Here is a 57,671-nt window from a genome sequence, read left to right as displayed (position 1 = left end):
AAACTTGATGTTTCTACTGTCTATGAGGCACAGGGAAAACAAGGTTTGATGAATAAAGAATTAAGCCCCATATTAAATAATACCCAGATTGTGGGACCAGCTGTTACGGCAACCTGTTATGCCGGGGACAATCTCATGATCCATGCAGCAATTGAAGTTTGCAAACCTGGTGACATTCTTGTTATTACCACTATTGGTGAAAATATCGCTGGAATGATTGGGGAATTGATTGTCCGGGCATTAATCGAGCGTGGTGTTCAAGGTGTAATTATCGACTCCGCTATCCGTGATGTTGCTCGAATAAAAGAACTGGGGTTTCCTGTTTGGACAAAAGCGGTTCATTCTGCTGGCACTGGTAAAACACGAGGTGGATGGGTCAATGCTTCAACAGTTTGTGCCGATACCAGTGTGAATCCGGGTGATCTGGTTATGGCAGATGATGATGGCGTCGTAGTTGTTAAACAAAAAGATTTGGATTTTGCACTTGAATCTTCCATTAGACGTCTGCAGAAAGAGGAGCGGACCAAAGAAAAAATTACCAGAGGTGAGCTTAGTCTGGATTTCTATAATCTGAGACCAACATTAGAAAAAGAAAATGTTGTTTACTATGAAACGGAAGACGATCTCATGAAAGCTCGAAATAATCAATTGGCATAAATTTCTACCATTGATTCCTCTATAAGAAAGAGGAATCCTAGTTTTAGGGTAAGTACTTTTCATTATAAAAGGGGGTGAATAGATATGGCAAAACGTGAGGTACTTCACGTGAAAGGATCGAACCACCAAAATCCTATTCCAACCGCAGTGAAGATAGGCAATATGGTATACACTTCTGCCATCATTGGTTCTGATCCAGAAACAGGTGAAATGCCAGAAAGTATTAATGAAGAAGTGGCGAATCTTTTTCATTACATTCGAGAAATTATGGAACTGGCTGGGGGGACAACCGACGACATTGCTCATTTAGGTATTTCAATAACAGACCGTGGATATAAAAAGATCGTAAATGTAGAATGGCTCAAAATGTTTCCGAATGAAGATAATCGACCGGCAAGACATAGCACAGTTCAAAACCTGAGGGAAGGACTTAGAGTACAAATTGAATTAACAGCAGTTTTGCAATAGTGCATCGAATATACGTCTTCAAGGCACAAATGTAAGCGTTTGGTAAAAAGGATGGTCGATGGTATGGAAAGGTCCGTTGTTACAGAGTTTCGTCAGGTCTATTATTGATATATGCTTTTAGACTTCTAGGATCTTCGAGAAGATTACACAGTGGAAATGTCGTCAATTACTAGAATGAAGATTCAATAAGAGATAAGGAGACAAACTATGAAAACAAAAAAATTAGGATTTATAGGTTTCGGGGAAGCAGCTTACCAAATATCTAGTGGTTTAATTCATGAAGAATCTCAAGAAATAATTGCCTTTGATGTTAGTCAAGATCACCCAAAACTAGGCCAATTAATAAGAAATAGGGCAGAAGAACTAGGCGTTACTTTAATGTCGAGTCTTAAGGAACTGGTATTAAATAGTCATATTGTTGTAAGCGCCGCCAGTGCTAAATATGCACTTACGGTCGCAAAGGAAGCGTTACCTTATTTAAATAGTAAACACCTGTTTGTTGATATTAATGCTGCATCTCCCATGGTTAAAGAGGAAATTTCCACCTTAATTTCAGGTGTATCAAATTTTGTAGATGTCGCTGTTGTTGAGTCTATTCCAAAATTTAAACATAAAGTACCTCTATTAATAAGTGGTAAAGGATCCAGTTATTTTTCTGAGTTCGGAAATAAAGTGGGGATGGACATAACAATAATTGATGATAAACCTGGTAGTGCTTCTGCTATAAAGATGATTAGAAGTATATTTATGAAAGGATTCACAATGTTATTAATCGAAACTCTTTCAGCTGGTGAAAAATTCGGGGTAAATGATTTGATTGTTGAATCTATCGACCATTCAATTCGTGATAAACCATTAAAAGATACCGCAGACCTTTTGATAACAAGGACAGCAACACATGCGGAACGTAGAGTATCGGAAATGGAGGAAGTAATTAAAACTTTAGATAAGCTTAATGTAAATTCATTATTATCCAAAGCAACAGAGGAAAAATTACGTTTGTTAGTGGAAACAGATTTAAAGAAACATTTTATAAATAATACCCCAGAGAATTTTAAGGAAGTACTACAACAAATTGATGTCGCAGAAAAGTCTCTGACTAAATAACAAATAGAGGGGGATAAAATTAATGAATATTAAAAGGAATTTGAGGTTAACTATTTTAGGAATATTATGCCTGCTGTTAGTAGTTGGGTGTAGTGAAAGTACTTCAAAAGGCTCCCAAGGTAAAAACAATGCCGCAGATGATGCAGCTCAATGGCCAACCAAGGATATCCATATTAACATCCACAGTGGTTCGGGAAATTTAGATACAGCCATTCGTCAATTAGCGCCTATGCTTGAAGAAGAACTAGGTGTTAATGTGATAGCGGAAAACCTCCCAGGAGGGGCGCAGTCTATTTCCCAAACAGCAACCCAAACAGCTTCAGCTGATGGTTATACATTTCAAACAATGACAAGTAGCACTAGTTTTGGAATGGCACAAGAACAAATTCCTTTTGGGCCGGAAGACTGGTCACTCGTTTATTCTTTACAGCAAGAGCCAGCTTCAATTGCAGTTCCAGCGGATAGCCCTTTGAAGACAATGGATGATTTTGTAGAGGCAATGAAAAACAATCCAGATGAATTTATTGTCGGGGGTTATGGAAGCGCTGGTTTTATGACGTATGTATACTATAAATTACAAAAAATAGCCGATTTTGAAAGCAAGTGGATCCCAATAGATACAACTGATAAAGTTGCTGCTTCACTTTTAGGGGGCCACATAGATGTAGCAATTATGACCCCTAGTACTGCATTGTCTTCTCTGGAAAGTGGTGAAATCAGACTTCTAGCAGTTAGCTCTGAGGAAAGAACTGAAAATTATCCTGAGGTACCAACATTTAAAGAAGAAGGGTACGATATAACAGAAACTTTATGGAGAGGGTTAGCTGCAAAAAAAGGAACACCCGAAGAAATCATAGACAAAATGCATCAAGCCATTAAAAAAGTTACCGAAACGGAAAAGTGGTTAGCTTTTCAAAAGAAAAGAAACCAAGAGAATGATACTACTAGTCCTGATAAGCTAGATGAACGGCTTAAATCAGAAGTTAATGGACGTATTGAATTTTCAAAAGATATGGGGTTGTTAGAATGATTTTATTTGAAAATCCATAGGGAGGGGGGTTATCTCTCCTTATTTATTCAAATAAAATTAAAGATAGTAGGTGATAGAATGAGAATTGCTAATGGAATCTTTTCTGCTTTGTTACTAGCTTTAATGTTAGGAATCTTGTATATGACACTACAAATACCTAGCTCACCCAATCCAAATGTGATTGGAGCATCTTATGTACCAATGGTCTATGTTATTGTTGGAATATTACTTTCTGTGTTAATTCTAATAAATAGTATAAAAGAAAAGGCAGGAGAAGCATTCAAATTAGATAAAAAATATTTCCTGTATGTATTAATTGCAATTGCTTATATGTTTTCAATTAATATCATTGGATACTATTTTTCATCAATTTTATTGATTGTTCTTTTATACCTCTTATTAGGGATAAGGAAATGGTCACAGCTCTTATTGATTCCAATTCTATATGCTCTATTTATTTATATTGTATTTGAAAGGATAATATCCTTACCAGTACCATGAATTAAATTCTGTATAAAAAATGTGCGAGGAGGTACAGTATGGTTGAGAACCTTGCTAATGCTTTATCTATAGTTGGTTCATTAGAGATGTTATTAGTTATTTTATTGGGTTCTATCGCAGGAATTATTATAGGAGCACTTCCTGGTTTAGGACCAACAATAGGGACAACTTTATTTATTCCTGCAACATTTGGAATGGATCCAACTACTGCATTGATTTTACTAATAGCCATTTATATGACGGCAGAATATGGAGGATCTATCACTGCTATTTTAATTTCTGCACCAGGGACGACAGCGGCTACAGCAACAGTTGAAGATGGATATCCTCTTACTTTAAAAGGATATCCGGGAAAGGCATTAGGGGCTTCAATTACAGCATCCACAATCGGGGGATTATTCACAACGCTTGTACTGTTGTTTTTAACTATTCCATTAATGAAATTCGCACTTAATTTTGGGCCAGCAGAATACTTCGCTTTAGGTGTCTTTGGTCTATCTTTGGTAGCCTCATTAAGCGGAAAGTCTTTACTTAAGGGCCTATTGATGGGTATCTTAGGACTTTTAATTGCTTCAATAGGTTTAGATCCCTTAACTGGTCAGTCCAGATACACATTCGGGAGTTTTTATCTGCTTGAGGGAATTTCTATAATCCCTGCCTTAATGGGACTATATGCTGTCTCAGAAGTATTTAATATGTTTTTAAATAACGAATCTATAAAAAAGGTAAAGAAAAAAATTTCGAGGCAATTTATCACAAAAAAAGAGTTCAAAGGTTTACTGCCAGTAATTTTCCAAAGTAGTTTTATCGGTTCTATTGTAGGTGTAATTCCGGGAGCAGGTGGCAGTATTGCTTCTTGGATAGCCTATCAACAATCTAAGCGCATTGCTAAAGATAAAGAAGATTATGGTAAAGGTGCTCTATCAGGTGTTGCAGCTCCCGAAGCAGCGAACAATGCAACAGTAGGAGGAGCGTTAGTTCCATTATTATCTCTAGGGATACCGGGATCTCCTACTACTGCATTTTTGTTAGGCGCTTTTATGCTTCATGGCTTAACTGTAGGACCAAAATTGATGGAAACTGATGGTGATTTATTTTATTCTTTAATTGTTGGATTATTCATAACCTGCATATTTATGTTTTTAATAGGGAGTTTATTAACAAATTTTTGGGTAAAATTGATCAGCTTGCCACAGTCTATTATAGCTCCACTTATACTATGTATTGCAGTTATAGGAGCGTTTTCTGTACGGAATTTAATGTTCGATGTCTACATTACATTAGCTTTTGGTATTTTGGGGTATTTTTTAAAGAAATTTAATTACCCTTTAGCTCCAATTGTTCTTGCTATCGTTCTAGGAGGTATGATGGAGTCAAATTTAAGGAGGGCTCTATTAATTTCCGATGGTAGTTGGATGATATTTTTGACTAACCCTATCAGCTTAGTTCTACTTATTATTTCTGTATTGAGTTTCTTTACACCAATTATTAAAAGAACTTCTTTTGGCAAAAAATAGAAAAACAAAAAAACAAGTTTTTGTCTTAATTATTGTTGAAAACTTTCACTTTATTCTAGATAGTAATTATTAATTTATTTCAGATGTGCAAATTGTATAAAATGCGTGTTGTGTGGCTTGATATAAAAAGTGGGCATGCTAGCCTGTTTGGCAAGTCAATACTTTAAACTGCTGACTTCTTGGAGGAATGCATGTCCACAGAAGTTCATATTAAGTCACCTAGGTATTAATATACATTCTATGCGGTATATTCTATGTGAAAAAGCTGACCTAATTTGAGCGAAATCCGTAGATATTTCCTAGTGCATCTATACATTATTGTGTCTACTTCTGATAGGGGGGATAGAGTGAACAAAAGAAAAACAAGAACTCTAATAGTTTTATTAACTTCAACTTTTATGTTTAGTATAGCAGGAAGTCGCCCACTCATTCCTTTATATGCGGATAATTTGGGAGCTTCTAATATTCTAATCGGTTTAATTGTTGCTCTATTTTCATTCTTGCCATTATTCGTATCAGTGAAAATAGGAAAGATTGTAGATGAGATTGGGAGTAAAAGATTCCTTAAATTAGGCTTACTAATGGGGGGCATTTCCTTAATAATCCCTTTTTTTATTAATAATTTATATGGGGTATTTATTTCGCAAATCTCTGCTGGACTAGCCCAAATAGTATTTGTAGTCGCTATGCAATCTTTCACAGGGGGATTTAGTGAAAAGGATTTAAGAGAATATTTTATAAACATTTTTAGTATTAGTGTTGCGCTAGGAAGTTTTTTAGGTCCATTATTTGGCGGTTTTATATCAGACTTTTATGGTTACCCAATAGCTTTAATGAGTGGCGGAGTTCTATTAATAATGATAATACCGTTAGTAAAACGTATCGACGATCACTATGTGTATAGTGGAAAAGAATCAATTAAAGAAAATAACTATAGCATATTTCATTTGTTTAAATTTAAGTCACTGCAATATGCTTTTTTAATGAGTGCTCTAATTTTAGTTGCTAAGGATACGTACACTGCCTTTTTTCCTTTATTAGCCAGAGAATACGGGATTAGTAACTTTATTATTGGATTCATCATATCTTTAAATGCTGCGGCAGGTATCTTGATTAGATTACTGTTACCTTTCATGCTAAGTTACTTACAACGAAGAATGATTATTAATATATCAATTCTTTTATCTGGAATTGTTCTTTTATTACATCCGTTATTTAGTTCACAATTAATATTGATTGGTTTATCTTTTGTCTTAGGTATTGGACTAGGTATTGGGCAACCACTCTCAATTGCTTCAACTGTAGAATATTTACCTAGTAATCAAATAGGTGAGGGATTAGGATTAAGGTTAACAATTAATAGATTAACACAGGTATTAACACCTGTTTCAGTAGGAGGAGTATCTGCTTTATTTGGAATAGGAAGTGTATTCTATTTTACAGGATTTATTGTATTGGGAGGAATAATAGGTTTTTTAAAACCGAATAATTTATGATTTTTATAAGATGGAGAGAAGACAAAAGGAATATGGTTTGAGAGCCTCGACCGGAAAACCCTGACTACAAAGTCGCGTTATGGTTCTGCAAATGGAAAGAGAGTGTATGATCGTTCATTTACGGCGGCTTCTACGGAAGTGGTTACATATTAATGGTATGTCTGGAATAGTTGGCACGGTTTTGGCTTATGAGCAAGTTCCGCAGATGTTTGTTGAAACGGCAACATCATAGACTTCCAGCCCTTTGCTACCCTTCTGTTAATTAATGTATTTTAGCCGTATCGATTATTGTCTTACTTCTATTCCTATATCCTAGATATTTTCCCCTTTGGTTACCATAAAAAAATTGATGGGTGATTGAGCTGAATTTAACGGAATATAGTATATGATGTTGATTTAACTAAAATAGAAAATAATGTATAATTAAATTGTTAAACAAAATAAATAAATGAGGTAAGAAAATGACAAGGCCAGTGGATATTGCATATCAATTTATAAAACAAAAAATATTAGATGGTACCTTTCAACCCGCTCAAAAACTTAATGAAATCGATCTTTCTAGTAGCATTGGGGTTAGTCGGAACACGGTAAAAAAAGCATTATTTAAACTGCAGCAAGAACAATTGGTGGAGATTAAAGACAATATAGGTGCAAACGTAAAATCTTATACGCTTGATGAAGTAATAAATTATTTTGAGATTAGAGAGGTTTTGGAAGGGTTGGTAGCAAGCAGGGCAACCGCAAATATGACGGAGCTGCAATTGGAAGAAATGTCGGAAACATTGAAAAAGATGGAAGATCACTTACAAAACAACCGGTATGATGAGTATTCGAAATTAAATAAAGTGTTTCATGGTATTATTTACGAAGCTTCTCAGAATAAACAAGCGGTAGATATGATAAAGGTAATTAAGACACAATTATCAAGGTACCAAATTAGAACATTACTTGTCCCTGGAAGGAATCAAAACTCTTTTCATGAACATAAAAATATACTAGCAGCTTTAAAGTCTCGAGATGAAGAATCAGTAAAAAAAGAGATAATGAAACATATATCAAATATTCGTAATACAATCCGCGAAAATAGTTCATTTCTATTATAAAAAGATAAGTTCAAAGGTAGCTAAGGCGATAGCAAATGATGTAAAAAGGTATATAAAGCCAGAATATCTTTATATTGATATAAACGCTACATTATTTATGACACAGGAATCGATCGCTGTTCATTCATGTTAAGGAAAGAGGTGCAAAATCCCGGAGAAATTTTCCGGGGTTTTCTATTCTTGGGTGATCTTAAACTACGATCTGCCCCCAGCTTAAAGTTTTATAACCTAAACCAGAATGTAATATTTCCATTAACTTAATGTAAATAAAACCAGGATTGAACTTAATATGAATGGTTTGGAAGTGTTAGTGTTTTTAAAATAAATTTGATAAGATAAAAAATCTGCCAGTATTTACAATGCTGGTAGATTTTGTAGGTTTTAATTAGAATTTATAAGCTGAAATTCCCCACAATAAGTTAGGAGGGTGGGTATTCCTGTGGGATTTCTGTCATAGGATGATTCGTCTTTGCAATTGACTTATTAGAATTATTAGCAAAAAGTGTTTATTTTAATTTGACAATTACATATTTCCTTAATTCACAGTTCTTAAACGTCAAAAATCTGCCAGCTAATTAAAAATGGCAGATTTTATTTTAGCGATGTTCACTTTTCCTACTTCCTGAACTTAGCCTTATGTACAACCCATTCAAAATGATTATCAATTTCCCAAATATCCTCTTTATCCAATACAGACCAATTTTCCACTTGTAAAAAGTGTGGTTTGTGAATTCCTTTTTCTGTAATGATATTCAGCAGTTCTTGCATTTTTTTATATTCTGGTTGGTGAATTTTATGCGGTTCATATTCTCTACCGCGGATCAGGTAATCTAATGAAACACCGTAAAGGTCAGCAAGTTTTATAATGGTCTCCAATGTAGGTCTTCTATCTTCTCTTTCATAAGAGCCGTAAACATTAGCTGTAAATCCAAGTTTTAAGCTCACATCAACTTTTGAGTAACCATGTTTTTCACGTAAATTTTCTAGGCGCAATCCAAAGTCTTTCATCGTCAACACCTCTCATTTCGTAAAAATTAACACAAAAAGAGGTGATTAATATAAAAACACACAAAATGTGTTGACATTTCTGGGCATTGTGATTAATATATATTCAAACACACAAATTGTGTGTTTGAATATGGAAAAAGGAAGCGGAAAGAATTAACTAATTAGAAGAAGTGAAGAATTAGCGACCACAGAGGAGGTGGAGTATGGGGATAGTGCGCAGTTAATGGTCAGACCATTAGACGTAATACCAATATAGGGAGAAGGTTATGGAGCCATTGTTTGAAAAGATACCTCAAAGAGATTCAATATGTGAAATGATTATTAATCAATTTACGAAAATGATAAAAAAAGGTGAACTTGAAATCGGAGATAAGATACCCCCTGAAAGGAACTTAGCGGAACAATTTGGTGTCGGAAGATCTACTATTCGCGAGGCAATTAAAAGTATGACCTCCATGGGATTATTAGAGGCCAGATTAGGAGAAGGTACATTTGTACGTAAAGTGGATTCGGATGATATTAAACAACAATTACAGTGGGGATTGTATTTAGATCCGGTACCTTTTAATGAATTGGTTGAGTTGAGAAAGATTTTAGAATTAGAAACTGTCAAGAAGGCAGCTTTAAACAGAACAGAAAAAGAAATATCGGAAATGGAATCCTGGATAAATGCTATGAAGAAAGATCTTAAAGCAAACAGGAATAAGAAAAATGATTTAATGTTTCATATGACTATTGCCAAAGCCAGCGATAATAAGATGATATACAATTTATTAGATCTTATTAGAATGTCTCTGGAAGAGTGGTTTGAAAATGTACTAGAAGATCCGACCAATGTGGAAAATTCAATAAACGAACATGAATTGATATTAGGATCAATTATCAAACAAGATGTAGATCAAGCAGTAAAATATATGGAATCCCATTTAGCATTGGGAGAACAAAGACTATTTCACAGAATTGAATTAAATAAGAAAGATTAGATGAATCGAGTCAGCTAAATATGAATGCGCTTTCCATGTAGATGTCTAAAAGCGCTTCAATCGTTACTAATTAAGGAGGTGATATATAACTAGAATCAACAAGGTAATGAAATTATTGAAAGGAGGGAATAAAATTTTGAAAAAAATAGCGTTGTGTTTGGTTGTCTTTACTGTTCTTATTGTATCTGGTTGTGGTAACTCAAGTGAGGAAGCGGGGGCTGGAGGAAAAGTTGAAATTAGCATCGGACATGTCGGTGCACCGGTCAGTCCGCAACAGGGAGCTGCAGATATATTCACTAAATTAGTCAAAGAAAAAACAGGTGGTTCTGTAGACATTAAAATTTATAACTCATCGCAACTAGGAGACGAAAGGGAATTGGTTGAGGGTATTCAGATGGGGACAATCGATGGCGGGATTATTTCAGCGGGCTTGTTTGCCTCCAGCTATAATGTGATGGAAGCGTTTGAGGTACCATTTCTATTTGAGGATAAGGAGCATGCGTTGAAAGTGAATAACGGTGAAATTGGTCGAGGGGTACTGGATAAACTTGAATCAAAAGCAGGATTGAAAGCCCTTTCTATATGGGAGCATGGATTTAGACAAATTACGAACTCCAAGAAACCAATTAAAAAGCCCGAAGATATGAAAGGACTAAAAATAAGAAGTCCTGAGGTTCCAACATATAGTGTGGCATTAAAGACAATAGGGGCCAACCCAATCCCCCTCTCATTTTCAGAACTATATGTGGCATTGGATAGAGGAGTAGTAAATGGTCAGCATAATCCTTTGATGCATATTGAAGGTCAGCGGTTTTATGAGGTGCAAGATTATATGACAGTTATGGATTTTGCTTATACCCCTAATATTTTGGCCTTAAGTGATAATGTATGGAAGAAATTATCAGAGGAGCAGCAGACCGCATTGAATGAGGCCGCACAGGAAACCGCAGAACTATGGTCAGAGGAAGCAGCCGAACAAAATGAGGAGATATTAAAAGAATTAGAAGGAAAAATGGATATTGTTCAAAGAGATGAGATTGATAGAGAAGCTTTTAAGAAAATTGTAGTTGATAAAGCGTATCCAGAATATGAAAAGGATTATGGCAAAGAATTTGTTCAATTTTTGGAAGATGTTCAAGCAGCAGCTGAATAACTATAATTTTATATGTAAACAGTTTATTGAAAGGATGTTTTAAATGAAGAGTGAAACTAGAATTCAATATGCAACAGGAGAAATTGGTAAAACGGTTGCAGGAAGATTGTTGCCTGGGACGGATTTGATTACTGGTATTGAAGAGATTTGTAAAGAAAATGATATCACATATGCATCTATTGCAAATTGCTTCGGGAGCTTTCAGGAAGCAGCCTATATGTATTTAGTCCCGCAAGAGAAATCAGTAGTAGGTGCAGGATATGGAGAGCTTTTTGTAGCTGATGGCCCCGTAGAATTTTTAAATGGTACTGGCGTCGTTTGTCAGCGAGAGGGAGACTATGATACACATTTTCATGCAACAATGTGCGATAAAGAAGGGAAGGTTTTCGGTGGACATATGGTCAAAGGAAAAACGCCTGTCTTAACAACAGTGGATCTTGTCATTAATGAAGTCAAAAATGCCAATATGTATCGCAATTATGATGAAGAGACAGATTTAATTCAATTTGACCCAGCAGCCGAATAATGGAGTTAAGAAAGTAATTTGATAAAATACCTAGCCATCTGAACAAAAGACTATATCCGACAATAGTGTTCAGATGGCTAGGTAAATGACACTATAAGGAGATTATACGTTATGAGAAATGAAAATACAATTGGTTTTATCGGTTTAGGAGTAATGGGCTTTCCTATGGCTAGCAATTTGCTTAAAGCAGGTAAAAGGTTAGTAGTGTTTGATATTAATATAGAGCAGGCGGCAAAGCTTCCGTTTCAAGAAAATGTTATCGTAGCTTCCTCAAAGGAAGATCTGGCCAAACAAGTTGATATTGTACTTTTAATGTTACCGAATAGCCCCCATGTAAAGGAAACAATTCTTGGAAAGGGCGGATTAGGAGGAGCTTTAGACCAAGGCTCTTTAATTATTGATATGAGCAGTATTTCTTCCACGGTTACGAAAGAAATTGGAAATGAACTAGATAAAAGGGAAATTGATTTTATGGATGCTCCTGTAAGTGGTGGGCAAATTGGTGCAGTTAATGGTTCGTTAACATTTATGGTAGGGGCGAAAAAAGAAATTTTTGATGAGGCATTGGGGTTACTCAAAATTATGGGTGAAAAAATTATTCACTGTGGGGAAACGGGATCGGGTCAGACGGTTAAAATTGTTAATCAACTGATGTCAGCAGTAAATCTTGTCAGTATGTCAGAAGGATTTACCTTAGGGGTTAAAGGTGGGGTAGATCCGGAAATCATGCGTGATGTCATCTTGAATGGATCAGGTAGATGTTGGGCCTTGGAAGATAGGATGCCAGTTATTTTAGATAGAAATTTTGAGCCAGGGTTTACCATAGATCTTCATACAAAAGACATTACATTAGCTTTGGAAGTGGGCAAGGAGCTCCATGTGCCTTTATATGCAACTTCACTTATACATGAATTGTTCAAAACATTGCAGACCAAAGGTAATGGCCAAAAAGATAATTCAGCAATTATCACGCTGTATGAAGAGCTAGCGGGAATTGAAGTTTCCAAAAGAAAAAAGGTGATCCCAAAATGACTTCTGCTTTAGTTTTATTCCTATCGTTCCTTATATTTTTACTGGTTGGTGTACCCGTCGCATTTGGACTGGCGGGTGCTTCTATATTATCTTTACTCGTTATTGATCCGGGGACACTTACTCCTATATTCTCTAAGATGTTTTCAGGAGCTAACTCTTGGCTTCTCTTAGCTATACCTTTCTTCATTTTAGCTGGAAATATAATGGAAAAAGGGGGAGTGACAAGACGGTTAGTCGATTTTGCAGATGCAATGGTTGGATTTTTACCTGGTGGGCTTTCCGCAACAAACGTTGTCGCCAGTATGTTTTTTGGAGGTGTTTCCGGCTCTGCTGTTGCGGACACTTCTGCGACGGGGACTATTTTGGTGCCCGCCATGGTTAGGCAGGGATACAGTTCCAAATATTCAGCAGCCATAACAGCAGCATCTTCTCCTATTGGTATTATTATACCCCCGAGTATACCAATGATTTTATGGGGATTTACTGCAGGACTTTCTGTGGCAGATTTATTTTTAGCGGGAGTAGGGGCTGGGATTTTAGTTGGTGTTGCTCTATTGGTGACATCTACAGTTATTTCAGTAAAAAGGGGGTACAAATCCTCTATTCCATTTTCATTTAAAAATGTTTTCGTAAAAGGCAAGGATGGCATCTTGGCTTTGGTAACACCTGTAATAATTATTGTAGGTATTATTACAGGCTTTGCAACACCTACTGAAGCAGCTGTATTAGCAATGCTTTATTCTATGTTTCTCGGGTTTTTCATTTATAAGGAATTGAAGATAAAGCATTTGAAAGAAATTATTCTTAATTCCGGTAAAATGACTGCGACTGTAATGCTTATTATCATTAGTGCTGCAGCATTTTCTTATCTGTTAACCATAAATGATGTTCCAAGTAATTTAGCCAGCTTTGTAATTGATATGAATCTGTCACCTTTTCTATTAATGTTAATGTTTATTATATTATTTCTCTTCTTAGGTATGTTTTTAGATGCTAATGCAGCGATTATAATGACTGTTCCTGTTATAGCACCGGTTATCGTTACAACGGGACTAGATCCTATTCATGCTAGTGTAATTCTTATTGCCACATTAGGAATAGGGTTGTTGACTCCTCCTGTTGGATTATGTACTTACGTTGCAGCGGGTATTGCAAACCTAAGATTTGATGATTTAATGCGAGATTTGGTTCCCTTTGTTTTAGTTTTGTTGTTATGTATCATTTTAATGGTGATATTCCCGCAGATTATTACATTAATTCCAAACTTAGTGAATTCATAAAGGATTGAGGTGAAAATAATTATGGTCATTTCAAGAATTAGTAAAAGCCTAGATAAACTTTCCGTACTACTATTGATTCTTATTACAGTGATTATGACGGTCAGCCTTGTCATTATGATCTTTGGAAGAAACTTTTTTAATTCCTCATTTGAGTCATTAGAGGAAATATCAAGATTTACACTGGTATGGCTCACTTTCTTTGGCTCAGCTATTGCCTATAAAAGAAAAGAGCATATGGGAATGGATTTTATCGTAAACAAATTAAAAGGTCAAGCGGCCATTTATTTTAGTGTGTTACAAGATGTTATAGCACTAATTTTGTTCGCATTGTTTATATATTATGGAACAGAATTAGCTGTATTTAATCTGGATACGATTAGTCTACAGTCAGGGATTTCAATGGGGTATGTTTATTCTGTTATTCCGGTTTCGGGATTAATCATGTTGGTGCATGCTATTGATCATATTTTGCATACTTCAAAAAGGCTACATGATAAAGAAGATATTAATGTAACTAAAAATAAAGTGTCTTCAATATAAAGAATATATATCACACTCCAAAAGGAGAGAGAAGTTTATGAAGCCAAAAGGAAGACTATTAAGTTTTTATGGGGATGACTTTACTGGATCAACTGATGCGATGGAAGCATTAACAAATAGTGGTTTTAAAACTGTTTTATTTTTAGAGCCACCCACTAAAAAGATGCTTGATGAAAGATTTCCTGAAGTGCAATGCATAGGGGTGGCAGGGGTTAGTCGAACAATGAATCCTGAGCAAATGGAAATGGAGTTAAAGCCAATATTGGAAAAAATAAAAGAGCTTGGAACTCCTGTAAATCACTATAAGATATGCTCTACCTTTGATTCCGCACCAGAGGTAGGAAGTATCGGGAAAGTGCTGGAGATGATTCTGGAAATAAACAATGCTCAACCTTATGTTCCAATCATTGCGGGAGCCCCTCCTTTAAACCGTTATACAGTATTTGGTAACCATTTTGCAAAGGTAGAGAATAAAATTTTCCGTCTAGATGAACATCCTGTTATGTCCAGGCATCCGATTACGCCAATGCAAGAAGCTGATTTATTAAAACACTTGAACAAACAAACAACCAAACACTTATCTTTAATAAACGTTAACTCATTGAATGAAAGCGCTGCAGAAATCAGATCGTCAATAAATGAAATAATTGAAGAGGAAAAGCCATCGGGGATTATGTTCGATGTATTAACCGATCATCATTTAACAAAAATCGGGAGTTTAATATGTGAGGAATCAAGAAAGGATAATTTATTTGTCATAGGTTCTTCCGGAGTGGAATATGCACTCTCAAATTATTGGAATGTTCATGAAAAGGTGAAGGAAAGGCATCCCAATGAGGAATCAATCAAAAAAGAACAGGTATTAGTGGTTTCGGGTAGCTGTTCACCAATTACATCTGAGCAAATTAAACACGGTTTAAAAAATGGATTTGCTGGTTTGAAAATTTCACCGGTTAAATTAATCAATACTGAGGTGTCCATAGATTATTTAAATAAACTTGTGAAAAATGTTGTCAATACAATAAACGAGGGTAAGAATTTAATCATTTATTCCGCACTTGGCCCCGAAGATTCTTCCATTGCTGAAACTAGGGAATACTTAACTTCAATCGGAGAGGAAACTTCAAAAAGTGGCCAATTACTTGGGGAAAAACTCGGAAGACTAATTAAGGAAACTGTAGAAAGAACTTCATTAAAACGTATAACTATTGCTGGAGGTGACACTTCTAGCTATTCAACATTAGAAATGGGTATTTATGCATTAGAAATGATCGCTCGTATGGCACCAGGTGCGCCACTTTGTAGAAGTTACTCCAATAATAAAAGGTTTAATGGATTGGAGATAGCATTAAAAGGGGGACAGTTAGGTCAAGTTGATTATTTTTCAAAAGTTCATCAGGGAAGCGAAGAAAAAATTATAAATTAAGATGGAAGGGAATAAAGAAATGAATTTAATATCAAAGTTAATTGATACGGGGAATTATTTGCAGCAAAGGAGGTTAGCATGGGGCAATTCTGGAAATATGAGTGCCCGCTATTCTGAAGACAGCATGATTATGACTGGTTCAGGAACGAATATGGGTGATTTAACTGAAGATGATTTTGTTCGTGTAAATATAGATTCGCAAAAATGGGAAGGAACAAAATGGCCTTCAAAAGAAATTCCGATGCATCGATCCATATACTTGAGCAGATCCGATGCAAATGTAATTATACATGCATCGCCCTTTTGGTCAACTCTTATCGCATGTTCAGAACAAAAAATTGATTCGAAGTTATTTATAGAGTCCATGTATTACCTGCAAGCTATTAGTTATGTCGACTATTTTCACCCGGGTAGTACGGAATTAGGAAAAGGTGTGGCTAGAGCAGGTGAAGAAGCTAATGTGATTTTTTTGAAAAACCATGGAGTTATTGTTTTTGATGATAGTTTTGAGGAGGCAAAGATGAGAATTGAAACATTGGAATTGGCATGTAAGATGGTGGTTTTATCAAAAGCATCGAGTATACCGTTAAGTGTATTATCGGAGGAAACGGCACAAGATTTTGTAGAGAACTCGGTGTATAAGAGGGGTGGCAAGAAATAAATTAGTGTTTGGCAATAATGATTTCCGAAGGCTATAATATTAGTGTATTAGGGGAGAAAAACGATTAGTTAGAGAAGAAAAAATTCGAGAGTTATGATTAAGATGCAAATGGATTATTTTGCGCTGTGGCGAGAAAGTAGTCCGAACTTGACAAATTAAATAATATAGTGTTTAGTATCAGAAAATAGTGTGATTCAACGAAAAAATAAGGACATCGCAAAAGTTCAATCCCAAAAGGTGTTGACGCTTTCAAAACTGTGTTATATAATTAAATCAAATCAAATAATAAAAATAGACATGTGACTGGTAATGCAGGCAGGATCTAGACGACAAATGTTTAATGTTTGTCGTTTTAGATCCTTTTTTTATTGACCTAATTACCTTTGTCAATTGTGTGAGATGAAAAGGAGAATGGACATGGAATACAAACACGTCGCTATAGAAGTTCTCAAATATGTCGGTGGCAAAGAAAATGTTTCGTATTTTGAGCATTGTTCTACAAGATTAAGATTTTCCTTAATCGATAATAGCAAAGCCGATGTTGAGAAGCTACAAAAGGTTCCCGGAGTTTTAGCAGTCAAAATGCAGGCTCAGTGCCAAGTAGTAATAGGAAATGAAGTTGTAGAAGTTTATGATGAAGTAAAGAAATTAATGGGCGATCCCCCAGCAGGAAGTGAAGGACCTTCTAATAAACCGAAGCAAAAGCAAAAAATTGGTAGCATATTACTAGATTTTTTAGTCGGGGTATTTCAACCATTAGTTCCAGCTATTGCTGGAGGTGGGGTATTAAAGTCACTCTTATTACTTCTTTCTGTAATAGGGTTGATTGATAAAGAAGGTCAAACTTATCAAATTTTAAACTTAATCGGGGATGCACCGCTATTCTTTCTTCCATTATTAGTTGCGGTTACTACTGCTAATAAACTAAAAGTAAATTCATTGGTCGCGCTTTCTGCAGTAAGTGCTCTACTACTTCCAAAGATGGTAGACATGCTTAGTGAAGGAGCTAAATTGTTTGGGTTTGGTCTTCAAAATATAGAATATGCGTATCAGGTGTTCCCAGCTATACTCACCGTTCTTTTATATTCACAACTAGAAAAATTCTTTACGAAGATTTCACCAAAAGCGATTCGGATTTTCTTTGTCCCAATGATGGCATTAGTTATAACAGTTCCTATCTCTTTACTATTGTTGGGACCATTTGGTTATACACTTGGGGAAGGTTTCGCTAAAGTCATTTTAGCTGTGTTCGATAGTGTGGGCTGGATAGCAGTAGCCATATTAGCAGCGGTACTTCCGTTTATGGTCGCAACTGGAATGCATAAAGCCATGATTCCATATGCTTTATCATCCTATTCAGCAACTGGGAAGGAAATTCTTTATTTACCAGCTTCACTTGCGCACAATATAGCTGAAAGTGGCGCGTGTTTTGCGGTAGCGATTCGTACGAAGGATAAATTTTTGAAATCTACCGCAATTTCAGCAGGTATATCCGCTCTGTTTGGGATTACGGAACCTGCATTATATGGTGTCACACTACAAAATAAAAAAGTTTTGACAAGTGTTGTAATTGGAGCGTTTGTCGGAGGTACTTTTGTAGGTATTATTGGGCTAGAAGCGTTTGTTATAGTCGGTCCTGGGTTGGCAAGTATGTCTATGTTCATTTCTGAAGAGCTACCAAGAAATATTATCTATGCCATCATCGGGTTAGTAATTTCCTTTATCGTTTCATTTATTGCTGCATTTATTTTAGTTAAAGAAAAAAAGGAAGATAAGGAACAAGAAGCATTTATGAATTCGATAGATACTGACAAGGAATTCAAAAGTCCTGTTGTTGGGCAAGTGATTCCATTATCTGAAGTGAAAGATGATGTATTTTCTACCAAAGTAATGGGAGATGGAATTGCTGTTATTCCATCCAAAGGAGAACTATATGCACCTGTTGATGGAACCATTAAAATGGTTTTTGATACGAATCATGCTCTAGGAATGGAAACGAAAAATGGAGCCGAGGTATTGTTCCATGTGGGCCTTGATACTGTTCAACTAGGTGGAAAATATTTTGAACCACAAGTAAAGGTTGGGGATGAGGTAAAGGCTGGCGATCTATTGTTAAAGTTTGATGTCAAGAAGATTGTGGAAGAAGGCTTTGACCCTGTAACTGTTGGAGTTGTAACAAATAAAGACAAATATCACATAAAGGTTACGAATCAAAAAGAGCATGTAGACAACGAGGATACACTGATGGTCGTAACTGAGTTAGGAGAATAAAGGATGACAAAAAAAGGATTTCCGAAGAATTTTTTATGGGGCGGTGCGCTTGCCGCTAATCAAGTAGAAGGCGCATGGAATATTGACGGGAAAGGTTTGTCTGTTGCAGATATGGCTACGTATCGATCTAATTTAAGTTTGGATGATTATGAAGGCCATATGGCGATCTCATCTGATTTTATTGAAAAAGCACGTAAGGATAAGGATGATAAGGTCTATCCAAAACGTAGGGGGATTGACTTTTACCACCGTTATAAAGAAGATTTAGCACTTTTTGCAGAGATGGGATTCAAGGTATTACGTATATCGATTGCCTGGAGCAGGATTTTTCCAACAGGTGAAGAGCTTGAACCAAACGAGAAGGGGTTACAGTTCTATGAAAATCTATTTACAGAAATGAAACGACTAGGAATTGAACCAATCGTAACGCTTTCTCATTATGAAATGCCACTTGAATTAAGTCTGAAGTATAATGGATGGGTTGAACGAAAGGTGATCGATGATTTCGTACTATTCTGTAATGTTTGTTTTCATCGATACAAGGATTTAGTTAAATACTGGCTAACCTTTAACGAAATCGATAGCATCAACCGCCATTCGTTTACTACAGCTGGTATTATCCCGGATCGTTGCCCGGAAGGTAAGGAAGATGAAACTATCTATCAGGCCCTGCATCATCAATTTGTGGCATCTGCCCTAGTTACAGCTAATTGTCATAGAATCATTGAAGGTAGTCAGGTTGGTTGTATGCTAACCAAGCTTACAACGTATCCATATACGTGTAATCCAAATGATGTGGAAATTACTTTGAAGAAAAACCTTCACAACTATTTCTATGCGGATGTTCAGGTTTTTGGGGAGTACCCTGTTATGATTGAAAGAATGTTTGAGAGAAATAATATTCAAATCAAAATGGAGCCGAATGATCGAGAAATCTTACGTAATCATACTGTTGATTTTGTTTCATTTAGTTATTATATGTCGTTAACAGAATCAGCAGAGGATGGGTTAGAAAAAACCGCTGGAAACACGATTATGGGTGTTAAAAATCCACACTTGCCTTCCACTGAATGGGGTTGGCAAATTGATCCAGTTGGACTTAAAATATCTTTAATCGAGTTATATGACCGCTATAAAAAACCTCTAATCATTGTAGAAAATGGTATGGGTGCAGTGGATAAAGTAGAAGAAGATGGATCGATCCATGACGACTATAGAATCAACTATTTTAGGGAACACTTCAAACAAATGAAGGAAGCCGTAGAAGACGGTGTTGATCTTTTTGGTTATACTAGTTGGGGACCAATTGATTTAATTAGTGCTGGAACCTCGCAAATGTCTAAGCGATATGGATTCATCTATGTTGACCAAGATGATGAAGGCAATGGGACGTTAAATCGGCGTCGAAAGGATTCCTTTTATTGGTATAAGAAGGTAATAGAAAGTAATGGAGAGGATTTAGATTAATATAACTCTTCCCTTCGATAGAAAGGTGATCAGTATGATTAAAATAAAAAAAGTCCTTAATACAAGCGTAGTATTAGTAGAGGATGACAATAAACATGAATTCATTCTTTTTGGTAAAGGGATTGGTTTTGGTCAAAAACCTGGAAATACAATACAAGAACATCAAGCAGACCAAATGTTTATGCCCGTAGATAATATTAAAGCGAAGGAATTTCTTAGTTTGTTGGATTCTATTCCTTCGGTATATATAGAAATAACACAACAAATTGTCAGCCATGCTGAAAAGAAACTTCATGCTAAGCTGAATTCGGGTATCTTTTTTACCTTAATGGATCATTTAAGCTTTGCCGTCGAAAGATTTAAAAAGAATATTAATATTACAAACAGGGTGTATTGGGAAATTAAAAGTTATTATCCGGATGAATTCGAGGTTGGGACATACGCTGTTGACTTAATGAACAAAAAGTTTGATATTGAGCTTCCAAAGGAGGAAGCGGCTAACATTGCATTCCATCTTATTAATGCGCAAAGTGTAGAAAAGGAATCTAAAGATGGAATAAAGCATGCCAAAATGATAGGTAGTATTGTGAACTTAGTTCGTTACACGTTAAATATTAATATGGATAAGAAAAATATTCATTATTCCCGCTTTATTACTCATGTTAAATTCTTTGTAGAGAGATACTTTGCAGATAACATGCTCGAAGAAAAAGATAATATTCTATTTGAGCAAATTGCAAGCTTATATCCAGAGGCTATGAATGGAGCTTTTAAAATTAAAGAGTATATTAATCAGGTGCATGGCAAAAGTATTCCCAATGAAGAACTGACTTATCTTGCTGTTCACATTCACCGATTGATTTCCCATAATCAATTAAATTAATTTAGAAATCCAGTTACTACTTTGAACTTACCCTAAAAGTGGACAGTTATAAAAAGTTAAGTAGCTAAAAGATGACCTCGATCATTGATTCGGGGTTATCTTTTTTTTGTGTCAAGTGATCATTTGTATGGAATGACCTTTGCATCGTTTTAACAATTTTGTCAGCATATAACATCCATTATCTTATTTTCATAATGGGATGTTTTTATTGCAAACAAGGATGTACCTAAATTATTCATAACAACACTCTATAACCTTCAATGAACCCGTTATAACAAGACTATTGGGCATTACCTCCGAGCCTACCATCTCCCGGTTCAATCAGCATTTGGACAAGGAAAGCGTCTTTGCATGCCACAACACCAGAAGAAGAATCAAATCCAAACGATTCGCACACGTTTCATAAAAATTGCCGGAAAAATGGTTCAATCCGGTCGATACATAACATTCAAATTAACCAGTAGTTCGTTATATAAACATGCCTTTTTCAGTACACTGAATCGAATCCAACAGTTTAATGTGCTGTGTTAGTCCAATTTGTGCGGTCTTAAGGAAGATAATTTGCTCCATCTATCATTTTCTCGTATTCTTCCATAACCTTCTTTTCCACTTTTTTACCTGTTTCATAGATTTCCTCTACAAGCCTTACGCAAGGATTCTTTCCCTTCCAGGTCATGCTTCCGCAAATCCCAAGACAACTTCTTCTTGTAAATCAAGAATATCACTGTTCCAGTATTGCTCCATCCGTCCCCAGACCCGTGTAGGTGGGATTTCATATATAAGGATACTTTTCGTATTCTTATATATGTATGATGAACATGGCGTGAAAGCAAGGAAGGGCAGTCTTCCAATTAAATTTATCACTTTAGCGTGGTGAGGGACTTTCCCTAGCTTGAATTATTTTTGGAAAAGAGGTATGATAGGGTAAATATAATATATTGTAATTTTTCCGATAAATCGAAAAGGTGATAAAATGGAAACGGTTTACAAAAAAATTAAGAATTTACGAGCGAAAAATAATATCACGTTGGCCCAACTATCTGAGAAAACAGGCCTTTCAATAAGCTTTCTTTCACAAATTGAAAAAGGGACCACAAATCTGGCAATTACATCTTTAAAGAAAATCGCTGATGCTTACCACATCAGCATGAAATACTTTTTTGATGAAGAAGACAACCCAAGTTACATAACATCAAGAGTGAATCAGAAAAGAATAAAAATAGAAGGCATGGACGAAGAACTAATCAGGCTGAACGGTCAATTCAAAGGGAGAGAAATGGATCCGTTTCATGTAACGGTTTTGCCAAATACAACTTCTACCAATCGATATACCCATCAGGGGGAGGAATTTTATTATGTTCTGCAAGGTGAGATAACGTTTATCGTTGAGGAAAAAACGTATGTCGTCGGTCAAGGGGAGGCCATTCATTTTCCTTCCTATTTACCACACGACTTTGAGAACAGGACAAATGAAAAAGTTGAATTACTCAATGTTGTCACACCTAGTTTACTATAAAGCGAGAAAAGGATGATAGAAATGCGAATTGCAACAGATATAGGTGGTACATTTACAGATTTGGTCAGTATTTCTGATGAAGGTAATATCATAACTGGTAAAGCACATACGACAGCGCCAAACTATGAAAAAGGTGTACTGGATGTGATTCAGCAGTCGGGATTGGGTCCAGAAACAATCGATACATTCATTCATGGATCAACTGTAGTCATCAATGCCCTGACGGAAAGAAGTGGCGCAAAGACCGGCCTAATTACTACCAAAGGCTTTCGGGATGTGTTGGAAATTGCAAGAGGGAACCGTCCTGATTTATTCAACCTCAGATATAAAAAACCAACACCATTTGTAGACAGATATTTAAGACAAGAGGTACAAGAGCGGTTGAACTTCAAGGGAGAGGTCATTACCCCATTGGATAAAGATGCCATTCGCCAAATTGCGGCTTATTTCAAAAAGGAAAAAGTAGAAGCAGTGGCGATAGCTTATCTCTATTCTTACATAAACCCGGAGCATGAGGTAGAAACAAAGAAAATGATTAAGGAGCTACTTCCAGATGTCGCGGTAACCGCATCGCATGAAGTTACAAAAGAGTGGCGCGAGTATGAAAGAACGAATACGGCGGTGTTGAATGCTTATGTCAAACCAACGGCTTCAACGTATTTGACCAAATTGAAAAGTGATCTCCATCACATTAACCTAAATGGATATAAATATGTCATGCAGTCCAATGGCGGTACAACGACATTTCCACATGCTGAAGAGACACCGATAAACGTTGTAGAATCCGGGCCCGTGGCTGGCGTTTATGGCGCGGCAGTATTAGGAGAGCTTATCGGCGAGAAAAACATTATCGCATTTGATATCGGGGGAACCACGGCAAAGTGCTCGTTAATAGATAATGGCGAGATGAAAGTGGATACCAATTACTTTATTGAAAAAGACGATAAGCATGCTGGATATCCAATCAAGGTTCCGGTGGTCGATATTATTGAAATTGGCAACGGTGGCGGTTCGATTGCTTGGATCGACAAAGCTGGCTCTTTGAAAGTTGGACCGAAATCTGCTGGTTCATCTCCTGGACCGGTGGCTTATGGAAAAGGCGGTGAACAGCCGACAACGACTGACGCGAATTTGCTGACAGGCAGGCTTTCCCTTAGCAATTTTGACAGCAATGTGGAGATGGATACCGTGAAACAGGCCATCCAGGAAAAGGTTGCCAATACCTTTGAAATGACTGCTGACGAAGCAGCACTTGGAATCATTCGAATTGCTAATTCCAATATGCTTCAAGCACTGAAAATGATTTCTGTCAGAAAAGGCTATGATCCAAGGGACTTTACATTGATAGCCTATGGTGGTGGTGGGGCACTGCATGCGCCTGCTTTGGCCAAAGAACTCGGCATCGGCAAAGTGATCATCCCAAACGCTTCAGCTGTATTTTCTGCATGGGGCATGTTAATGACAGATTTGCGGCATGATTATATCCAAACGTTTATTAATGAAATGGGACAAATAGATCCAAATACCATTGACAGAAAATGGGACAAGTTGGAAGCCAGTGCCACCGAACAATTTGCAGAAGAAGGGATTACAGAAGAGCACGTACTTTTTTCAAAATTTGTCGATATGCGCTATAAAGGTCAAGAGCATACGGTGAAAGTGCCGTATCCAGATGGCACATGGAATGACACAACAAAGCAACAATTAGCACGGGCATTCCATGAATTGCATGAAAAGAAATACACGTACAAACTGGAAAACACAGAAATGGAATTCGTCAACCTTCATTTGACAGCACTGGGGACGATTGAAAAACCAAAAGTGAACAAATTTACCGTCGATGAAGCATTTGCGAAAAATGAAATCAAGGAAAAACGTCAAGTTCTTTACGAAGAAATTGGCTGGACAGAGGTGAATGTCTATCATAGGGGAAAATTACCGACCGGCTATACGCTAAATGGGCCAGCCATTGTGGAAGAACCAACTTCCTCCACCATACTATATCCGGACCAACAACTACAGGTGGATGACTATGGCAATTTGATTATTCGTATCAAGGAGGCTGAAGCATAATGAAAAAAGAGAGTGCAAATATTTTCACTTTAGAAATTGTAAAGGATTCGTTGCTTGCCATTGGCGATGAAATGTTTCAGACATTGGCACGGACATCGATGAGCCCTATTATCTATGAGGTGCTCGATTATGCCAGTGGAGTTATGGATAAAAATGGTAACCTATTGACGCAAGGGAACGGGGTAGCCGGTTTTATCGGGATGCTCTCCCATATGGTAGCGTACACCATTGAAAAATTTCCTGGAAAGGATGATTTGAAACCGGGTGATGTGATCATTATCAACAACCCATATGTTGGCGGTGGATCGCATTTATCCGATGTCGGACTGGTGATGCCGATTTTTTACGAGGGAGAACTGATTGCTTTTTCAGCCAATAAAGCACACTGGACAGAAGTTGGTGGCAAGGATCCAGGCTCTTTCAGTAACGATGCTACCGAGGTTTACCAGGAAGGGCTGCAGTTCCCGTGTGTAAAATTGTTCGATCAAGGAAGAATCAATGAACCCCTGCTGGAAATGATTAAAGCAAACGTTAGGATGCCGGATCTATCTATTGGGGATTTATGGGCACAAATCGCTGCGTTGCGTACTGGTAATAAACGAATTAACGAACTATGTGAAAAATACTCAAAATCTGTTTTGCTGCAATCCATGGAAAGATTGCTGGACCAAGGAGAAATCCTGGCAAGGGAAGAAATGAAAAAATTGCCAAAAGGAACATTTACGGCAATGGATTATATTGATGATGACGGATTTGGCAATGGTCCTTTCAAGGTGCAAGTCAAGATCACCATTACGGATGAAAAATTCATTTGCGATTTTCGTGGAAGTCATCCGCAAGTCCCAGGTCCTATCAATTGTTCTTATTCTGCGCTCGTAACCGCAGTCAGGGTCGTATTCTTGAGCATTACCAATGCAGGCGATGTGGTGAATGACGGTATTTTCCGTCCGTTGGAAGTAATTGCGGAAAAGGGGTCGGTTTTATCAGCGGAACGACCGGCGCCAACTTCAATTTATTGGGAAAGTGACGGATTCGGAGGCGATCTCGTATGGAAGGCTTTGGCTCCACATATTAGCGAGAGGCTCGGTGCGGGGCATTTCCTATCGGTTTGTTCCGTCACATTATCTGGTATCAATCCAGAAACAAAGGAACCTTTCCTCATTGTAGAACCATCTGTTGGCGGTTGGGGTGCAGCCGATGAACAAGACGGTGCCAGAGGACAATTTTGTATCGGCGACGGGGAAACATACAACGTTCCTGTCGAAGTGGCTGAAACGAGATACGGTGTGATGGTGGAAGAATATGCGCTTTGCAATAATGGGGCAGGTGCGGGGAAATACATCGGTGGTTCTGGTGTTGTCCGTTCCTACAGAGCGTTATCGAACAACCAACAGGTTTCCGTCACATTTGGTAGAAACAAATTCTTGCCTTGGGGAATTAATGGTGGCAAAGACGGTTCACCGAATGAATTTTTCGTCAAAAAAGCAGATGGGGCTACCGAAGGACCATTCAGTATTTATGCGAGATACCCATTAAATGCTGGAGATGTGGTACAGCTTGTCACCGGAACAGGCGGCGGATATGGCGACCCATTGGAAAGGGACATCCAGCAAATCCAAGCAGACGTCAAAAATGGCTACATTTCATTAAAAGACGCAAAGGAAATTTATGGTGTTGAATTAGATGCGGATGACTTTTCAGTACGAGACGTAACACCAGAAAGAGGAGCATAAGTCTAGGCCGAGGGAGAGATTGAATTGGAGGAGCAGCAAAAATCACAGGGATTCGCGGATTCTAATACAGTAGCGAGAGATGAGGCGATCGATCCGGTACCAGCAAAGCAACGTGGACACTGGATTGGTCCGTTCTCTGTCAACGCAGGGCTTGAGTTTACGATCCCTGTATTGACGACCGGTGCGATATTGACCGCAAATTTCAGCATGTGGAAAACGTTTTGGATTCTGATTACTGCGTTAGTCATTACATGGGTAGGAAATGCATTAAATGGTTATATGGGCGCAAAGACAGGAAGATCATCGACAGTTATTGCGCGCTCTTCTTTCGGAAGTATGCAGGCACGAATTGTTATCGGTATCAATATCATGATTGTCTGCTTGTTTTGGTGGGCGCTGCAAACACACGTCGCAGGTGATGCGATTGCGGCCATTTTTGGTATTACCAAAGAAAGTGACCCGATGTTATGGGTATTGATTGTGATTTTGGCGGGAATCACATTCGCTGTACCATCCATTCTAGGTTATGAATCGATGAAATGGACTGATTACATCGCAGTTCCAGCGGGGCTTCTTTTAGTAATTGCAGGTATATATCTAGCATTGGAGAATAATGGCTGGAGCGAAATTGTTTCATGGAACCCTACCCCAACCATGACGGTAGTTGGCGCTATCTCTCTTGTGATTAGCGTTAATATTTCGCAATGGGTCAGCTCTGCAGATTACACGCGCTATGCAAAACCAATAGTAAAGGATAATATGATCATCCCTTTAGGAGTTGTTGGAATCGGTTTTCCGTTATTTCTTGTCGGCGGAGTGATGGCTATCGGTGGCGGGGAAGCAGATATTGTCGCTGTTATGTTGAATTTGAATTTCCCTCTCTGGGGATTTCTTATCCTATATTTGGCTACGTGGACTAGCCAGCTGGTGAACAATTACAGCATGGGCCTTGCGCTAGCAAATATGTTTAACATCAATTCCGGTAAGGGGCGTGCAATTTTAACACTGCTTGGCACAATCGTTGGTCTATTACTCGCAATGACCAATATCATGACCCAATTTGAAAACTTCTTGTATGTGATTGGTTTGACCACTCCACCAGTCGCCGCCATTATGATGGCTGATTACTTCATCATCCGTAAGCAAACCTTTGAAGATGTGAAGGGATGGAATTGGGTGGCTACCGTCGCGATGGTTGTTGGTTTTGCACTCGGATATTTGACGCAATATGTTTATCCGTTTGGCATGCCGCTGCTGCAATCATTCGTTGTTTCGGGTATCATTTATTTCATAGGTATGAAGATAAAGAGAAAAGTCGTAAAGAAAAAGGACTTGGTTGTGTAAGCATAGGTAGGACAAGATTGAATATCCAACATTGTGGTAACTGCAAATTTCCCTAGACAGAGATTTTATTACGTCTACTGACGGATGGATAAAACAGGAATCCTATCATCTTGAAATATCTAAATAATAGGTGTATTATATCTGGAATATAGATGTGTAAAATTTGTGAGTATTGAGAGGAAGTGAAAACTTAACATGCGTTATTTAATCTTTAAGTTTGTATAAACTTAATTGTCGAAAAAGTAAGAAATTAATATGAGGTGGGTAGCCATCATGAAAATTAAGAACATTAGAGTAGAAAAATTGAAAATGGAATTATTTAAACCATTCACGGTTGCACTGGGAACCATTGAAACGGTTTAAAGGATTTAAAATACTCGGACCTGCTTTAATTGTTATTCTGATCAGTGTTATTTTGGCCAATTTGAAAGTGGTCCCTTTTGTTGCTGATGTTTATGGTGTTGTTGCGGAATATGCAATCCCGTTATCCATTGCGATGATGCTCCTGAGTGTTGACTTGAAAGAAATGGTAAAGTTATCAGAAAAACCGCTCTTTGCGATTGGGATCGCTGCACAGAGTGTTGGAATTGTTACATTAATCGCCGGCATTATTTTTGCACCAATGATTGACTGGGAATAGTTGTAGGTGAGCCGAAATCCCTTTGATGACAAGGGTTTCGGCTCTTTTCCCTATTGTCATTGCATTGTTATTGCATTATTTGTTTCTAAATCCTTACGCAGATACTGGGCAGTAAATTGATTTTTAGGCGAAGTATCTTTATTTTCAGTTGCAGTTTGAAAAGATAGGATACCTTTTAGTTTATGAGCAACCTCAAAATTACTATTAGGATACAAATGCCCGTAAGTGCCGAGTGTTGTCTCAATATCTTCATGTCCTAAACGATCTTTGATAATTAATGGGTTTTCTCCCATACTGATAAGCAGAGAAGCATGTGAATGTCGTAAAGCATGTAATCGAATTCGGTGAACCCCAGCTTTTTTAGCAAAACGTGTAATCACATGTGCGAGTGTATGCTTTTGTGTGGGTACCCCATTATAGCTCATCACAAAGTTTGTTTGAATGACAGCTTGCTGAACGTCCTTCCATTGATGAAGTAAAGTTAATGTATCCTCATCTAAAACAATATGACGTACACTGGCCTTTGTTTTTGGTTCAACAAAAGTATAATCATCTAAATTTTTATAGTAAAGCGTCTTATCAATTGATAACATACCCGTTTCAAAGTCAATATCTTCCCATTGGATCGCAGTAGCTTCTCCGATTCTCATTCCTGTCATAAATAAAAGCCACAATGACATAAATAAAAAATGTTGATAGTAATCTTCCTTATAGAAAAAAGAGAGAACTTTTTCAAATTCTTCTTTTGTCCAAAAATCTATCTTTGTCTTTGTTTTCTTCACATTTCCAACAATTTTGGAAGGATTACTTTCAACTAATCCTAAAACAACAGCGCGATCCATTGAGAGGGAAAACAACCCTTGTACAATTCTAATATAAGAAGGGGCATATCCTTTTTTGGATAAAAATAATTGCCACTTTTGCACATGAAGCGGGGTAATTTCTGTTATCAAGAAATCATAAAAATAAGAAAGGTGTCTTTTGACCGTTGGTAACCGATTATCGTATGTTCTTTCCTTTACCCGAGTTTTATACCACGGTAAGAAAATATCCTCAATAAACTGCTTAAAAGGAAGTTTCCCCGCACTTTCTACTGAATCCTCCGACTTTGTGAGTAGTAATCTGGAATATTCTTCACGAGCTTCTTTTTTAGTTTTAAATCCACTACAATATTTTTGAATTTGCTTACCAGTGACAGAATGATAACCTAAATTTGCTCGGAAATAATAAGTTCCATTCTTTGCTTTTTTGATGACATCTTTAGCCATGATTTCACTCCTTACGCAATTAGTGCAAGAAGTACAAATCACTCTTCTAAAGTTATACCTAATACTTCCTCGACAGCTTCTTTTGGAACACGATCTAATTTCTTAGATTGATAATATGTGTGTCCTTTTGATATCATAAGTTTTTTACATTCTTTAATGATATCAGCTGAAAAAGAAGGTCCATAACCTAGTGCTACCAAGTCTTTTTTAGTAACAGTTACCATATAAGCTCCTTTCTATAGACTAGGATATGCTATTTGATATCTTGTCTATAATTATAACGCGTCTTTATTAGCAATCCAATGCAATTGCATAAATTTACTTCTTGCACTAAAATGAAGAGCCTTTTATAATGTGGAAAAATACATATCAAGAAACAACCATTCACAAGTCTACCTAACTATTTAAAATCGTAAAAATCAGATGGCTGCTGGTTACAGCTCCACGGGAATTTCACCCCTGCAAGTATTTCTTCCAGCCCTACTCATAGCTTGCGACGCTTTAAACGCTCGAACTGTGACTGTAGGGGAGTATCATTATCCTAACTGATGAGTTATCGCCAGTAATCTACCACAATTACGTTAGATTCATTGGTTATCGCTCGTTTCTATGGAAAGTCATGGCGCAAGAATCAGGTAGCTCGTCATCAGCAGAACGTGTCTGATTTTTTGTTATACTGCACGGCATTATCTTCCGAGCTTTCTTTATCAAAGAGCAATTCCATTTTAAAATTCAATCATCAACTTTCTGCATGAGAATGATGTTAATGAAACTTAAACTTGATAACTGCTTTGATTAATTTCAGTTCTATCCTTCGCTTCCATTCATCATCCACAATCAGAGCAGTGTTTCCATTCTCATCTACTATTTTTCTTTTTGCTAGAGAAATAATGTAGCCTTTGTAATGGTTCACAACTTTATCCATAGCTTGTGAATCTCCCTGCACCGCCATTAAGATTACTGAATAAGGAAGTAAAGGATAGTCATTCATTTTCATGCTCCTTTAAATAGTTTTTAATCTTCTCTAATGCCTTCTTCTTGTGGTAATAAACGGTTCCTCTAGCTATTTCTAATTCTTTAGCAATATCGGTATCACTCATATCTAAGAAATAAAAAGATAGGATAATGAGTTGATCTCGTTCGGATAAAGATTGAATAGCATTCGCAATCAAAAAATCTTCTACTGGTACAACATAATCATTCAAGTGAAAATAATAGACCTCAACAGTATAGATGTCACACATACTTAGTTCATTCAGTTTTTCTTGACTTAACGCAGATAATACAATCAATCTCTTATTCTGTATCTGTGTTTCACTATAAATATTTCTCGCTTCATTTTTTAAAACGGATTTACAATAGGAATCAAATTGACGTTGCTGTTTTACTTGTTGCTGCATAGGTTCGTTTGTTACCATCTTTATCACCTCCTTTCTGCCTGAAAAGGTTCTTGTCCCTTTGCGCGACTAGAACAAAATAAAAGGGCATTTTGCTGAAAGAAATAATAAAAAATACAAAAAAGATCAAAAAACCTTGAAAGTTATTTGATCTAGACAAAAATATGAAGTTAAAATTACCAAGAATAAAGCAACGGCTATTTTTAACCGTTGCTCTTTCCGTTTATATATGATGTTAGTCTAATAATTGGACATTACCAAATGGGGATTTTTATACTAAATATAATAATCTCTAGGAGTGTCTAAGATGGCAAAACGGTATGATAAAGAATTTAAAATATATGCAGTTAAGTTGGTAGTGGAAGATGGCAGGAAAGCAGCCGAAGTGGCAAGAGAGTTAGACTTAGTCCCACAGACGCTACAAAAATGGATAGCTAAGTATAAGGAAAACGAAGAGGATAGCTTTGTAGGAAGCGGTAATCGCAGTCCCAAAGATCAAGCTGGGTATGAAAAAGATAAACGAATTCGTGATTTGGAAGAGGAGGTAGCTATTTTAAAAAAGGCTATGGGCATCTTCGCAAAAAACCAGAGATAATCTATGCATTTATCCAAGAACACCGCCACGAATTTCGTGTAGAGAAGATGTGCCAAGTATTAGGTGTTTCCAAGAGTGGCTATTATGAGTGGAGAGATCGTCCTGTCAGCGACCGATCCCAACGCAAACAAAAACTGACGGCCCAAATAAAACGTGTATTTATAGAATCAAAAAAAAGGTATGGAAGCCCTAAAATCACGCGGGTTTTACGCAGTGAAGGGGTACCTGTTTCTCAAAAAACAGTGTCTCGTATCATGAAGGAAAATGGCTTACGTTCGAAAACGGTGAAGAAATATAAGGCGACAACGAACTCGAAGCATTCGCACCCTGTTTATCCGAATCTACTAAACCAAGATTTCCGGGCAGATAAACCAGGACAAGTATGGGTGAGTGATATCACGTACATTTGGACCAAAGAAGGATGGGTCTATTTAGCAACGGTCATGGATTTGTTTTCCAGACGGATTATTGGTTGGGCAATGAGTCATCGAATGACAAAAGAATTAACACTCACAGCTTTAAGACGAGCGATTAATCAGCAAAAGCCACAAGAAGGGTTGATTCATCATTCAGATAGAGGCAGTCAATATGCAGCTAAGGAGTATCAAGAGCTTTTAAGAAAACATCATGTCACCACAAGCATGAGTAGGAAAGGTAACTGTTATGATAATGCATGTATCGAATCGTTTCATAGTGTGATCAAGAAAGAATTAATCTTTCATGAAGATTATCAAACCAGGGAAGAAGCAAAACAAAGTATCTTCTCTTACATCATGACGTTTTATAATTACAAGCGAATTCACTCAACTATTGGATATATGTCACCAATAGCGTATGAAAAAATGTATCTACGTAAGATAGCATCATAGAAGAACGTAATTAGCCTCTGTGTTAAAGGAAGGGGCGGACTTTCCCCTTCCTTTAACACAGAGGGGAGCAAGCGGAGCGCGGTAGGAATTTAAAAAAATTCACCATTTCTAGTGTCCAATTTCTTGACATAGATCCAATATTAAGCAAAAAATAAATTGGTTTTGTATTACTGACCTCCACTGCTTTTTGCCATTAGTTCTCTTTTATAAACGACTGGGAGAAATGCAATAAAAATACAAGCAACTACGATCAAAATTGCATATTGGCTAACATCTAATCCACTACTAAAATCATGCATTACTGGGTTAAACCATTCAAAAATATAGGAAAAACCCCATACGTCAGAAAATGATCTAGCGATTGGCGGTAAGCCGGCAACACTAGAATATCCGCCAGCACCAAAGAAAGTTGCCATGAATGTCACAATAATGATAGGTTGAATTACTCGATACCTCTTTAACAAATGAGCAATAATAATACCCAAGATAGAGCAAGCAATTAAAGCTGGTATAATTCCTATAAAAATCGTCCATAGATTTTGAGGTTCCAGTCGGAATACAAGCATTCCTACAATCATGGTAGAAATGGATGCAGCAAACGCCATTAATGTGGATGTCAGGATGGTTCCCACTCCCCCATAGATATTATTTAATGGCGTAAGCGATATTTCTTTCTGTGTTCGGTTCTCTAAATCAAAGGCAAATAAATTTGCAGCAGTAATAGTAGCGGTGAACATAAGTGCTAGTAAGACACTACTACCAGCAATAAAGGACTCACGCCACACATCATTTTCTTTCTCTGTAATAAGTTCTGGTGCGGCGATAAGTTCATTATTATTTTCAAGCTGGTTTAAAACCGTCTGTTCCAAACGTAACCGAACATTTTTCATCATATCCGTATTAATATTAAAAGTTTCCGTAAAAACCGTTTGCGATTCTTGAAAGTTATCAGGAATCCGAATAAGCATTTGTAACCTGCCATTTTTAACAGCAGTACTAGCTTCTTCGTGCTCCATTTCCATAATAGAAAAATAAGGCGTAATATTAGAATGTACCGTTTCTAAATGCTCAATAAATGCTTGTGATTCTACACTGTCTGATTCATTGACAAGTCCGACTGGCCAATCATCACCGCCTGCCCCCATGATAAGTGCTGTTAGAATCATGACAACAACAGGCATTAAGAAAGGGGCGACAAGGAATTGTTTTTGACGCAATAATAATTTGATATTCCTTCTATTAACAGCAGCAATCGCATGATATCCTGTTTTCCAATTCACATCTATCTCTCCTTCCTCTGTTCTATCTTTCACTGTCCACCAGAAGTAAACAAATTATTTTTTAATTTAACAATAGAAGCCCAACTAAATAACAGAATCGTCGCTGGAATAGTAATGATACTGATATAAAAGCTTGTTGCAGTTGTTAATGGATTTGTAGTATATGATAGTAAGTTATTTTTACCAGTCACAAAGATAACCCGCATGGTATCTGTAATATAGGACATGGGTAGATAGCTAGCGATTCTCCAAATCAGTTCAATTGGTCCACCATAAGCAAAACCTCGAATGGATGACTCATTTCCACTTAATAAGTAAAGTGAAATACCAAGCACAGCAGATAATGTGATAACAGGTAAAGATTTTTTAATCGTTACTGCGGTAAATGCTCCTAGAGAAGCACCTATTAGAAATAGAATAAAGAGCCAGCCAATAATGGCAAAAGATACATCGGTAATTGGGAAGTTTAACGTAAATGACATTAAAATCATAACGAAAATCGTCGTAACGGTTGTCAATAGTAAAGCTGTAGCAGCCTTTGCTACTAGCAATGGCACAAACCCATTAGGTGACAAAGAAATTTCTTTGCTTGTCCGCTCTTCCCATTCTCTGGTTAGTAAAGTGCCTGTGTTAACCATTCCAGAATAAATCACTGCGAACATTAATAAACCAATCGAAACATAAAATTTCATCGAAATATCCTTTTCAAATGTTGAATACTCTTCGGTTATACCAATATTACTAGCACTGTCTCTGCTTTCTTGAAATTGATATAATGCATGAGACAAACGAAGTTGGAAGTTTTTTGTCCCATCTGAATTCATGTTGTTCACATATAGCTTAACCTTTGCTTCCTCACCTTGTTCTAATTGCTGATCAAAATTCTCAGGTATCTCAACGAGAGCAGGGACTTCTCCATTTTGATACATCTGAAAAGCTTCATCTGGGTTAAGTGACCTTATTTCGTAGTAAGGGCCATCCTCGATTGCCATTTCTTCCATGATTGTCGTTAATTCCTTACTGGCAGTGTCATCAGAATGTTGCGCAATAACAACTGGATTTGTTGTAGACAATTGCGAAATAAGAGAATAAAGGAAGATAAAAACAATGGGAACAATAATACTCAAAATAAGCATAGAGGGATTTCTAAAAGATATTTTTAAGTCTTTCTTCATCATTCCTTTGATAGCTTGAAACATGGTATACACCTCCTAATTTCTTAATTCCCGTCCAGTGAAATGCAGGAAAACATCATTCAATGTAGGTTCATTCATTTCAAAACGGTTGAGTTTATCATTTAAAAAATGGATGTGATCCATTAGCTTGAAAAACTCTTTCCTGTCTTCTAACTGAATTTCTATATCTGTTTCTTTATGTTTTAACTTATAGATATTTTCAAGTACATTCACAGCCTCTTGAGCCGCTGCTTGATCATGAAAGCTAAGTGAAACAGTATTTTTATCAATTTTATCTTTCAAGCTTTTTGGTGTTCCAGCAATGATTTCCTTGCCATGATCTATTATTAAAATATGATCGGCAAGAGCTTCTGCTTCTTCCATATAATTAGTTGTCAGAAAAACAGTTTTTCCTTCCTTGGCAAAGTTTCTAACTTGATTCCAAATCGCATTTCTGGATTGGACATCTACTCCTAATGTCGGTTCGTCAAGCAGCAATATATCTGGGGAGGTCAATAATGCTCTCCCAAGTGCTAATCTGCGCTGCATTCCCCCGGAATATGTCCCCACACGATCATTTTTCCTTTTTTCTAAACCAACCAAATCTAAAGCATGTTGCACCCTGGAATGCCAATCTTTTTTATGAATTCCATAATATTGGGCATGAAACATTAAATTTTCTTGAGCGGTTAAGTCATTGTAAAGTGCTGTTTCTTGAGGGACAACAGCCAGCAGATTGCGTACTTTTTTCATATCTTTGACTGGGTCTAAGTTCATGACACTGATTTTCCCATCTGTTGGTCTGTTTAGTCCATTAATCATGTTAATAGTAGTGGTTTTACCCGATCCATTAGGCCCTAATAGCGCAAAGACCATTCCAGAATCCACTTCAAAGTTCAAGTCTTTTAAAGCAAAAAACTTCTCTCCTTTCTTTTTATTGTACGCTTTGTTTAAATTTTGAATGGAAATAGTTTTCATTAAAGTTCCCTCCTGATTAAAAGGATAATGTCTTATAAAACTGAAGTAATTATTTTCAAAACAACATGTTGTTGCTTTTATTGTAATTGAGGTATAATAAGACCACAACCGAATATTTTTGATGATTTGTTGGTTAAGAAACATAAAGGTTAAAAATGTTGATAAACAGATAAATAAACAACAAAAAGGGAGGAAATGTTTGATGAAAAAAACAAATGACTTACGTATAATTAAGACAAAACAACTTTTAAAAGAATCCTTATTATCTCTTCTTAAAGAAATAGAATTTGAAGAGATAACGATAAAAAAATTAACAGAACGAGCACAAATTAATCGATCGACGTTTTATGCACATTTTTATGATAAGTTTGATTTATTGGAGAAAACAATCCATGATGAATTAGTCTCTTTTGTGAAAGAAGTAGCACCAAAAAATGAGGAAGAATTGACGTTAACGGAAATTCCTAATCCTTTTTATTTAAGAGCAACACAATATATTTATCAGCATGGAGAATTCTTTAAGTTAATGATGGGGGAGAAAGGAATTCCTTCTTTTCAACAACGGTTTTTAAAAATAATAGAAAAACATATGACAGAGCACCTGAAAAAATTTCACCCTGATCCAGAGAAAATGGAAATTCCCAAAGAACTGTTTATCTATTATGTTGCTCACGGTTATGTAGGGGTTATTTCTTATTGGTTAGAAAGTGGGATGCAATACTCTCCAGAATATATGGCAGAAAAACTTTCCTATCTGACGATAAAAGGTCCTTTTTCTGTTGCAGGATTAAAATGATTCAATCTTCTCTGTCTGACGAGAGTTCTCTCTTTTTCTACTTGGGGTTTATGTCAAGAAATTAGACACAAGAAATGGTGACTTTTTGATATATTGAGTATCATATTTCTAGTCCTCGATATCAATATCTGCAAAATAATAAATTGGGCTGGTCAGGTGACAAAAGGAAATTTGGAGGAATGCTTGGAGCATTAGGAACACACATGGTTGATTGTCTGATGTGGTTGGTGAAGGATGAAATGGAAGATTACAGTGGTTTTGTACATACACACGTTCCGCAAACGGGATTGAAACAAAGGGATGCAGATGATGCGTTTTTTATACAAGGTAAAATGAGGGATAACTCTACTTTTTCCGTTCAATTAATATCAGGAGTTAATCACGCATTTGGGTCTAATTTAAGGATTTTTGGGAGTTCAGGAACAATAACGTTAACTGACGATAAAGAGCTTTTTTTTGGAAAATCAAAAGAAAAGTTAAATAAAATAAATGTGTCCAATCCAGAAATAACTTCTTAACAGCTGGCAGCAGAGGCAAGGGCTTACTATCCAGCTTTTTATCCTTTTTTAGAAAAGTTGTATGAATATATATCGGTTGATAAATTGGATGAAAACTTACCGACAATAAAGGACGGACACAAAAATCAAGTGATTATAGACAAAGTTCTAGGTAATTAAAAGTTACAGTTTTGTTCTTTAAAGAAAGAGGTAGTGAGAAATAACTTCATAAAAAAAGTATAGTAATCGCATTTCATATCAACCTTTAGCGTTTTAAAAGACTATTATATATGAGCAAGATATAAAAACAAAAAATTACGATTTTGGAGGTTTTTTCATGCAAAATGCAATTATAACAGGTGGCGCAACTGGAATTGCTGATGAAACTTGAAACTTCTTCGTTTTGAAAAGGTTTTCCTGGCAGGAGGTTTATTGTAGAATAAATGCAGGGTTTGTTTTTAAACCAAATTAGAGATGTGAGGAATGAATGATATGTGGGAGCAAGGATTTATAGAAACAGAAAGAGGGATTTTCGAGTATTTTACTGCTGGTCAAGGTGAACCGTTAGCTGTTGCGCATTTGTATATGGCGTTCGATAAGCGTGGAAGCTTATCAGCTAATCCTTTTGCCAAGCATTACAAGGTTTACTTAATTAATACGCGAGGAGCAGGCCATTCTGTCAACGCTGAAAATGAAAATCAACTTAGCATGAAGGAAATTATAAAAGATTTAGAAGTTATAAGAACAGCACTAAATATTAAAAAATGGGCGTTTGCCGGACATTCAACTGGTGGAATGCTGGCATTACAATATGCATTAGAAGCACCAAGCTCTTTAACAAAAATAACTGCTGGCTGTACGGCAGCTAGTAAAGAATACGCTGAACACAAAAGTTGCATCTATTGTTCAGAAAATAAGCATTTCTCTAGAATGATTGAAATTATGGAGTTATTGAACAACCCAGATACAGTGCAGGAAGAACGTCAAAAATTAGGGTATGAATGGGCATTGATGTCTTATTATTCGGAGGATAAATTAATAGAAGCAAAGAAACGTCCGAATAGTGGCCACACAGTTGGAAAAAATCTTGATTATTTCAGAAAAGTAGAAGTGAAAAATTATGATATTCGAAGCCAATTAAAAAATATAAAGCTGCCGACTTACATATACGCAGGCAGATATGATGCGCAATGTCCTGTTGAATTTGGTATTGAAATTGCTGAACTTATTACTCATTCAAATTTAACTATTTTTGAAAAATCAAATCATAACCCCTTTATTGAGGAAGAAGAGAAGTTTAGTGAGTTTGTAGAGATGACTTTGTAATGAGTGGTGTACATACAATGAATTATCAAATTAAATTTTCTTCATTCAAATAAAAATTGGGAGTATATTTATGTTTATTGTGTACATGATGAGAATCATTATGAACTATCTTCCAATTTTCACCGAACTTACACAACTAAAAGAAGCCATTTTATTGATTATTGGCATGATCAATAATGACGTTCAGTTTTTAGCAAGGAGATTCATTAAATAATTATATCTATCAAATTCTTTTATAAAGACCGAAAATTAAATCTACTGGACAAGAATACATTTTCAATAATATTAAATAAAAAGTATTTCCTGAAAGTTTACAGTCTCCTTTTCACATAATAAGCAAATTCTTGTTCCGTTGCAGTAGGATAAGAAGCAAAGAAGGTTTCAAGAAATACAGTGACTTCCTCAACTATTTCAGATTCCACCGTTCCGTTACTATCCACTTGTTTTGGTGTGAAATCAGACTTTTCGGGATGGCTCCATAATGTGGAATTAGCATGTATTCTAGTACGGGAGTGTAAACTAAACTGTGTCGGAGAGTACACGGCTTGAGGTTTAGCTTACACTCCCAAAAATCCCCACTGTTCAAAATTCAATAAACAAGTTCTAATACTTTTCATATTCTCTATTACAAAAATAGGTGCTTCTTCTATTAATTTTACATTTTTATTCATCATTAAGAAAAGTTTTTTAGATCAATAACTTCATACATTTTATACAATCACTTGGAAGATGTTACTTTTTCGAAAGACTCTTTATTTTTTAATTCTTCTTCTTTCAAAGTTTCTACACTAGGTACAGGTGAAAATAGAACCCACAGAACTGCTACAATAGATCCTAACCCACCTACCACAAGTGTTAGTCTCAAACCAATAATGGTACCGAGAGCACCACCTAACAATGCTCCCAATGGAGCCACTCCAGTAACCAAAAAACGATAACTAGCATTCATTTTCCCTAACATACGATCAGGAGTTACCGTTTGGCGCATACTAATGACATGAATATTAGAAATCACAACTCCCATTCCACCGAAAAAGAACGAAATAATTAAAATAGGTGCTGAAATGTAAATAGGACCTGTAGCTATAGGAATTAATAAAGGTGAACTACAAGCAATAACCATTGTCCAAAGAATCGTTCTACCTATTTTAAACCGTTGAGCTAAATAATTTGCAATCAGCGAACCAATAATAGCACCAATACTAGAGGTAGCCATAATGACTCCAAGTAAAGTAGGTCCTATTTCTAATTCTCGAGTAATGTATAAAATTACAACTGCCCAAGTTATTTGATTAAAAAAGTTATACGTAGCAGCTTCGCCTGAAATTGCACGTATGTATTTATTTGATAGCACAAACTGTAATCCCTTTTTTATATCTGTAAATATTGGTGTCACTTTTTGATGTTTTATAGGAGCAGTTTCTTTTGAACGAATAAAAATTAAAAAAAACGCAGATATAAAAAGTGTAACTGAATGAATCAGCATTGCAAAAGGTGCAGCTATTAAGCTGACTAATCCTCCCCCAATTCCTGGACCACTTATTTGTGCAACTGAACGACTCATTTCAAGCTTACTATTAGCTTCAACAAGAGAATCCCTAGTTACTAAGGAAGGTAAAAAGGATTGATAAGAAACATCAAATAAAACGGTTAGAGTACCAATAAAGAAAGCAATTATATATAAGCCTTCTATTTGTAAAATTCCAAAATAATAACTCAAAGGTATAGATAGATAAAGACACCCCCGAAGTAAATTAGCGATAATCATTAAAGGTTTCCTTCTTACACGATCAATCCAAACACCAGCGAATAGTGTTACAAGTAGAAATGGAGCAAATTGTGCAGCATTTAATAACCCCATCTGCATTGGTGTAGCTGATAATGTTATTGCTGCAACTAATGGAAATACAAACGCAGCAATTGTAGAGCCAAACATAGCCAGTGTTTCACCTGTCCAAAACTTCATAAAATCTGCGTGTTTCCATAACTCACCCATCTTTTTTTTCATAAATTAAATCCCCTCTTTTTAGTAATGGTTAATTTGTGTTTTAAACATTACATGATATAATAAAAAAAAGCAACACAAAAAATAAAGAAGGAGAAAACAATTTGGCTAATGATATGATTTGCTTAGATATTATTAATACGATGTGGTATGACTATCGCGGAACAGGAAAGTCCGAAGATCGATTAACAAACCCTAAATGGATAGAATATTTTATGAAGGATTGGAATCTAACTCATTTATCTTACCCTTCCGATGAAACAATTAAGGAACTGCAGAATTTACGCCAACTAATGAGGGATATTCTTCAAAAAACAACTCAGAATCAATTACCTTCAACCGATGAATTAATGAAATTAAATATTTTTATGGATAAAGCAAAACGGAGTCCCGTATTAATCAAGAAAGAAGATCATTTTGAATTAGAATTGGTGTCTGATAAACAGAGTTGGAGCACTTTCATCTCTGAAATTGCTCTTTCCTTTTCTGAGTTGTTTACAAAAAATGAATATAAGCGTGTGAAATTTTGCAAGAATGAAGATTGTCGTTGGGTCTTTCATGACAATACAAAGAATGGCCGTAAACACTGGTGCAGTAGTGATACATGCGGAAACTTATCCAGAGTACGAAAGCATAGAGATACTCTCAAGGAGGACTAGCATTGAATACTAAAGAGTTATTATTATCACAGTTAAATGCAGTTCATAACAAGAGCGGTTGGTTTGTCTCGTTGACACAAGCATTAAAAGAAGTAACTGTTGACGAAGCAATGTGGAAAAATCACCCAAACGCAAATACAATATGGGGAATCGTAAATCATTTACTTTACTATAATCAAGCCTATTTAAGTCGTTTTAAAGGTACTAGAGGAACTCGTTATAAAATTGACACAAATGCACAGTCTTTTAATAACCTGGAAGGGTATTCATGGGAGAAAACCTTATTTTTGATTAATCAAGTTATGCAGGAATGGAAACAGGTTATTGAAGATTCCACATATAATCACATCAATGAAAGAGCGGAGGACCTCACCCATCTAACGATTCATAACGCTTACCATATTGGGCAAATTGTAGATATTCGAAAACAACAAGGAACTTGGAAGTCAGAACTTGGTGTAGATTAATTTGAAAGGCTGGTATATATCATGATCATTCCTTTACATGAATCGTTTAATTTCAAAGCTGCTATAACTGATTATGGCTGGTGGATGTTGTCTCCAAATTATTGGAATAACGAAAACCATATATTTTATCGCCCTGTACAGTTAAGTAATGGTAAAAATATATTATTGTGTATTTCAAAAAATAATAATCATTTAATTATCGAAACGGATACAAATATTTCTTTAGAACATAACGATGTGAAGGAGATTAAAGAACAAGTGTCGTGGATGTTTAGATTGCAAGATACCTTTGAACCGTTCTATACTCTGTGTTACGATTATGGGGAGCTTTTACATATTCCTACAAAAAGAAAGGGAAGACTTTTGCGTTCACCAACGTTTTTTGAAGATGTAGTAAAAGTAATATTAACAACAAATACGAGATGGAAGCAGACTATGAATATGGTGAGTAATCTTGTGAATGGATTGGGTGAATCAGTAAAAACCATTCATCAGCATGAATTCAAAACCTTTCCCACACCAGAGCGCGTGTTAGAAGCAGGGGAAGCTTATCTAAAAGAACATGTACGAGTGGGTTATCGAAGTACATATATTATTGATGTAGCCACAAAAGCTTTAGATTCTGATTTTGACCTTGAATCTTATAAATTTTGGAAAAGTGATATTACAAAATTAAGTGATATTAATGGTATTGGTCCTTATGCATTTAATACGCTGGCAATGATACTTGGAAAATATGATTTGCTACCTGTTGATTCAGAATATAAAGCGCATGTTATCGAAAAATATTTTAATGGAGAGAAACCTAGTAAGCAAGAACTTGAAAGTGTATACGATAAATGGGGAGATTATAAATTCCTTGCATATTGGTATGATATATATTCTTAAATGGGAGTTCCTGCATTTAGAAGGACTATAATGAATTATAATTGGTGTTACAGTTGTAATTCAATATTTTTATTCAATAAAACTCTCAAACTCTATTCATCTAGCAGTGTATGTTTTTGAACTAGTTAGTACAAATTATAAAGAAATGAGGAGAAAAAATGTTTCCAATATTAGAAACAGATAGGTTGATTTTAAGAGAAATATCTAAAGATGATGCTGAGGGCATATTTGCTTGTTTTTCTAATGAAAATGTAACGAAATATTATGGACAAGAAACATTAAAAAGTATAGAACAAGCAGAAGCATTTGTTGATTTCTTTGCAAACAGTTACAAGGAGAAAAAAGGAATACGCTGGGGAATTGAAAGGAAAGGAAAGCAAGGAATCATTGGAACGATTGGTTTTAACGCTTGGTCACCTAAACATAAACGGGCAGAAATCGGATATGAAATCCATCCCGAATACTGGAGAAAGGGTTATACATCTGAGGCAGTATTAAAGGTATTACAATATGGTTTTGATGACTTGGGCCTTACTCGTATAGGAGCGGTCGTTTTTAAAGACAATGAGGCATCTACAAATTTGCTCTACAAAGTTGGATTTCAAAAAGAAGGTATTTTAAGGGATTATATGTACCAAAATGGTAAGGCATATGATACATATGTTTATGCGTTACTTAAAAAATAGATAACGATCCCTTATTAATTATAAATAAGTTTTCAGACAAATCAAATATCTAAAGGGGTTGTAGTAATCAGGAGTGAACCAAACTGTAAGTAAAAGTGATACTTGGAAAATATGATTTATTGCCTATTGATTACAAAACTCATGTTATCAAAAATTATTTTAATGGGGAGAAACCAAGCAAAACTTGAAAGTGTATACGATAAAAGGTGAAATTATAAATTCCTAGCATATTGGTATGATATATATTCTAAAGGGGAGTTCCTGTATTAAGAGGGAATATAATGAATTATAATTACCTATAATTGGTGGTACTTAGAATAAAATAACCCTTTTGTACATTAGAATACATGTATAATAACACACCACTTATCTATTAGAATTAGGACAAGTGGTGCTGTTTCATAGTAACTATATAGGAGTTAATTTATTTTTGCTCTACAATTACCCAGTTAGAATCTTTCTCTAAAGTAAGTTCATATTGAGAAAGTTGAGTTGCTTTTGTCATTTCATCTAAATATATTACTGTTATCCATGCTTTAATTTGATTATCTAATTCTTGAAAGACAGGGTTAATCAATTCAGAAAAGGTATAGTCTTGATCAATGACTGGTAAAGCATTGTTTTTCACATAATAAGCCAGTTCTTGTTCTGTCGCAGTAGGATAAGAAGCAAAGAAAGTTTCTAAAAATACAGTGACTTCCTCTACTGTTTCCGATTCCACCGTTCCATCACTATCCACTTGTTCTGGTGTAAAGCTAGATTTTTCTGGTGCATTCCATAATGTTGGATTTTGGATAATTACTAGATTTTCCTGCTCATCTTGATGAAGCACCACTCGATAGGTAGAACTGGTTAAGGAACTATCTTTTTCTTCGGTGATTTTTTGCTGTACGGAATAAACGACGGAAAATGTAGTTTCTTTTTCTTCGGATATCGACCAGATATTTATATCTTGTACAGTGGAACTAGTCGGAATATCCTCTCGAATCATATCACTATTTAAAGCTTGCAATTCTTCGGTTAGATAATCTTTCAATTTTTCGGTTCGTTCTTCTAAGGCTTTAGTGTTATTTTCCCAAGAATAGTAGTCTGTTACAAAGTTTCTTGTAAAACTCTCAATGGCAGTAGTATCTTGTATATGGCTTTCTATAATTTCTCTTTCATGAACGGTATGCAAATCAATCGCTGTAAAATTTTTGTAAATGCCAAAGGCAAGACTACTAAGAAGCAGTATCCACAAAAAAAGCACGGATTTTTTTCGTTTCCCCACTGTTCTTACTTTTATCTTTTTCGTTTTCTTTGGCTTTACTTGCTTTTCTTTTTTACTAAACGGTAGTTTCACATTATCCCAACCTTTCCTTAGTTTTTGATACGTCCAGCACCTACCAGATGTTCTTGCCAGTAAGAAGAAGTTAAATCCGCATAACCAATCGGATCTCCCGCATGGAACATTTGATTATCTCCAAGATAGAGTCCATTGTGCGTAATGTGATTGGCGGTGTTGTAAGTCGAATGGAAAAATACTAAATCTCCTGGCTTTGCTTCCGATAGGGGGATGTGTTCTGTAGCTTCATACTGTTCTTGAGCGGTACGAGGTAAATTAATTCCTGCTTCACGGAAAATCCATTGCATAAGTCCGCTGCAATCAAACGAAGTATCAGGATGTGCCCCTCCAAAAACATAAGGAAATCCCTCATATTTTAAGGCTTCTTCCATGACCATTTGAAAGGTATCATCATCAAAAGATGGCGTTGTACTAAAATAGGGTTGCAACAAATCTAATAGCGATAGGTAACTCTTTGAAACTATCTCCAAGTTTTCCCTCGCTCCACACCGTGCATGCAACTTTCACCGCACACGGCGTTCCATCAATCATTTTCTTACTTGCTATATATTTTTCAAGTTAAACTGTAATAACACCATTTTTGACCTGTATTCTTAATTCATTTATTTTTTCAAACTGTTTTTGAGTAGGTTGAAATTGTTTAATAACTCTATTGATTACTTCATGCGATGTCGCATGAATCAGTCTATGAATGTCTTTATGGACAATAATTAGGTTTTGAAACTTATCTGTACCACCATCTGCTCTTGGTTTGATATGATGGCAATGAATTTCTTCACATGAAAGTATTGTTCCTGTGACCGCACACTTCCCTAATTGTGCAGTATATTTGGAAATTCGATTGTCATTGTATTCAATCGACCTATCCTGTACAGGATTTCTCATAAGTTGGGTAAGCACACCTACATCTAAGTTAAGTGATTTGTGTATAAGTTGTCTGCCTTGTGAATTAAATTTACAAATACCATTTCTTAAGGATATGGCTCTACTATGTTTCACATATCCTATAGGTATGATAGGACAATTATTCAGCCATCGTATTTGCTTGCTTTTCCCATACTTTTTCGATAAATACTTGTTATAAATTACTCCTTGTTTCGTTGTATTCAACCTATTATCTATCCAGTTACTTATGATGTAATTGATTTTTGAGCAATCTAATGCTATGAGCGTTGCTTTACTATAATAATTGTGAATACCAACTACCATTGAATTGTAAATTCCGATTTCCTTTACTTGTTCTTTGTCAGTAGAGGGATGTTGTATTCTTTTAATCTGTTCTTTCAGAGTATTTTCCACCTTTTTTATTGCCTTTTTACTCATGTGAGATTCTACTACATCCTTATCTGATTTCCGAACTAATTTCATTTCAAATCCAAGAAATTCAGAACTATGTTTTTTCAGATTTACAATCTTCGATTTTTCTTTGCTAATATCAAGCGAAAGCCTTTCTTTTAGCCATTGCGTGACTGCATGAAAAATCTTATTTGCATCATTTCGTTTTCGACAAAATATCTTGAAGTCATCAGCGTATCTGACTATATAGATTTCTTTGAGATTAGATTTTCGCAGTTCTTTGTATTTATTGCCTTTGTCAATGCCCTTTCCTTTATCTCGCCTATCAATTACTCGTGCTGATTTACTTTTTGCTGGTAGCTCTTCCCATTGGGAAGCAATCCACCAATCCAGTTCGTTAAGCACAATATTTGATAACAGTGGTGAGAGAATTCCACCTTGTGGAGTTCCTTTTTTTGGATGTTCCACTTTTCCATCTGGTAAGATTATCGGTGCATGAAGCATGGCACGTATAATACCTAATAAATGCTTATCTCTAATTCCTAAAGTCCACATTTGCCGAATCAGCTTTGCATGATTTACATTGTCAAAGAAAGACTTTATATCTATATCTACGACGAAATGTAATTTGCTTCGATTCATCAATCTATAACATTGTGCAATGGCATGATGAGCCGAGCGATTTGATCTGAAACCATAGCTGTTGTCATGAAACTTTGCTTCGCAAATTGGTTCTAATACTTGAAGAATACACTGTTGAATAATTCTATCCCATATAGACGGTATCCCTAGGGGTCTTTGTTTTCCATTGGGTTTAGGAATGTTTACTCGTTTGACTGCTCTAGGTTTATAACAACAGAACATTTCCTTAATAACGCTGAGAAAGTCTTTTTCAGACATTATTCCAATATCCTTTATTGTCTGTTTGTCTATACTTTTAGTGTTACTGCCTTTATTCTTCTTAATATTTCTATATGCCAACATGATGTTTTCATCTGACATAATAACGCTCATAATATCAGTAAATATTTCCTGATTTTGACTTGCTTCATATAATCGGTCAAAGGTTTCCGTCATATCGTAATATTCGCTATGACGAAGTGTTTTGTTTGTTCTTACTCTATTCATAGCACCAGTCCTTTCTATTAGGAGTTGGTGTTTATTTGGTCTTACTCGATTCTATGAAATATATAGCATAGCTAAGTTTAAAGATTGACTTGTGGCTATCCCTCCGCCATATTTCTATAACTTCATAGGTACTGTGCCACTACTCTCACTGACATAAATGCAAGTTATATATTCCCTGCAGCCGTTTCATTGGTTTATAGCAACCTTCACGTTGTCAGCTTTCCACGTTCCGATAACCTTATCTTTACATCTACTTTTAGGTGCTTGCTTTAAGCCTGCATATATCCAATGCCTGTAACATTGCATGGTTGTTCATATCTACGATTCTTACTAAACCACTATATGCGTCCGTTTTATAGAACCCGATACATTACTGTACCGTCATGTTATAGACTCTTTCATTCACAAGTTCGTCAGTATATTACATTCTCACCATGAGTAGTTTATAGACTCCCGACCTATAGGCTACACCATTCACCTCTGAATAGATTTCGTGTATCCTTTATGAATACTTACGGTAGCTTTCAGCCGACTTCACCGAGCTTTTAACACTTATCTGCTATATGATGAATGCTAATCGGAGTATCAGAGAGGGCGTTTCCAGGCGTTACCCTGTCATTCCACCCTTTGGGTTATCAGTTCTCCTTAATAGAAAACGATACTTTCGTTTTCAGATTTAAGTGCCTAACCTTTTCAGTTAGAAACGTGTCGCACCATAAAACATGTTGCCATAGCCGTAACGCCAACCTCCGTTTTTTTCTATTGCAATAGGGTTCGAGTAGGTAACTTTCTTTCCTCCTGATCGCTCTTTCGCAAAGTCTTCAGCTAGATCAAAAGTATAAGAGTTTCCTCGTCCTGCCACATAATCAATAAAAGCTCCGCCATAGTTATAGGCTTGAAGAACGGTCGAATCATCGACACCTTTTGTTTCTGCTGACTGTAATAAGTTCGCAAGGTATTTCGTTCCCTGTTTAATAGAAGCTTCCGTATCTAACGTGTTTGGTGGTAATCCTAATGATTCACTTGATTGCATAACATCTTCTGCAGTCCCACCACTTTCAACGGCAATAATCGCAAGCAAAATTGACACATAGTCGCTGATTCCATATTCATTTGCGTATTTTTCCACCATTGGTTGATGAGCCAGCACATCTTCGGATAGAGATACATTTTGCCAATCATCTGGTGAACCTAAATCTAGGGAAGAATCAAAGTCGCCTGCTTCATCGGAAATGAAAATAGCTACAAAGGCAAGTAAGGCTAAGAACGCTAAAAAGCTGATTCCGCCGACAATCAACATAATTTTAAGACGTAGGAGTATCATGGACGTTTCCTCCTAACCGTTTGTCTTTGACGTGGAGGTTTTGGTTGTTTTCGAGTCTGCTTTCTAGGAAGAGTAGGACGTTGAATGATTTGTTGTTTCTTTGCTTTTGGTGTCTGCTTTGGAAATCGAACAGGGTTTGTCTTTCGATAGGGCTTCTTTCTGTCTAGCGATTCTTTATAAGGTTGATTTATTTTTTCCTTTGGATTCCGTAATGCTTGTATTCTATCTTTTTGCACAGGTATTTGTTTTCTTTGATCATTTTCAGGAACTAACTTTTCTTTCGGTTTTATATTCTGTTTCTCTTTGATGAAAGGAGAACGAGAATTCTTTTGTACCGTTGGTTTATTGGAGTAGGCAGTGGTATTTTTCTGCTTTTTATCCAAAGCTTGTCGTCTTTCTGCAATCGTTTGACGATGTTTACTCGTACGTTCCGTGTTTTCACGTTGCCGTTGTTCTTTCGCTTGATGAATTCCTTTTCTAAAATCTTTACTAGGTTGTTGAAGTTTTTCTTTTCCTTGTGTCACAGCATATTTTGCTGTTGTTGGTAAATCTTTTACTTGTTGTTTTCGGTGTTGGATATTGGCACGCACACGATTTTTTGTATCGAGTACTTTTCCCGTCGTTTGTCCGATTTTTTGACTAAATGATTTTCTCTCCTGATTAGGTTTCTCTGTTTTGTTGGACCGCATAGAATGCAAACTTTGTATAGGCCGGCGAAGGGAGAAAGCGTTTTGTGTTTTTCCTGATTTACTCATCATCTTACCCACAGCCGCCCCAGCGGTTACCCCTGTTAATGTACGCCCAATGGAACGTTGCAACCTGCGACCACTGCGGTATGCCATTTGTTTGGGACGCCGCATAACACTTCGCCCGACTTGTTGACTATCGCTACTTTGTAATCGAAACATACTCATGATGTCACCAAGCTTTAGATAGATCCCAGCAAAAGTCACAATCTGCAAAAAAGCAATTAAGAAAAATGGATAGGTACTCGTTAAGCTGTACAACATGGAGGAAATACTGAAAGCAATCGTAATCACAAGTGTGATCCCAGCACGCAGCATAATCACGTTAAACAGCTTTAAAATGGCCTGTTTTCCCATATTTTCGAAAGTCGGTATCATGGAAAGGAGGAAACTGATAGGAAGAAATGTTGCAAACACAATAAATAGCAATTGTGAGAAAATCATCATCCCTGATAAGAGAAATACGAAAATCGAAATTCCAATATTAAATAGAAATAAGAAAAAGACCATCCCTAAGCGAGTAGTCGTTTTGGTAATGGTCAAATTTTTATTATCGTGATCCTCAATTTCTGCTTGCACGGCTGCTTCTCGATCTTCTCCATTGTTTGTATCAGGACTGATGGCAACTAAAGCGTCCACTCGTTCTTCTCCAATCGCTTCTTTGTCCGAGTTATCAAACTGCAATAATAACCATGGTTGCTCCACTTGAATGGAAAAAAGGTTATTCCGAATCATATCGACACTATCGCTTCCTTGACTGTTGGAGTTAGGCATTAGAATGTTTGTACCTAAGTCAAGTGCTGCTTCACTTACATCTGCGGAAAAATCATTAATTTTTGTAATATAGGTTGGGGCAAACGCAATAAAAGCCGCCGATACGATAAACACCACTAGAAAATTAATCACTGCTCGAATGGCTTTCGTGGTTTCGCGTTTCATTAAACCTGTGTAGGTCACATAAATACCCAACATTAATACAAAGAGAAGGAGGAAACCAACATAAAAACCTTCTGTTCCAAAACCTTGTGCAGTAACTCCAGCTAATGTTTGCATATTTTTACCGATGGCGGTTGCTGTTTCAGAAATAAAATCAAGGGAATACGCTTGTTGTACTAAATAACCAGTGGCATTGGAAAGATATAAATTGATAATCCAAATAAAATTGGTGATCGTGTACAGTCCGTACATGACTTGTTTTCCGATTCCATCATCCCAATTCCAAGGCAGCCAATCCCAACCCGAATCCACAAAAAAATCTAACTGATAATGGTCAAGTGGATAGAGAGAATAAAGATTATCTTCGGAAACAGTATCGTCTACCAACCCAGCCGCTTGTGTAACGGTAAACAGGGAAACAAACAATAAAAAAATGACCGCCCCAATGAGTACCGTCATCCAAACAATCTTTTTCAGTTTTGGTTTGTTCATCTTATCACTGCCTTTCTAGGACAGGTGGGCGAGTGTCGAAAGCGTCAAATAAATCTTCAAACACAGGATGGACCTGGATAATCCCAACTCGTCCATATAAATCTTGCATAAGGCATTGTCCATTTTCCAATTCTCTTAATCGACGTTGATTGGCTTCATCCTCCGCATCCACACCAAAAAATTGAAGCGTTTTTTGGATTTCTGTACTATCCCTGGAACGAAACGCGAACTTTACACCGATATTATTTTTGAGTTTTTCATCGGTTAAATCATCGGCGTTCTGCGTAACAAAGTAGACCCCTGCATTCATGGAGCGACCAGCACGTACCAGTTTATTAGAGAGTGTTTTACCTTGTGCTACTTGCAAAAACGACCATGCTTCATCCAAATCTACAATTTTAAAAATACTGCGATCAGAATGAATGAAGTCAAGGGCAAAAGTGGAAATAATAATCAACATCGCGACACTCAACAATTCCATGGTCGTGTATTCCTCAAAGTTTGTTTCTGCGTCAGGCAGGACTAAATCTGCCACTTGAATAATATTGAGTTGTTTTTCTAAGCTGATAGAATTTTGCACCGTTCCGTCTGAAAAGAGAAGGTGGGCAAAGTCATAATCGGTAAAACTTTCGATATGATCTGCAATGGTGGAGGCAAGTGGATTCGGATCACTTCTTAGTTCATGAATCACCAGCATTAAGCCGCGTTCCTCTTGTTGACCGACTGCTCGAATAGCTCGTCGTAAGACAGGAAACTTATCACCATCCCGACTGGAAATACCCGTTAAGAAGGTAAGAATATCTATCGCTAGACTTTCCGAATCCTTCTTATTTTTCATAATGACGAATGGATCAAGCAGGCCTTGATTGGCTTCTTCGCTTGTGAGATTCACAATATTAATTTCTTCGTCGATATCGGGTAACGCTTCCTTCCAACCGCCGCGTTCTCCCTTAGGATCGACAATCAATGCTTGACCGCCAAAAAGAACCGCATAGTACACTAATAAGTTATTGGAGAACGATTTTCCACCACCAAGTGAACCTAAAAAAGCAGAAGCTAACGCATTGGTCACAGAGCCTTTTACCCCTTGACTGGCAAGGCTCGGATTCAAGTAGACGTTACGTCCAGTATCCAAATTGTAACCAAAATAAATCCCTTCCGTTTCACCAAGCATTTGTGTTGCCCCAAAGCCTAATCCAGCTAAAAAGTCAGAGGTTACATATTGCACATAATCATTGATATAACGCTTACTGGCAGGAATAAACTCGCCATGTAAACCTAACATATCCCCAAACGGACGAACAAGCTTTACATTTAAGTCATCATAAAAATCTTTGACTTCATTACAACGTTGTTTGAGTTCGTCTAAACTAGAAGCAGATACCCGAATGACATAGCTTAATTTATACATGGATTCTTTCGTCTGATCGAGGACATCCTCTAATTCGTTGACTTGTTCCAAAGCTTCCAGCACGTTATTTCCCGTTTCATTATCGGAATCCATTGCATGATTATCTAAATCTTTTAGTTCTTTCTTTTTATTTCTAACAGTAGACAATGCTTTTTTATTAGTCACGATTTCCACGTGCATGGAAGTGTCTATCGGAAATGTGAATTGTTGTTGTTGAAAATAAAAGATTTCATCACTGGGAAATTCCAGATCATCAACAATGGAGTTAATGGTAAAGTAAGCAACATAGGTTGTTGTATCATCCTGTTCCAACTTGATGTAACGCTGTTTTTCTGTAATCAGACAGCGCGTGGGTTTAATGAGGTCATAACGTTTGACGTAAGTTTCTTTTTCACCTTTCTCATAAGAGAGGTTATAACTGTAATCTTCAAAGGCAATACCAGTTTGTCCGTGTAAGTGTTCGATTAAATACCCCATGTCATTTTTCGTTAAAGGCCGAACCTTAAAACGCTTGGTGATTTTATTCTGTAATAATTGTTCCATTTTTAGAAAACGAGCAACTTCACTATGCGGCATAGAAACAAAATCACCCATCAAGTGATGGTTCACATCTCGAACAAAGGCAGAGAGAGACGTAGTTACTGATTTCCCCATCGATTTCATATTGACTTCTTCTTCATTCAACAAAAGCTTAAATCCAATAAAGAAACGATAATCGACTTGATGTTCTCCAATCATGGAAACAAGGGCTTCTGTTTGGTCGTCAATTCGATTGTAAGCTGCTTCTTGTAGCCTTCCTGTCACGATCTCTTTACTTCTTTCTTGGACCGACCGAATACTGCTCTCGGTGCTTATCTGTAAGGCATGGATTTTTCCATCTTGATTTTGGGCAATCAACTGCCTAAAGTGTTCGTGCACTTGCATTTTTTCATCTTCAGACAAAAAAGAATAGTTATATGGCAATAATTCGTAATAAGCGAATGCTTCTCCATCATGATTAAAAACAAGATTGTTTTCAATATATTTAATTGGATAACTCATACGATTTTCCCCCTTACCGCTGTAATGGTTTCATGGACCGATTGTTTTTTAAATTTGACTGGCTTGTTTGCATAGGTCACTTTAGGGCGAAACCAATACGTGATAACAGACTTTAGGAAGCCATAAGGTTTTTTACCGTCAAAACTCTTTTTACTCATCATCCATGTCAAAGCTACTGGAACGCCAACATATTTTAGTAATGCTCCGTCAATCAAAGAGAGAGGGGGAAGGTTTCCAAGTAACATGACAGCCAAAAGAGAAAGCACAAACCAAGTCATTTGGTTAAACGTCACTGGAAAAGGTAAGCGAAAATCATTGATTGCATAAATGACTTTTTCCACTGACCAGATTCGAGTATAGCTTTTTAGTTTCTTCATGTGTATTTTCCTTTCTCAAAGAAATAAGCAGCCTGTATTAAACAAGCTGCTTCACTGTTTATCCGACATATTCAAATACCCCATGATTCGTTACAAGAAAATTTGCTCCTATTTCAAGGTCACGTCCATAGGCTTGATAATCAATATAACTCTGTAAATGAACAGGTACTTCTCCTAGTGTTCCTGATTCCTCTATCAAATACCTTGCGACATCTTCCATGCTGTCGCAGTCCGAATAACAAATAATATCATCTTGATTTTCCAGTAATTCTTCGACGCTATTAAACCAATAACTCTGTATTTCGGAAAGAGCGTCATACAAGGGAGAGCCTTCAATTTCCTGTACCATTTCACATAAACGGTTGATTTCGGAAATCGGCGTGTACTCATGGATTTCAAATGGCAGCTCGTAATCATGCACAGCGTATTCTTCATATTCACCATTTAAGCCGATTCGTTCTTTTACTTCCTCAATGTCAATGGGTGGTGTAAACCAAGCACCAACCGTTTCTCCTTCATTATATTTTCCGAGGTTTGCTATATAGACTTGCATTTCCATGTCTTTAACCCTCCTAACAAAAGAAAAACAGCCTGTTAGGTACAAGCTGCTTTTCCATTTATTTTAGATATTCAAATATTCCATGAGCAGTTATAAGAAAATTACCTCTCATCTCAAAATCTCGCCCGATAGCTTCATAATCAATATAGGTTTCTAAATTAAAAGGAACTTCTCCAAATAGACGGGTTATACCTGATTCTTCTAGCCAAAATTTCGCTATATCTGTTAAATTGTCACAATCAGGGTAATAAATAATTTTATCTTGATTTTCAAGTAATTCTTCTAAGTTATTGAACCAATGTTTCTGTACTTCGGAAAGTGCGTCATATAAAGGGGAACCTTCCATTTCTTGCACCATATTACATAAGCGGTTAATTTCAGAAACAGGTGTGGATTCGTCTATTTCAAAGGGTAAATCATAATCAAAAATGGCGTATTCTTTGTATTCCTCGTCCAAGCCTATACGCTCTTTCATTTCCTCTAAGTCAATAGGTGGTTCAAACCAAGATCCTCTGATTTGATCCTCCTTATATCTATCAAGATTCACAATAAAGACTTGCATTCTCATCGAAAGTTCACCTCTTTTCTAAAAAAGACACAAAAAAAGCACCTGCAAAATGTTTGCTGGTACATGACATAAACTTGTTTATCCCTTCCGCGCTACCGCTTGGATCACCATTTGTTTGCAGAACATAAGCAAAGCACTTATCTTCCACAAACAAACGGTACAATTTAAGCCCCTATAATCCTGTTAAATAGGTTTAATAACACATCTTTCACACCACTTGCATTAAAGACTAATCCCACTGCCACGAGCGCAATAATCAGAAATCCTATCAATTTGGAAAACTCACGCTTAAATCCTAAATAAATACCAATCACCACAATTGCCATTAAAACTAAGGATTGTGCATTGTCCAAAAACCAGTTATAAATATTTTGTCCGAAATTCATTTGACTGTCTCCTTTCTATCTATCATCATTTTTAGTGGACGGAAGGCGGATTGCTTTCTCCACTGGGACGGTTTGTTGCAGGAGTATCTTTTGATGACGGTCCGATAACTCTGCTTGTGCTAACATATCTTTGATGACAGTGGTTTGATTGATTTCATCCACTTCTGTTGCTAACTTCCAAGTAGGAGCAACTTGATGAGCTAACCATCTCAACGTTTTATCAAATGTGTACGGTTCTGGTTTTGTCGTTAAAGAGATTTTTCGATTCACACCTAAATCCAAAAAGCGTTGCCAATCTGCATTCATTTTCCAACTGCTCCGCCGTTTTTTCTCATCCTTATCGACAAAACGAATATAACGGTTAATAATGGAAAAAGCGGTTCGACCAGCGTCCTCATAAGTCATTAAATCAACGATCGCATGATAAGCTCGATCATTTTTAAGCCGAATTTCAAAACGATTTTTAGTATCGGTGTCCTCGATGGACGTACCATATTTCACATACTGCTCATAATCTTTTTCATAGATACTAAAATATACGTCGCTTTTTAACGAACCAATATATAAGGTATGACCCATATCAGGTTTATCTTCCGCATGTACCAGTTCACCCGAACGATAGCTTTTAAAATTGCGAAATACCGTAACACATTCTTCATTTCTGCATTTTTGAGTGAGAAAGGGGATATCCAAAATTCCTGTCTTATCATTAATGGCAAGGTCAATTCGCTTAAAGACACCACCCACGCGAAACACTTCCATAAAAAAATCAAACCATGTGCGTTGTTGGGCTAAAAGGAAATTTTCAAATTGACGACAACCTTTCCCTTTTAGTTCAAGCAGACATCCTTTGTCCTCATCAGGAGAAACCATCACCACAATATCTCCATAGACATATTGCTCAAAGTACGAGTAAAACGCGAAATCTTCGTGAAGCATATAACTCTTTTTTAACTGTAAAATATCTTCAATCACTGGTGTAGGATTCGTCGTTAAAAATCGGATTCGCACATAATCAAATAATATTTCCAAAGGTGCTTCTGGGTTAAACTGTTCTAAAATATCAAACAAAGTAGTTTGAATAGCTTTTGATGGTGTCACTTTTCCTGTCTCAATTTCACTTAGATATTGTCTTGAAATCCCAACGTGTACCGCCAATTTATTTTGGGATACACCATATTCCAATCTTTTTTCTCTTAATACGTGATACCAAGGCATTTGATACACTTGCATTCCTCCTAACTAAAAAAGATGTCAACTTTGACTTAAAAGCTGACATCTTTGTGATATATCCCAAACCGTTGTGCCATCAGGCTTTGTTGGTTTTTGGAACAGTTTTCAATTGCTTTTCTACCCCCCTGTTAGAAATGGGGGGTTAAGGCGTGGCTAAAGCCACGCAAGGCTTAGCCCAGCACAGCGACTTTCGCTTCGCACGTCGCTGCACTGGGCAGCCTTTTAGCTAGATAATTTATCAATTTCTTTTAAAAAATCATGTCCTTTTGGGACAAGGGGAGTATAAAATTCAGAGATCACACTATCCCCTTTGTCTACATAGCCGCGACCTCTGATTGGCTTTAAGAAAAATTGTTTTTGTACGTCACTTCCAAAAAGCATACCATAGCCAAGCTCACTCATTCTGCCTAAACCTACTCGAAAATTAAATTGATCCCTAATTCCATCTCCAAGATATTTTGCGTCTGGTCGTTGGCAGGCAAGTATAAGGAAAAAGCCTGATTGCCTACCTAACATAACGATTTGTTTTAATTTACTCATGACTTTCACACTTTCTTTACCGATCATTTCCATAAATGAAGTGTATTCGTCAAAGATTAAAAAACGAGCAGGCAAGCCTAAATAAGCATAGTTTTCCCCCGTTTTATAGTTTGGCATAGTTTTCATTTCTTCATTTCGTACCATCATATCCTCATAGAATTGATCTATACAAGCTGTCATATCTTCCTTTTTGTAATACACATCAGGCATAACGGTAGCTAAGTCTGCCAAATCCGCATTTTTGGGATCTAAGATATAGAGCTTAGCATCTGTTTTGAGCAAGGCTTCAATCAACGTGAGAATGAAATACGATTTTCCGCCTCCTGTTCCGCCAGCGATCAACATATGCGGCAACTTGTCATACTCCCAATAAAAAGACTCCATTAATTTTAAACTGCCATCCTGTGCGATAACCTCATCAATGGAAATGCGGTTCGCAATCATATCATAGAAAAGGGTATACTCCACGTAGGAATCACGTAATTCCTTCGATACCAATTCACAATACAAACCACTTTCCAGTTTTGTTTCTAAATTTAATAGTGGTTCTTGAAATTTTCCAAGTGTAATCTCTACTTGAATGTAAAGCAAACCCTTTTCAAACCGATAATAGATTTTCGGGAAATGACTGATTTTCTCCTTTGATTTATTAGATGGAGTATCCTTAAAGAAACTCTCTTGTGTGACTTGTTTGGTCTCATACCAGCTGTTTTCTAAAACCATTTTAGCAAGTTTTTGACGATGAATAAGCTGTTTGAAGTGGTTATAGCCATACCGATAATAGACAAAAGCACAAGCTATTGTTAAAAGGAGACTAATACACAACGTCACTAATCCATACTTGCTAATAAATTGTGTTTGTAGTTCTTCAAGTTCCCATGTTGTAGACAGTAAAAAGCATTCCTGTAATGAAGAAATTTGAGGGAAAACAAGCGTAGAATCGATTTTACGAAAAAGGATCCCACTTGGTAGTATAGAGAGTGTCATC

Annotated in this window: 54 protein-coding genes and 3 pseudogenes (1 of these 57 running past the window's edge); 34 read left to right on the top strand and 23 right to left on the bottom strand. The window is 36.5% G+C overall.

From position 1 onward, the window contains the following. From IEX12_RS13610 to IEX12_RS13575, 8 genes are all read left to right on the top strand, one after another. Positions 1-657 carry the 3' portion of a 4-carboxy-4-hydroxy-2-oxoadipate aldolase/oxaloacetate decarboxylase gene (locus tag IEX12_RS13610; RefSeq protein ID WP_188725371.1) on the top strand. It extends 63 nt beyond the left edge of the window, so 657 of the gene's 720 nt are visible here — the last part of the coding sequence; the start codon falls outside the window, past its left edge; its stop codon occupies positions 655-657. Positions 658-741: 84 nt separating this feature from the next. Next, positions 742-1,125, top strand: coding sequence for a RidA family protein (locus tag IEX12_RS13605; RefSeq protein ID WP_188725370.1), 384 nt, complete (start codon positions 742-744; stop codon positions 1,123-1,125). Positions 1,126-1,332: 207 nt separating this feature from the next. Next, on the top strand, positions 1,333-2,232 hold the full coding sequence (locus tag IEX12_RS13600) for an NAD(P)-dependent oxidoreductase (protein ID WP_188725369.1): 900 nt from the start codon (positions 1,333-1,335) through the stop codon (positions 2,230-2,232). A 22-nt stretch (positions 2,233-2,254) separates the two neighbouring features. Continuing rightward, positions 2,255-3,262 (top strand): tripartite tricarboxylate transporter substrate binding protein, encoded by a 1,008-nt coding sequence (locus IEX12_RS13595; protein WP_188725368.1) that lies wholly within the window; start codon positions 2,255-2,257, stop codon positions 3,260-3,262. 78 nt (positions 3,263-3,340) lie between these two features. Beyond that, complete coding sequence (locus IEX12_RS13590) at positions 3,341-3,763, top strand: tripartite tricarboxylate transporter TctB family protein (protein ID WP_188725367.1); 423 nt, start codon at positions 3,341-3,343, stop codon at positions 3,761-3,763. Positions 3,764-3,801: 38 nt separating this feature from the next. Beyond that, entirely contained in the window at positions 3,802-5,280 is a 1,479-nt protein-coding gene (locus IEX12_RS13585) for a tripartite tricarboxylate transporter permease (protein WP_188725366.1), read from the top strand. Positions 5,281-5,627: 347 nt separating this feature from the next. Beyond that, positions 5,628-6,776 (top strand): MFS transporter, encoded by a 1,149-nt coding sequence (locus IEX12_RS13580; RefSeq protein ID WP_188725365.1) that lies wholly within the window; start codon positions 5,628-5,630, stop codon positions 6,774-6,776. A gap of 461 nt (positions 6,777-7,237) precedes the next feature. Beyond that, the gene (locus tag IEX12_RS13575) at positions 7,238-7,879 is read left to right on the top strand and encodes a GntR family transcriptional regulator (protein ID WP_188725364.1); all 642 of its coding nucleotides are present in this window, start codon (positions 7,238-7,240) and stop codon (positions 7,877-7,879) included. A 615-nt stretch (positions 7,880-8,494) separates the two neighbouring features. Here IEX12_RS13575 and IEX12_RS13570 read toward each other — a convergent pair. Continuing rightward, positions 8,495-8,887: a helix-turn-helix domain-containing protein gene (locus IEX12_RS13570; protein WP_188725363.1), complete on the bottom strand. Its 393-nt coding sequence runs from the start codon at positions 8,885-8,887 to the stop codon at positions 8,495-8,497. Between the two features lie 266 nt (positions 8,888-9,153). Between IEX12_RS13570 and IEX12_RS13565 the strand changes: the two genes are divergently transcribed. The 12 genes from IEX12_RS13565 to IEX12_RS23865 all read left to right on the top strand — a co-directional run bounded on the left by IEX12_RS13565 (position 9,154) and on the right by IEX12_RS23865 (position 21,640). Beyond that, positions 9,154-9,870 carry a FadR/GntR family transcriptional regulator gene (locus IEX12_RS13565; RefSeq protein ID WP_155555633.1) on the top strand — a complete coding sequence of 239 codons (717 nt, stop codon included), beginning with the start codon at positions 9,154-9,156 and terminating at the stop codon, positions 9,868-9,870. Positions 9,871-10,006: 136 nt separating this feature from the next. Further along, on the top strand, positions 10,007-11,023 hold the full coding sequence (locus IEX12_RS13560) for a TRAP transporter substrate-binding protein (RefSeq protein ID WP_188725362.1): 1,017 nt from the start codon (positions 10,007-10,009) through the stop codon (positions 11,021-11,023). Between the two features lie 43 nt (positions 11,024-11,066). Further along, on the top strand, positions 11,067-11,549 hold the full coding sequence (locus tag IEX12_RS13555) for a PPC domain-containing DNA-binding protein (RefSeq protein WP_188725361.1): 483 nt from the start codon (positions 11,067-11,069) through the stop codon (positions 11,547-11,549). A gap of 111 nt (positions 11,550-11,660) precedes the next feature. Next, on the top strand, positions 11,661-12,581 hold the full coding sequence (locus IEX12_RS13550; RefSeq protein ID WP_188725360.1) for an NAD(P)-dependent oxidoreductase: 921 nt from the start codon (positions 11,661-11,663) through the stop codon (positions 12,579-12,581). Beyond that, positions 12,578-13,861 (top strand): TRAP transporter large permease, encoded by a 1,284-nt coding sequence (locus IEX12_RS13545; RefSeq protein ID WP_188725359.1) that lies wholly within the window; start codon positions 12,578-12,580, stop codon positions 13,859-13,861. Before IEX12_RS13550 ends, IEX12_RS13545 begins: the two co-directional genes overlap by 4 nt. A 21-nt stretch (positions 13,862-13,882) precedes the next feature. Next, a complete protein-coding gene (locus IEX12_RS13540) occupies positions 13,883-14,401 on the top strand; it encodes a TRAP transporter small permease (RefSeq protein WP_155555205.1) in 519 nt (172 codons plus the stop codon). Positions 14,402-14,438: 37 nt separating this feature from the next. Next, the gene (locus IEX12_RS13535) at positions 14,439-15,827 is read left to right on the top strand and encodes a four-carbon acid sugar kinase family protein (protein ID WP_188725358.1); all 1,389 of its coding nucleotides are present in this window, start codon (positions 14,439-14,441) and stop codon (positions 15,825-15,827) included. Between the two features lie 19 nt (positions 15,828-15,846). Next, positions 15,847-16,488 carry a class II aldolase/adducin family protein gene (locus IEX12_RS13530; RefSeq protein WP_155555203.1) on the top strand — a complete coding sequence of 214 codons (642 nt, stop codon included), beginning with the start codon at positions 15,847-15,849 and terminating at the stop codon, positions 16,486-16,488. Between the two features lie 417 nt (positions 16,489-16,905). Then, positions 16,906-18,759 carry a beta-glucoside-specific PTS transporter subunit IIABC gene (locus tag IEX12_RS13525; RefSeq protein ID WP_155555202.1) on the top strand — a complete coding sequence of 618 codons (1,854 nt, stop codon included), beginning with the start codon at positions 16,906-16,908 and terminating at the stop codon, positions 18,757-18,759. A 3-nt stretch (positions 18,760-18,762) separates the two neighbouring features. Beyond that, positions 18,763-20,226, top strand: coding sequence for a glycoside hydrolase family 1 protein (locus IEX12_RS13520; RefSeq protein WP_155555201.1), 1,464 nt, complete (start codon positions 18,763-18,765; stop codon positions 20,224-20,226). A gap of 34 nt (positions 20,227-20,260) precedes the next feature. Continuing rightward, positions 20,261-21,109 carry a PRD domain-containing protein gene (locus tag IEX12_RS13515; protein WP_155555200.1) on the top strand — a complete coding sequence of 283 codons (849 nt, stop codon included), beginning with the start codon at positions 20,261-20,263 and terminating at the stop codon, positions 21,107-21,109. A 351-nt stretch (positions 21,110-21,460) separates the two neighbouring features. Next, positions 21,461-21,640: a transposase gene (locus IEX12_RS23865; RefSeq protein ID WP_155555199.1), complete on the top strand. Its 180-nt coding sequence runs from the start codon at positions 21,461-21,463 to the stop codon at positions 21,638-21,640. 37 nt (positions 21,641-21,677) lie between these two features. Here the strand turns inward: IEX12_RS23865 and IEX12_RS24000 are convergent. Further along, positions 21,678-21,877 (bottom strand): annotated as a pseudogene (locus IEX12_RS24000) (ISAzo13-like element transposase-related protein); the annotation flags it as partial. Positions 21,878-22,082: 205 nt separating this feature from the next. Between IEX12_RS24000 and IEX12_RS13505 the strand changes: the two are divergent. The 5 genes from IEX12_RS13505 (at position 22,083) to IEX12_RS13485 (ending at position 28,415) form a co-directional block, all read left to right on the top strand. Next, positions 22,083-22,625 carry a helix-turn-helix domain-containing protein gene (locus IEX12_RS13505; protein WP_155555198.1) on the top strand — a complete coding sequence of 181 codons (543 nt, stop codon included), beginning with the start codon at positions 22,083-22,085 and terminating at the stop codon, positions 22,623-22,625. 21 nt (positions 22,626-22,646) lie between these two features. Continuing rightward, complete coding sequence (locus IEX12_RS13500) at positions 22,647-24,698, top strand: hydantoinase/oxoprolinase family protein (protein WP_155555197.1); 2,052 nt, start codon at positions 22,647-22,649, stop codon at positions 24,696-24,698. Then, positions 24,698-26,431, top strand: coding sequence for a hydantoinase B/oxoprolinase family protein (locus IEX12_RS13495; RefSeq protein ID WP_188725357.1), 1,734 nt, complete (start codon positions 24,698-24,700; stop codon positions 26,429-26,431). The genes IEX12_RS13500 and IEX12_RS13495 overlap by 1 nt, the downstream gene beginning before the upstream one ends. A gap of 24 nt (positions 26,432-26,455) precedes the next feature. Then, a complete protein-coding gene (locus IEX12_RS13490; RefSeq protein WP_155555195.1) occupies positions 26,456-27,775 on the top strand; it encodes a purine-cytosine permease family protein in 1,320 nt (439 codons plus the stop codon). A gap of 349 nt (positions 27,776-28,124) precedes the next feature. Continuing rightward, the gene (locus tag IEX12_RS13485) at positions 28,125-28,415 is read left to right on the top strand and encodes a DUF819 family protein (RefSeq protein WP_188725356.1); all 291 of its coding nucleotides are present in this window, start codon (positions 28,125-28,127) and stop codon (positions 28,413-28,415) included. Between the two features lie 56 nt (positions 28,416-28,471). Here IEX12_RS13485 and IEX12_RS13480 read toward each other — a convergent pair whose 3' ends face one another. The 4 genes from IEX12_RS13480 to IEX12_RS13465 all read right to left on the bottom strand — a co-directional run bounded on the left by IEX12_RS13480 (position 28,472) and on the right by IEX12_RS13465 (position 31,101). Next, entirely contained in the window at positions 28,472-29,683 is a 1,212-nt protein-coding gene (locus tag IEX12_RS13480; protein ID WP_188725355.1) for a site-specific integrase, read from the bottom strand. Between the two features lie 38 nt (positions 29,684-29,721). Further along, complete coding sequence (locus IEX12_RS13475) at positions 29,722-29,907, bottom strand: DUF3173 domain-containing protein (protein ID WP_188725354.1); 186 nt, start codon at positions 29,905-29,907, stop codon at positions 29,722-29,724. 539 nt (positions 29,908-30,446) lie between these two features. Continuing rightward, on the bottom strand, positions 30,447-30,674 hold the full coding sequence (locus IEX12_RS13470) for a helix-turn-helix domain-containing protein (protein ID WP_286171149.1): 228 nt from the start codon (positions 30,672-30,674) through the stop codon (positions 30,447-30,449). After that, positions 30,667-31,101 (bottom strand): sigma-70 family RNA polymerase sigma factor, encoded by a 435-nt coding sequence (locus IEX12_RS13465; RefSeq protein ID WP_188725352.1) that lies wholly within the window; start codon positions 31,099-31,101, stop codon positions 30,667-30,669. The genes IEX12_RS13470 and IEX12_RS13465 overlap by 8 nt, the downstream gene beginning before the upstream one ends. A gap of 286 nt (positions 31,102-31,387) precedes the next feature. On the opposite strand from IEX12_RS13465, the gene IEX12_RS13460 reads away from it, so the two are divergent. Beyond that, positions 31,388-32,544 (top strand): IS3 family transposase gene (locus IEX12_RS13460; RefSeq protein WP_286171147.1). Its coding sequence is split into 2 segments (ribosomal slippage): positions 31,388-31,646 and positions 31,646-32,544, totalling 1,158 coding nucleotides; the frame shifts between segments, so codons are not numbered across the junction. A gap of 167 nt (positions 32,545-32,711) precedes the next feature. On the opposite strand, the gene IEX12_RS13455 is transcribed toward IEX12_RS13460, so the two are convergent. The 3 genes from IEX12_RS13455 to IEX12_RS13445 are packed head-to-tail and all read right to left on the bottom strand — an operon-like array spanning position 32,712 to position 36,121. Next, positions 32,712-33,824 (bottom strand): ABC transporter permease, encoded by a 1,113-nt coding sequence (locus IEX12_RS13455; RefSeq protein ID WP_188725351.1) that lies wholly within the window; start codon positions 33,822-33,824, stop codon positions 32,712-32,714. A 29-nt stretch (positions 33,825-33,853) separates the two neighbouring features. Next, complete coding sequence (locus IEX12_RS13450) at positions 33,854-35,023, bottom strand: ABC transporter permease (protein ID WP_188725350.1); 1,170 nt, start codon at positions 35,021-35,023, stop codon at positions 33,854-33,856. A gap of 12 nt (positions 35,024-35,035) precedes the next feature. Beyond that, on the bottom strand, positions 35,036-36,121 hold the full coding sequence (locus IEX12_RS13445; RefSeq protein ID WP_188725349.1) for an ABC transporter ATP-binding protein: 1,086 nt from the start codon (positions 36,119-36,121) through the stop codon (positions 35,036-35,038). Positions 36,122-36,179: 58 nt separating this feature from the next. Here IEX12_RS13445 and IEX12_RS13440 point away from each other — a divergent pair, with 58 nt between their 5' ends. The 4 genes from IEX12_RS13440 to IEX12_RS13425 all read left to right on the top strand — a co-directional run bounded on the left by IEX12_RS13440 (position 36,180) and on the right by IEX12_RS13425 (position 38,810). Then, the gene (locus IEX12_RS13440; RefSeq protein ID WP_188725348.1) at positions 36,180-36,773 is read left to right on the top strand and encodes a TetR-like C-terminal domain-containing protein; all 594 of its coding nucleotides are present in this window, start codon (positions 36,180-36,182) and stop codon (positions 36,771-36,773) included. A 143-nt stretch (positions 36,774-36,916) separates the two neighbouring features. After that, entirely contained in the window at positions 36,917-37,291 is a 375-nt protein-coding gene (locus tag IEX12_RS13435; protein WP_371871318.1) for a Gfo/Idh/MocA family protein, read from the top strand. A gap of 471 nt (positions 37,292-37,762) precedes the next feature. Further along, the gene (locus IEX12_RS13430) at positions 37,763-38,596 is read left to right on the top strand and encodes an alpha/beta fold hydrolase (protein WP_188725379.1); all 834 of its coding nucleotides are present in this window, start codon (positions 37,763-37,765) and stop codon (positions 38,594-38,596) included. Positions 38,597-38,666: 70 nt separating this feature from the next. Beyond that, positions 38,667-38,810, top strand: coding sequence for a hypothetical protein (locus IEX12_RS13425; protein WP_188725347.1), 144 nt, complete (start codon positions 38,667-38,669; stop codon positions 38,808-38,810). 97 nt (positions 38,811-38,907) lie between these two features. On the opposite strand, the gene IEX12_RS23860 is transcribed toward IEX12_RS13425, so the two are convergent. Continuing rightward, on the bottom strand, positions 38,908-39,138 hold the full coding sequence (locus IEX12_RS23860; RefSeq protein ID WP_286171146.1) for a conjugal transfer protein: 231 nt from the start codon (positions 39,136-39,138) through the stop codon (positions 38,908-38,910). 176 nt (positions 39,139-39,314) lie between these two features. After that, positions 39,315-40,604, bottom strand: a complete 1,290-nt coding sequence (locus tag IEX12_RS13415) for an MFS transporter (protein ID WP_188725346.1) — start codon at positions 40,602-40,604, stop codon at positions 39,315-39,317. A 101-nt stretch (positions 40,605-40,705) separates the two neighbouring features. Here IEX12_RS13415 and IEX12_RS13410 point away from each other — a divergent pair, with 101 nt between their 5' ends. The 4 genes from IEX12_RS13410 to IEX12_RS13395 all read left to right on the top strand — a co-directional run bounded on the left by IEX12_RS13410 (position 40,706) and on the right by IEX12_RS13395 (position 43,301). Beyond that, complete coding sequence (locus tag IEX12_RS13410; protein ID WP_188725345.1) at positions 40,706-41,260, top strand: CGNR zinc finger domain-containing protein; 555 nt, start codon at positions 40,706-40,708, stop codon at positions 41,258-41,260. 2 nt (positions 41,261-41,262) lie between these two features. Continuing rightward, a complete protein-coding gene (locus tag IEX12_RS13405) occupies positions 41,263-41,727 on the top strand; it encodes a DinB family protein (RefSeq protein ID WP_188725344.1) in 465 nt (154 codons plus the stop codon). 21 nt (positions 41,728-41,748) lie between these two features. Next, positions 41,749-42,615 carry a DNA-3-methyladenine glycosylase family protein gene (locus IEX12_RS13400; RefSeq protein WP_188725343.1) on the top strand — a complete coding sequence of 289 codons (867 nt, stop codon included), beginning with the start codon at positions 41,749-41,751 and terminating at the stop codon, positions 42,613-42,615. A gap of 158 nt (positions 42,616-42,773) precedes the next feature. Next, on the top strand, positions 42,774-43,301 hold the full coding sequence (locus IEX12_RS13395; protein WP_188725342.1) for a GNAT family N-acetyltransferase: 528 nt from the start codon (positions 42,774-42,776) through the stop codon (positions 43,299-43,301). A gap of 424 nt (positions 43,302-43,725) precedes the next feature. Here IEX12_RS13395 and IEX12_RS13390 read toward each other — a convergent pair whose 3' ends face one another. From IEX12_RS13390 to IEX12_RS13335, 12 genes and pseudogenes are all read right to left on the bottom strand, one after another. After that, positions 43,726-44,643 (bottom strand): conjugal transfer protein, encoded by a 918-nt coding sequence (locus IEX12_RS13390; protein WP_188725341.1) that lies wholly within the window; start codon positions 44,641-44,643, stop codon positions 43,726-43,728. A gap of 17 nt (positions 44,644-44,660) precedes the next feature. Next, positions 44,661-45,083, bottom strand: a pseudogene (locus IEX12_RS13385) (C40 family peptidase); the annotation flags it as partial. Positions 45,084-45,204: 121 nt separating this feature from the next. Further along, entirely contained in the window at positions 45,205-47,070 is a 1,866-nt protein-coding gene (ltrA, locus tag IEX12_RS13380) for a group II intron reverse transcriptase/maturase (RefSeq protein WP_188725340.1), read from the bottom strand. Positions 47,071-47,767: 697 nt separating this feature from the next. Next, on the bottom strand, positions 47,768-48,394 hold the full coding sequence (locus IEX12_RS13375) for a lysozyme family protein (protein ID WP_443093498.1): 627 nt from the start codon (positions 48,392-48,394) through the stop codon (positions 47,768-47,770). Continuing rightward, complete coding sequence (locus IEX12_RS13370) at positions 48,391-50,568, bottom strand: CD3337/EF1877 family mobilome membrane protein (protein WP_188725339.1); 2,178 nt, start codon at positions 50,566-50,568, stop codon at positions 48,391-48,393. Before IEX12_RS13370 ends, IEX12_RS13375 begins: the two co-directional genes overlap by 4 nt. Before the next feature lie 4 nt (positions 50,569-50,572). After that, positions 50,573-53,020, bottom strand: coding sequence for a conjugal transfer ATPase TcpF (tcpF, locus tag IEX12_RS13365; RefSeq protein WP_188725338.1), 2,448 nt, complete (start codon positions 53,018-53,020; stop codon positions 50,573-50,575). Continuing rightward, the gene (locus IEX12_RS13360; protein WP_188725337.1) at positions 53,017-53,397 is read right to left on the bottom strand and encodes a conjugal transfer protein; all 381 of its coding nucleotides are present in this window, start codon (positions 53,395-53,397) and stop codon (positions 53,017-53,019) included. Before IEX12_RS13360 ends, tcpF begins: the two co-directional genes overlap by 4 nt. Before the next feature lie 58 nt (positions 53,398-53,455). After that, positions 53,456-53,956, bottom strand: coding sequence for an antirestriction protein ArdA (locus IEX12_RS13355; protein WP_188725336.1), 501 nt, complete (start codon positions 53,954-53,956; stop codon positions 53,456-53,458). A gap of 58 nt (positions 53,957-54,014) precedes the next feature. Then, on the bottom strand, positions 54,015-54,524 hold the full coding sequence (locus tag IEX12_RS13350; protein WP_188725335.1) for an antirestriction protein ArdA: 510 nt from the start codon (positions 54,522-54,524) through the stop codon (positions 54,015-54,017). A 164-nt stretch (positions 54,525-54,688) separates the two neighbouring features. Beyond that, positions 54,689-54,910, bottom strand: a complete 222-nt coding sequence (locus tag IEX12_RS13345) for a hypothetical protein (RefSeq protein ID WP_042533092.1) — start codon at positions 54,908-54,910, stop codon at positions 54,689-54,691. 15 nt (positions 54,911-54,925) lie between these two features. After that, the gene (gene mobT, locus IEX12_RS13340) at positions 54,926-56,143 is read right to left on the bottom strand and encodes a MobT family relaxase (RefSeq protein WP_286171145.1); all 1,218 of its coding nucleotides are present in this window, start codon (positions 56,141-56,143) and stop codon (positions 54,926-54,928) included. A gap of 170 nt (positions 56,144-56,313) precedes the next feature. Then, a pseudogene (locus IEX12_RS13335) lies at positions 56,314-57,442 on the bottom strand (FtsK/SpoIIIE domain-containing protein); the annotation flags it as partial. Positions 57,443-57,671 lie beyond the last annotated feature (229 nt).

This window comes from Lentibacillus populi, assembly GCA_014642895.1.
GTDB lineage: Bacteria > Bacillota > Bacilli > Bacillales > Amphibacillaceae > Lentibacillus_C > Lentibacillus_C populi.
Note: the sequence above shows the minus strand (reverse complement) of the source record. Positions and strands in the feature narration are given on the sequence as shown.

Excerpts from the sequence above, each read along its gene's own strand:
- IEX12_RS13605 (WP_188725370.1), top strand. The coding sequence starts at position 742 with ATGGCAAAACGTGAGGTACTTCACGTGAAAGGATCGAACCACCAAAAT.
- IEX12_RS13600 (WP_188725369.1), top strand. The coding sequence starts at position 1,333 with ATGAAAACAAAAAAATTAGGATTTATAGGTTTCGGGGAAGCAGCTTAC.
- IEX12_RS13595 (WP_188725368.1), top strand. The coding sequence starts at position 2,255 with ATGAATATTAAAAGGAATTTGAGGTTAACTATTTTAGGAATATTATGC.
- IEX12_RS13590 (WP_188725367.1), top strand. The coding sequence starts at position 3,341 with ATGAGAATTGCTAATGGAATCTTTTCTGCTTTGTTACTAGCTTTAATG.
- IEX12_RS13585 (WP_188725366.1), top strand. The coding sequence starts at position 3,802 with ATGGTTGAGAACCTTGCTAATGCTTTATCTATAGTTGGTTCATTAGAG.
- IEX12_RS13575 (WP_188725364.1), top strand. The coding sequence starts at position 7,238 with ATGACAAGGCCAGTGGATATTGCATATCAATTTATAAAACAAAAAATA.
- IEX12_RS13570 (WP_188725363.1), bottom strand. The coding sequence starts at position 8,887 with ATGAAAGACTTTGGATTGCGCCTAGAAAATTTACGTGAAAAACATGGT.
- IEX12_RS13565 (WP_155555633.1), top strand. The coding sequence starts at position 9,154 with ATGGAGCCATTGTTTGAAAAGATACCTCAAAGAGATTCAATATGTGAA.
- IEX12_RS13555 (WP_188725361.1), top strand. The coding sequence starts at position 11,067 with ATGAAGAGTGAAACTAGAATTCAATATGCAACAGGAGAAATTGGTAAA.
- IEX12_RS13550 (WP_188725360.1), top strand. The coding sequence starts at position 11,661 with ATGAGAAATGAAAATACAATTGGTTTTATCGGTTTAGGAGTAATGGGC.
- IEX12_RS13545 (WP_188725359.1), top strand. The coding sequence starts at position 12,578 with ATGACTTCTGCTTTAGTTTTATTCCTATCGTTCCTTATATTTTTACTG.
- IEX12_RS13540 (WP_155555205.1), top strand. The coding sequence starts at position 13,883 with ATGGTCATTTCAAGAATTAGTAAAAGCCTAGATAAACTTTCCGTACTA.
- IEX12_RS13535 (WP_188725358.1), top strand. The coding sequence starts at position 14,439 with ATGAAGCCAAAAGGAAGACTATTAAGTTTTTATGGGGATGACTTTACT.
- IEX12_RS13530 (WP_155555203.1), top strand. The coding sequence starts at position 15,847 with ATGAATTTAATATCAAAGTTAATTGATACGGGGAATTATTTGCAGCAA.
- IEX12_RS13525 (WP_155555202.1), top strand. The coding sequence starts at position 16,906 with ATGGAATACAAACACGTCGCTATAGAAGTTCTCAAATATGTCGGTGGC.
- IEX12_RS13520 (WP_155555201.1), top strand. The coding sequence starts at position 18,763 with ATGACAAAAAAAGGATTTCCGAAGAATTTTTTATGGGGCGGTGCGCTT.
- IEX12_RS13515 (WP_155555200.1), top strand. The coding sequence starts at position 20,261 with ATGATTAAAATAAAAAAAGTCCTTAATACAAGCGTAGTATTAGTAGAG.
- IEX12_RS23865 (WP_155555199.1), top strand. The coding sequence starts at position 21,461 with ATGCCACAACACCAGAAGAAGAATCAAATCCAAACGATTCGCACACGT.
- IEX12_RS13505 (WP_155555198.1), top strand. The coding sequence starts at position 22,083 with ATGGAAACGGTTTACAAAAAAATTAAGAATTTACGAGCGAAAAATAAT.
- IEX12_RS13500 (WP_155555197.1), top strand. The coding sequence starts at position 22,647 with ATGCGAATTGCAACAGATATAGGTGGTACATTTACAGATTTGGTCAGT.
- IEX12_RS13495 (WP_188725357.1), top strand. The coding sequence starts at position 24,698 with ATGAAAAAAGAGAGTGCAAATATTTTCACTTTAGAAATTGTAAAGGAT.
- IEX12_RS13480 (WP_188725355.1), bottom strand. The coding sequence starts at position 29,683 with ATGGCTAAAGATGTCATCAAAAAAGCAAAGAATGGAACTTATTATTTC.
- IEX12_RS13475 (WP_188725354.1), bottom strand. The coding sequence starts at position 29,907 with ATGGTAACTGTTACTAAAAAAGACTTGGTAGCACTAGGTTATGGACCT.
- IEX12_RS13470 (WP_286171149.1), bottom strand. The coding sequence starts at position 30,674 with ATGAATGACTATCCTTTACTTCCTTATTCAGTAATCTTAATGGCGGTG.
- IEX12_RS13465 (WP_188725352.1), bottom strand. The coding sequence starts at position 31,101 with ATGGTAACAAACGAACCTATGCAGCAACAAGTAAAACAGCAACGTCAA.
- IEX12_RS13450 (WP_188725350.1), bottom strand. The coding sequence starts at position 35,023 with ATGTTTCAAGCTATCAAAGGAATGATGAAGAAAGACTTAAAAATATCT.
- IEX12_RS13445 (WP_188725349.1), bottom strand. The coding sequence starts at position 36,121 with ATGTTTCTTAACCAACAAATCATCAAAAATATTCGGTTGTGGTCTTAT.
- IEX12_RS13440 (WP_188725348.1), top strand. The coding sequence starts at position 36,180 with ATGAAAAAAACAAATGACTTACGTATAATTAAGACAAAACAACTTTTA.
- IEX12_RS13430 (WP_188725379.1), top strand. The coding sequence starts at position 37,763 with ATGTGGGAGCAAGGATTTATAGAAACAGAAAGAGGGATTTTCGAGTAT.
- IEX12_RS13425 (WP_188725347.1), top strand. The coding sequence starts at position 38,667 with ATGTTTATTGTGTACATGATGAGAATCATTATGAACTATCTTCCAATT.
- IEX12_RS13415 (WP_188725346.1), bottom strand. The coding sequence starts at position 40,604 with ATGAAAAAAAAGATGGGTGAGTTATGGAAACACGCAGATTTTATGAAG.
- IEX12_RS13400 (WP_188725343.1), top strand. The coding sequence starts at position 41,749 with ATGATCATTCCTTTACATGAATCGTTTAATTTCAAAGCTGCTATAACT.
- IEX12_RS13395 (WP_188725342.1), top strand. The coding sequence starts at position 42,774 with ATGTTTCCAATATTAGAAACAGATAGGTTGATTTTAAGAGAAATATCT.
- ltrA (WP_188725340.1), bottom strand. The coding sequence starts at position 47,070 with ATGAATAGAGTAAGAACAAACAAAACACTTCGTCATAGCGAATATTAC.
- IEX12_RS13375 (WP_443093498.1), bottom strand. The coding sequence starts at position 48,394 with ATGATACTCCTACGTCTTAAAATTATGTTGATTGTCGGCGGAATCAGC.
- IEX12_RS13370 (WP_188725339.1), bottom strand. The coding sequence starts at position 50,568 with ATGAACAAACCAAAACTGAAAAAGATTGTTTGGATGACGGTACTCATT.
- tcpF (WP_188725338.1), bottom strand. The coding sequence starts at position 53,020 with ATGAGTTATCCAATTAAATATATTGAAAACAATCTTGTTTTTAATCAT.
- IEX12_RS13360 (WP_188725337.1), bottom strand. The coding sequence starts at position 53,397 with ATGAAGAAACTAAAAAGCTATACTCGAATCTGGTCAGTGGAAAAAGTC.
- IEX12_RS13355 (WP_188725336.1), bottom strand. The coding sequence starts at position 53,956 with ATGGAAATGCAAGTCTATATAGCAAACCTCGGAAAATATAATGAAGGA.
- IEX12_RS13350 (WP_188725335.1), bottom strand. The coding sequence starts at position 54,524 with ATGAGAATGCAAGTCTTTATTGTGAATCTTGATAGATATAAGGAGGAT.
- IEX12_RS13345 (WP_042533092.1), bottom strand. The coding sequence starts at position 54,910 with ATGAATTTCGGACAAAATATTTATAACTGGTTTTTGGACAATGCACAA.
- mobT (WP_286171145.1), bottom strand. The coding sequence starts at position 56,143 with ATGCAAGTGTATCAAATGCCTTGGTATCACGTATTAAGAGAAAAAAGA.